A 46,891-nucleotide genomic window follows, 5' to 3' on the forward strand; every position below is an offset into this window, starting at 1 on the left:
CCGCGATCGGATTCCACCGCTCCCGCGGAGAAACCAACATCGCCCGCGCCACCCGCCGGGCAAGCCACCGCCCACACGACCTCATCACCACCATCACCAGCGGAAACCCGAGAACGCAATGACCCTGCCTTCGGATCCCGCAAAAACCAATATTCCTGCGGTTGATCGAACAGTGGCCGGGCCGGGCCGGACTGCGGGAAAATGGTTTATGCGGCAGCTGCAGTTGTTCACCACGGCGCAATTGGCGACGATGCGCGACACGACGAAGCGCCGCAACTATTCCGCCGAGGCCGAGGAATTCCGGCGAGAGCATCAGCGGCATCGCGTTTGGGGCATGACACAACGTCATGCGCGGAAGCTGCGCTCCATTTACGGCCACTTCCCGAGCGACGAGGAATTGAGGGCCGAGTGGCACGGCCGCAGCACGGCAGCGTCCGAGCAGGCACCCAGCAGGCCGGTGGTCCCACCAGAGGCGACGCCAAGCGGGCCGGAGCAGGCCGAGCCCGAGCAGACCCTGCAGGAGCAAGCCGAGACGGAGCAAGCCCTGCCGGAGCAAGCCCTGCCGGAGCAGGCCGAACCGGAGCAGGCCGAGCCCGAGCAAGCCGAGCCCGAGCAAGCCCTGCCGGAGCAGGCCGTGCCGGAGCAGGCCGTGCCGGAGCAGGCCGTGCCGGAGCAGGCCGTGCCGGAGACCGCCGTCGCGGAACTGACCGCGGCGGTGGGCACGAGATCAGGACCGGCCCGGTATCGGGGCCGGTGGCCAGCTCACCGAAGGCGAGCCGGCGACTCTCGGGCACGCTCGACAAGCTGCTTCGCTCGCGGCTCGCCATGTCCTCAATGCTGCCGCCGACATCGATATCGCCGCTCCGGAGATTCGCGCTCGCGCAAGCTTCGCCCGGGTTGCAATGGGCGTGGGGGTCTGCCGGGATACTGGGCGCTGTGACGATCAAGGCGCTGGTCTTTGACTTCGACGGTCTGCTGATGGATACGGAGAGCACGCTGCTGGAAAGTTGGCGCTGGGAGTGGCGGCGGCACGGTCTCGAGCTCGACCCCGCCGACTTCTTCGCCGACCACGGTGGTGATGCGAACGAGCCGCGATACCTGGCGCTGGCGACGGCGGTCGGGCCGGGCTATGACCGTGAGTCCAGCCATGCGCTTCGGATGGCATATCGGGCGGAGCTCAATGCGGCGCTGCAGCCGGCACCAGGCATCGTCGACTGGCTCGACCGGGCAGCGGAGCTGGGACTGCGGCTTGCGGTGTCCAGCAGTTCGCCGCTGTTCCATGTGGGCGCGATGCTGGATCAGGTGGGGCTGCGGGCACGGTTCGAGGTACTGGCTACCGGCGAGGAGGTGGCCGCGCACAAGCCGGACCCGGCGGTGTATCTGCTGGCGCTGGAGCGGCTCGGGCTGCAAGGGCCGGATGCGGTCGCGTTCGAGGACTCCGCGCACGGCATGGCCGCTGCGCATGCCGCCGGGCTGCGCTGTGTGGCCGTGCCGAATCCGCATGCCGACCATGCCCGGTTCGCGGCCGCCGATCTCCTCCTGGCGAGCGCCGCCGAGCTGAGCCTGGACGAGGTCCTGGACGCACTTGGTCGACGCACCGATCGTCCTCGATAAAGGGGCCGGCGGGAGGGGCTGAGGGCCGGCGGGACGGCCGGACCGCAGCCCTCCCGGGGTCAGGCGAGCAGTTGCAGCTCGGCCAACTGGGTCTCTGGCGCGCCGTGGTTGGCGGTGATGACCAGGCGGTAGCGCGAGTACGACGCGCTTCCCGTGATGGCGAACGGGCGGGTCTGGCGGCGGTCGGGGAAGTCGATGTTCGTGCGGGTGTCGACTGTCGTCCAGGTGGTGCCGTCGTTCGAGCCCTGCAAGCTCCAATCACGAGGGTCTCGGGCCGGGAAGTCGTTGGCGGACGTCAGGGTGTACTGCTTGACCGCCGCCGGCGCGGTTGGCTGGCCGGTGATGGTGGCGGTATTCGCGAACGTGAGCCACTTCGTGAGCGACGTGTCGTCGGTGAGGGCGGCGCGGGTCTCGTTCGGCGGGTTCTCGCCGGTGACGGTGACCGTGCCGCCGGTGGCCCGGTCGGTCAGCCGGGCCGGGGCGGCGGTGCCGGTGGTGAGCGACGGCGGGATGGCCGCGTCGCCGGTGCCCCAGGACGACGGGCTCGGGCCCATGGTGAAGGCGAGCGTGCCGCCGGCCAGCAGGTCGGCGTGGGTGAGGTAGTTCTTGGCGTAGGCGACGCCGTTGCGCGTGGCGCTCTGGATGTAGCGGTTGGTGTCGCTCACGCCGGGCGCGCTGACCGTGAGCGTACGGCCGTTCTCCAGGGTGATCGTGGCCTTGGCGAAGAGCGGGGCGCCGATGGTGTAGTCGGTGCTGCCCATCCGGGCCGGGTAGAAGCCGAGCGCGCTGAAGATGTACCACGCCGACATCTGGCCGTTGTCCTCGTCGCCGAGGTAGCCGTTGCCGGTGCCGGCACCCGAGCTGTAGAGCTTGGTCAGCACATTGCGCACCTGGTTCTGCGTTTTCGCCGGGGTGCCGGCGTAGTTGTACATGTAGAGCATGTGGTGGATCGGCTCGTTGGCGTGCGCGTACTGGCCCATGTTGGTGTCGTAGGCCTCGCGCATCTCGTGGATGACGCCGCCGTAACAGCCGGGCAGGTAGTCGCGGGAGGCGGCGAGCACCGAGTCGATTTTCGCGGAAAGCTGGGCGCGTCCGCCGTACAGGTTGGCCATGCCCTGCGGGTCCTGCGGCGCCGGGAGGGCGTAGTGGTAGGCGTTGCCCTCGGTGTACTCGCAGCCCCACGACTGGGGTTTGAAGTCGGCGTCGCTCGTACGCCAATTGCCGTTGCTCTGCCGGCCGCGGAAGAAGCCGACCGATGGCGAATAGAGGTTGGCGTAATCGAGGGTGCGATTGCGGAAGTACGCGGCGTCGTCGGTCTTCCCGAGCGCGATGGCCATCTGGTAGATCCCGAAGTCGCTGGTGGCGTCCTCGATCGTCCAGGACAGAGAGTCTCCGCGTACGTCGGACGGCAGGTACCCCTTGAACGGCGAGACCTGTAGCCCCGAGCGGCCGTTCGCGGTCGGCGAGTAGACGGTCGCGTTCTTCACCGCCGAGGCGTAGGCGGCCTGGTAGTCAAAATTCCGGACCCCTTTCACGTACGCGTCGGCGAACGCCAGATCCTGATCGGTGCCGGGCATGACCGCCTTGTTCCACGGGCCCGACCAGCTCGGCGTCCAGCCGGCCGTCTTGTACACGTTGACGAACCCGTCGAGCATCTCGCCGGTCCTCGTCGGCGACAGCAAGGTATAGAGCGGCCAGACGGCGCGGGCGGTGTCCCAGAAGCCGTTGTTGACGTACATCTGGCCGTCGCGGAGCTGGTTGTCGTACGGGCTGAAGAACTTGCGGACGCCGCCGACCATCTCGGAGCGGTTGTTCGGATACATGTAGACGCGGTACAGGTTCGAGTAGAAGGTGACCAGCTGATCGGTGGTGGCACCCTCGATCGCCACCTTGCCGAGGACGGCGTTCCATTGGGCGGCTGCTTCGTCCCGTACCGAATCAAGGGTTTTCGAACCCACCTCCTGCGCGAGATTCGCCGCGGCCTGGGCCACCCCGATCCAGGATGTCCCCATCCGCAGCGTGACCTGTTCGCCGGCCGTGGTGGCGAAGCGGATCCAGCTGGTGGCGCCGCCGCCGGAGACCTGGCCGGTGGCGACGATGGCGTGGTCGACGGTGGCCGAGAAGTAGAGCCGCTGCCCGTTCTGGTCGGCGTACCCGGAGATGGTGCGCCCGGCGGTGTCGACGCCGAACGAGCCGCCCGCGCTGTCGATGGTGTCGAAGAGGATCACCGCGTCGGAGGCGGCCGGGAACGTGAAGCGCATGACCCCGGCGTGATCGGTCGGCGCGATCTCGGCCGTGATCCCGTACGTGTCAAGACTTGTCTTGTAGTAGTGGGCCTTCGCGACCTCGTTGGCGTGCGCGAAGGTGGACTTGCGCGCGTCCGGCGTGGCCTTGACGCCGCCGGTCATCGGCATCACCTGCAGCTGCCCGTAGTCGGCGACCCACGGGCTCGGCTCGTGACTGATCGCGAAGCCCTGCACCGTGGACGCGCTGTATTGGTAGAGCCAGCCGTCGCTGTTGCCGTTGGTCACTGGCGTCCAGAAGTTGAAGCCGTTGGGCACGGTCGCGCCGGGGAAGGTGTTGCCGCGCGAGTAGCTGAAATCCGAGTTGGAGCCGCGGCGGGTGTCGACGTAATCGGCCAGCGCGGCGGCCGGGGCGTCGGCGGTGATGCTCAGGTCGTCGAAGTACCCGCGGAACGTGCCGGTGCCCTCGGGCTTGTCGTAGCCGATCAGCACGCGGTCGATCGTCTTGCCGGCGACCGTCCGGCCGATCGCCGAGGTGACGTAGTTCCAGGTGTTGAAGCTCAGCACGCTGCCGCTGCCCTGCAAGCGCGGGTGCAGGCGGACGCCGTGCTGGTCGACCGCGCCGGAGTCGCGCAGGAACGTGCCGTCGGTGAACGCGAGGTCGACCGCGACGTCGAGGTTGCCGCCGCTCTGCGGATACACCCAGTAGGACAGCGTGGTGGCGGCGGTGACCGGCAGGTCGACGTCGAAGATCCGGTTGTACGAGTAGCTCGTGGTGGCGCTGGTGTCGGCCCCGGAGTACATCAGCGCGGTGACGCCGGAGTGCGCGGTCTCGGTGCGGGTGCCGCTCTCCATGGCGGTCAGGCCGCAGCAGTAGCCGCCGACGCCGGAGCTGCTCTCGACGCTGTTGGTCCAGGTGGGCTGGGGCTGGCCGGGCTCGAAGCCGGTGACGAGGCCGGCGACGGGCTCGGCGGCGGCGCGGGCGGGGACGGTGACGAGCTCGGCGGCGGCCGCGGCGCGGGCGGGGACGGTGATCGACGCGGCGGTGAGGAGGACGGCGAGCAGTTGTTTGAACATGGGACTCCTTCGGGAGTGGGAAACCCATGACAACGTTGTCGCCCGGCCCGGAAGGCAGTCAAGGGGTTCGATACATCTCTGCACGGTTGCACCACCCGCCGCCTTACGCTCGGGTCATGCTCCGAGCCGTGATCGTGGACGTCGACGACACCCTGTGCCTGACCGAGGCCGCCTCGTACGACCTGGAGAACGAGGTGCTCGCGCTGATGGGCCGCGCCCCGATGACCCGCACGGTGCACCTGGCCACGTGGGGCGAGCCGCTGCTGGACGCCATGCCGCACCGGTCGCCCGGCGTCGACCTGAGCCGCTTCGCCGAGCTGTTCCCCGCCGTGAACCGGCGCTACCTCGCCGAGGGCCGGCTCGATGTGATCCCGCCGGAGAACCTCGCCGCCCTCGACTCGCTGGCCGCGGACGGCCGCACCGTCCTGCTGCTCACCTCGCGGGCCGAGGCCGAGGTGCGGCACCTGCTCGAGCCCGGCCACGCCCTGGCCGCCCGGGTGACCGGCGCCTACCACCAGGGCAACACCCGGTTCCGCAAGCCCGACCCGAGGGTCTTCGACGAACTGCTCGCCGAGACCGGGTTCCGGCCGGGCGAGTGCGTCTACGTCGGCGACTCGCCGGGCGACGCGGTGGCCGCCGGCGGGGCCGGCATCCGCTTCATCGCCTGCCTGCAGAGCGGCGTACGCCGGCTCGACGAGTTCGACGCCCGGCACGTCACGGCCGCGGTCGCCACGTTTCCCGAGATCATCCCGGCGATCCGGGCGCTCGACATGCGTCCTCGCGGGTCTACTGTCGTCCGATGAAGGTTGTGGTCTGAGTCACGAAGGCACGTGGCAGGCCGCCGTGGATGCCGTACGCGATCTCGTCCCGGCCGATCTCACGCTGCTGCACGTGATCGACGTGAACACGGTGCAGGCCGTCGCCGGCGCCCGCGCCATCGCCGCGTGCGCCGACGCCCGCCACCGCCACCGCCGCGTTGACCGAGGCCCGCGCGTGGCGCTCACCAGTTGAGGGACACGCACGTCGCGCAGTAGTTGGGCAGGATGGTGTACGGCTTCCGCAGGAAGATGACCGGGTCGCCGACCAGGCGGTCGTTGACCGCGAGCGGAGCGCTGCTGGCGGTTCGGTCCGCGGCGGTGTCGATGCGGACGCAGGCGACCCGCGTCTCCGTGTCGCGCATCAGGCAGAAGGCGAACGGCGGCACCGGGTTGGCCCGCGGCAACACGTCGGCGATCACGTCGGTCATCCCGTACGACTGGAGCTTGTTGCCGGTGACCATCGGCACCGTGCCGTCATTGAGGAACAGCGCGATCCCGTAGTTGAATCTCGTCTGGAACGGCTCGCAGAGCTCCATGTGCGCGGGCACCAGGTAGTGGCCCTGCGCGTCGACGGTGACCGACCCGAACGAGCCCGTCGCGCAGCTCGCCGGGACCCAGATCGTGGTGGCGCGAGCCACGCCGGGCAGGCCGGCGAGCAGGGCGGCGGTCACGGCCGCGATCAACGCCGGCGTTCTTCTCATCATGTCGGCCGGTTCTCCTCGGTGGGCAGCCAGGCGTCGGGCGGCACCGCGCCGGCGGCGCCGAGCGCCAGCGCGAGCTGGAAACGGTTGCGCACGCCCATGCGGTCCATCAGGGCACGCAACGTGTACGCGACCGTGCGCGGGCTCAGCCCGAGCTCGTCGGCCGCCGTCTGATCGGTGTGGCCGAGGGCGAGCAGACCGACCAGCGCGCTCTCCCGCGGCGACAGGTCGATCGGAATCACCTCCTGGCGGTGGGGGTCGCGGCCCTGTGCCCAGAGCCGCTCGAACAGGGAGCAGAGGGCCGCCACGAACGACTCGTCGGCGACCTCGACGTAGCCCCGCTCCAGGTCGAGCGGGTCGGCCGGGAACAGGGCGACCTTGCGGTCGAAGACCATCAGCTTCATCGGCGGCGCGGTCACGTACCGCACCGGGCCCAGCGGCACCGGCGGCGCGGCGGTGGCGGGCCGTGGCCGCTCGCGGTCGATGACCCGCAGCCGTACGCCCCGCGCGGCCAGCCGCCTGTCCACCGGCTGCGCGGCCGACATCGACTCGGCGCTGATCACCGGCTCGTTGTTGATGGTCAGGTGCTCATGGCGCTCCACGGCGGCCAGCTGCGCGACTCGCCGGCGGGTGGCCGCCCGGCTCGGCCACAGCCGGGCGTGCCGGTCGGGCGGACCCAGCCCGGCGAGCCCCTCGATGGTGGCGAAGTGTTGCCGCCACCGGTCGGCCGCCGGCGGCGGAGGCGGTTGCCGCCGCCGGAGGAGCCGGGCGACCTCGTCCGGTTCGCGTGCCGCCCACACCGCCCCCGCGGCGGCGATGGCGCCGGCCGCCGCGAGCTCGTCCAGCGCCGACTTCGTCCGGGCCTTCGCCAGGCCGAGCTCGCGGGCCAGCCGGTGCCCGTCGGCCGGGCCGAGCAGGACCAGCGCCCGGTAGACCAGGTCGGCGTCGGCCGACAGGCCCCACCGGGTGAGCGCCGGGATCACCCCCGTGTCCGCCGGCATACTTCACCCCCGCCACTGTGGCCGGTCGCCCCCGTGATGACCGGCGGGATCAGAACACCATTCATCGGCGGCCGGCGGAACCCTCGCGCGGCAGATTGCGGAATCCTGCAACCGCCCACCGCACCGGCCGTCCCGTGCACTCGGTGGGCCGGTCACCGACTACCCCCAGGGAACTGTCAGCCCGGCCCAAGAAACCGGCAGTAGAAGGGAGGGGTGACCATTCCCGAACAGTTCACCTATCAGCCCGCCCCGGGCGGGTGGCCACCGCCGGGTCAGTGGCAGCAGTATCCGCAACCGCAGCCTCCGCAGCCTCCGCCGGGGCATCGGAGGGGGCGGCTGGTCGCCGCGATCGGCGGTGGCGTCGCCCTGCTCGCGATGGTCGGCGCGGCCGGCTTCGCCGCGGGCTGGTCGCTGCGTCCGGTCGTCTCGCCGCAGTCCTCCGCCAACTCGGCGCCCGTCCTGCCGTTCAACCCCGGCGACGGGAACGGCTCGCCCTTCGGCGGCAACCAGAACGGCGGCCCGGGCGGCGCGGGCGGCCCGGGCGGCGCGGGCGGCCCGGGCGGCGCGAGCGGCAACCAAGGCGGCCTGGGCGGACCGGGCGGACCGGGCGGCGCGGACGGCGCCTCGGACGGGCCGTCCGACAGCCAGATCTCCGCGGTGGCGGCCAAGGTCGATCCCGCCCTGGTCGACATCGACACGGTCCTCGGCGCCCAGAACGCCGCGGCCGCCGGCACCGGCATCGTGATCAGCCCGGACGGCGTGGTGCTGACCAACAACCACGTCGTCGCCGGCGCCACCAGCATCACCGTCACCGACGTCGGCAACCGGCAGAGCTATCGGGCCGCCGTCATCGGCTACGACCGCTCCGGCGACATCGCCGTGCTGAAGCTCTCGCACGCCGCGGGCCTGGCCACCGCCACGCTCTCCACCGCCGCGGTCCACGCCGGCCAGCAGGTCGTCGCCATCGGCAACGCCGGCGGCGCCGGCGGCACCCCGAGCGCGGTCGGCGGCGTGATCACCGCGCTCCACCAGTCGATCACCGCGCAGGACGAGGCGAGCGGCTCGTCCGAGCGGCTCACCGGCCTCATCCAGGTCGACGCCCCGATCCAGGCCGGCGACTCGGGCGGCCCGCTGCTGAACACCTCGGGCGAGGTGATCGGCGTCGACACCGCGGCGTCGGCAAGCTTCCAGTACCAAGCCGGCGGCGGCCAGGGCTTCGCGATCCCGATCGCCACCGCCATGACCATCGCCGGACAGATCCGCGCCGGCAAGGCCTCCGACGTCGTCCACATCGGCGCCACCGCGTACCTCGGCGTCGAGACGGCCGGCAGCAACAACCGCGGCTTCGCCGGCGCCGGCGGCCCGGTCGTCCTCGGCGTCGTCCAGGGCTCCCCCGCCGAGTCGGCCGGCCTGACCCGCGGCGACGTGATCGTCTCGGTCGCCGGCACCACGGTCGACGACGCCACGGCGCTGACCTCGGTGCTCGACCGCTATCACCCCGGCGACAAGGTCAAGATCGCCTGGACCGACCTGAACGGCCGGTCCCACTCCGCCTCCGCGAAGCTGGCCACCGGCCCGGTCGGCTGAGCTCTCCCGCGGCTGTGGACGACGGCCGGAAGATGTCATACCCGGCTGCTTCAATGGGCCCCACCCAAACGAGGGTGGGGCTCAACGCACGGGCTCGACGCACGGGCTCGACGCACGGGCTCAACGCACGGGCTCGACGCACGGGCTCAACGCACGGGCTCAACGCACGGGCTCAACGCACGGGCTCAACGCACGGGCTCGACGCACGGGCTCAACGCACCGGATCGACGCACCGGATCGACGCCGGCGCTTGTCCCCCGTGCGAGCTACCCCCAACTGTCCACCGCGCGGGGATTATTTCGGGCCGAGAGATCCATAGCGTTTGACCTGTCCGCGGCGCCCGGTCGCGGGATCTCCCGAAGGAGTAGTCATGCGCCTGGTGAAGCAGCTCGTCGTTGTGATCGCGGTCAACCTGGCCGGCGGTCAGGCGTCCGCCGCGGCGGGCTGGAACGTGCCGCTCACCCTGATCCTCGGCCTGGCCACGGCGGCGCTGGCGATTCTCGCGTACCGATGGATCGTCGGCCGGACCGAGAAACGCGCCGTCGGCGAGCTCGCCCGCACGGGCGCCGCCGGCCGCCTGGGCCGCGGCCTCCTGCTCGGGACCGGGATGTTCGCCGCGGTGATCGCCAACATCGCCTTCCTCGGCGGGTACGAGGTGCTCGGCTGGGGCTCGCTGGCCGGCGCGATCGCGCTGTTCGGGTTCTCGGCGGCCGCGGCGGTGACCGAGGAGCTGCTCTTCCGCGGCGTCCTCTTCCGGATCGTGGAAGGGCGCTTCGGCTCCTGGGCCGCGCTCCTGTTCACGTCCGCCTTGTTCGGGTCGGCGCACCTGCTCAACGCGCACGCCAGCCTGTGGGGCGCGATCGCCATCGCCATCGAGGCCGGCGGCATGCTGGGCGCCGCCTACGTCGCCACCCGCAGCCTGTGGCTGCCCATCGGCCTGCACTTCGGCTGGAACTTCGCCGAGGGCGCGATCTTCGGCACCGCGGTCTCCGGCACCGACGCGCCGCAGGGCCTGCTGCACAGCACGATGTCCGGGCCAATGCTGCTCAGCGGCGGCGAGTTCGGGCCCGAGGGGAGCATCTACACCGTGCTGGCCGGCGCGATCGCAACGATCGTCTTCATGTGGCTGGCCCGCCGGCGCGGCCACATCGTGCCCCGCCGCCGTCGTGGCGCCGACGTTGCCCCGGCCGCCGCGGCGACAATGGGCGGCGGAGATCGGGCGGTAACCTCCGCCCAGACGGGAGTTGAGATGGGTTCTGACCAATCCCCGGGCGTCCGGTGATCGACCTCCGGCACATCCCGGATCGCTGGCGTCGCCTCGACGTCACGGTCCGGGATCTCCCGTTGGGGCTGGCGTTGATCGTGGCTGCGGTGACGCCCGGGCTACGCGGCAAGGGCACCCAGCTCGGCGACCTGCCCGACCGGCCGTGGGACGCGCTGACCGCCCTGGTGGTCGCCCTCGAGTGCCTGCCGCTGGCCGTGCGCCGCCGCCGGCCGCTGCTCTGCCTCCCGCTGGTCTCGGCCGGCTTCGCCCTCGACCAGCTCCGCGGATACCACACCACGGCCGGCGCGGCGCTGCCGATCGCGCTGGTGAGCACGGCCGCCCACCTGGAGCGGTACCGGCGCACGACGATGGTGGCCGCGTCGGTCGCCTACCTGCTGCTGGCGGTGGCGCTCGACCGCACCGGATCGTCCGAGGGCCTGGCCGGGTTCGTCACGTTCTACGTGCTCCTGGCCATCTCGTGGGGCATCGGGAGCTGGCTGCGGACGACCCGGATCGCCGAGGCCGAGCGCCGCCGCCACATCGCCGAGGCCACCCGTACGGCCGAGCGCACCCGCATCGCCCGCGAGCTGCACGACGTGGTGACCCACCACGTGACGGCGATGGTCGTGCAGGCCGAGGCGGCGCGCTACCTGACCGCCGCGCCGGAGCGCCTCGACGAGACCCTGACCGCCGTCACCGACACCGGCCGGCGCGCCATCGCGGATCTGCGGCACCTGCTCGACCTGCTCAAGCCCGACCACGACGCCGAGCCGCGCACGCCCTCGGCCGGCGATCTCGGCGAGCTGGTGGAGCAGATCCGGCGGGCCGGCCAGCCGGTGGAGCTCACCGAGGAGGGCAGCGCCCGGTCGTCCGGCGGCGCGGAGGTCGCGGCCTACCGGGTGGTGCAGGAAGCCCTCACGAACGCCCTCAAGTACGCCCACGGAAGTCACACGGAGGTGCGGGTGCGGCACGGCGCCAGGGAGATCACGGTCGAGGTCAGCAACGACGGCTCGGGGTCGGACGCGGCGTCGCCCGGCGGGAGCGGCCGCGGGCTGGCCGGCCTGCGCGAGCGGATCGACCTGCTGGGCGGCGAGTTCACCGCCGCGGAACGGCCCGGCGGCGGTTTCGTGGTCCGGGCGACGATCCCGGCCGGGAGCGCCGCATGACCGGGCCGATCCGGGTGCTGGTCGCCGACGACCAGGCGTTGATCCGCACCGGCTTCGCGACGATCATCGGCGCCCAGCCGGATCTCGAGGTGGTCGGCGAGTGCGGCGACGGCCGGGCGGCGGTCGATCTGGCGGTCCGGCTGCGGCCGGACGTGGTGGTGATGGACGTACGGATGCCGGTGCTCGACGGCATCGAGGCCACCCGCCTGCTGGCCGGCTCGGGGGTGCCCGACCCGGTCAAGGTCCTGGTGGTGACGACGTTCAACCTCGACGAGTACGTCTACGAGGCGCTGCGCGCCGGCGCCAGCGGTTTCCTGCTCAAGGACGCCCCGCCGCCGCAACTGCTGCAGGGCATCCGCACGGTGGCCGCCGGCGCCGCGCTGCTCGCCCCCGAGGTGACCCGCCAGCTCGTGGGGCGGTACGCCGCCCGGATCCGCCCGGCCGGCGGCACGCCCGGCGAGATCCCGCTGACGCCGCGCGAGCTGGAGGTCCTGCGACTGATCGCCGAGGGCCTCTCCAACGGCGAGATCGCGGCGGCCCTGGTGATCAGCCACGAGACCGTGAAGACGTACGTGTCCCGCATCCTGACGAAGCTGGACCTGCGCGACCGCGTCCAGGCCGTGGTGTACGCCTACCGCCACGGCCTGGTCACGTGAGCGCCGCCGTTAGGCGAGCCCGCTGATCTCGGCCACCTCGGCCGGGGTCAGCCGCAGCCCCGCCGCCGCGACGTTCTCCTCCAGGTGGGCGACCGAGCCGGTCCCCGGGATCGGCAGGATCGACGGCGAGCGGGCCAGGAGCCAGGCCAGGACGATCTGGTACGCCGTCACGCCGTACTTCTCCGCGGCGGCCCGCACCGCGGGCTGGTCCTCGTGGCCGGAGATCGGCGCCCACGGCAGGAACACCAGGCTCTCCTGTTCACAGAGGTCGACCAGCGACTCCGACCGGCGGTCGTCGGGGTTGTACCTGTTCTGGATGGAGACGATCGGCGTGACGCGCTGAGCCGCGCGCAGCTGCTCCTCGGTGACGTTGGAGACGCCGAGGTGCCGGATCTTGCCCTGCTCCTTGAGCTCGGCCAGCGCGCCGATCGACTCCTCGATCGGCACCTTCGGGTCGGGCCGGTGGAACTGGTAGAGCGGGATCTGCTCGAGCCGCAGCCGGCGCAGGCTGCCCTCGAGCGCCGCCCGCAGGTGCTCCGGCCGCCCGTCCGGCACCCACTGGCCGGGGCCGGGGCGCACCAGGCCGCCCTTGGTCGCGATGACCAGGTCGTCCGGGTACGGGTGGAGGGCCTCGGCGATCAGCATCTCGCTGACGTCCGGGCCGTACGAGTCGGCGGTGTCGATGAAGTTGACGCCGAGCTCGACCGCCCGGCGCAGGACGGCCTTGGCCTCGTCGCGGCTCTTGGGCTCGCCCCAGATGCCGTCGCCGGTGATGCGCATCGCGCCGAATCCGAGGCGGTTGACGGTGAGGTCACCGCCGAGGTCGATCGTGCTCAATGGTGTGCTCACGCCGACAAACCTAGCGCCCGAACGAGAAGCGGCGCTTCTTCCGCGGGCGGATGCCCTGCAGGGCGTTCGCGCCCTGCCGCAGCAGCCGGGTGGTGCGGCTCGGCCCGCGCCGCCGCTCCACGGTCTCGCTCAGCTTGCGGGCGCCGGCCGCGGCCAGCGGAACGGCGATGGCCATGATGACGAAGCGTCGAATGAGGTTGGGGATCATAAAGTGCTGGTTACCCAAAAGCGCCCGCGCCATGCGTCGGGGATACTCGACCGCATGAGTCTGGAGAAGACCGCATGAGCCTGGAGAAGGTCGTCTTCGGCTTCTTCGTGCTGCTGGCCGCGACCCTGAACTTCGGGTTCTTCATCGGCGACATCGCCGACCCGGCGCTGCACAACGTCTACGAGCTGTTCGCGGCCGTGGTGGTCAGCCTGATCGCCACCGTGCTGAAGTTCGGCGACCGCACCCAGATCGGCGCGGTGCACCTGGCCACCAGCCTGGTCGCCGACCTGCAGCTGATCGCGGCGGCGCTGATGTGGGCGTACGCGTCGCAGATCTCCTCCGCGGGGCTGGACGCCAAGGCGATGGCGGGCGTGGTTTCGCTCTCCGGCGGCGCGCTGCTCGCCAACCTCGTCTCGGTGGTCCTGCTGGTGATCGAGACCACGACCTTCCACCGCCGATGAGCGGGGCGCGGCGCCGCCGCTTCTCCCCGCGCTACGCCGAGGCGTCACCGACGATCTTCCTGCTGCTGCGGCGGATGCGGGCGCCGCTGATCGTGCTGATCGTGATCTTCTCGGTCAGCGTCCTCGGCCTGTCGCTGATCCCCGGGCAGGACGCGGCCGGCCGGCCCACCCGGATGACCGTCTTCGACGCCTTCTACTTCATGAGCTACACCGCCACGACGATCGGCTACGGCGAGCTGCCGGCTCCGTTCACCGGCGCCCAGCGACTGTGGGTGACGGCGAGCATCTACCTGACGGTGATCGGCTGGGCGTACGCGATCGGCTCGCTGCTGGCGCTGCTGCAGGACCGGGCGTTGCGGCAGGCGATCGCGTTGCGGCGGTTCAGCCGTACGGTGCGGCGGCTGCGCGAGCCGTTCCTGCTGCTGGCCGGCTACGGGCAGACCGGGCGGATCCTGGGCCGGGCGCTCGACTCGCTCGGCCACCGGATGGTCGTGCTCGACCTGCAGGCCGAGCGGGTCGACGCGCTGGACATCGACGCCTACCACGCGGACGTGCCGGGCCTGGTCGGCGACGCCGCCGACCCGCGCACCCTGGATCTGGCCGGGCTGGCGCACCCGTGCTGCGAGGGCGTGCTGGCGCTGACCGACAACGACGAGGTCAACCTGGTGGTGACGATGACCGCCGCGCTGCTGCGCCCCGGGCTGCCGGTGGTCGCGCGCACCGTGTCGCCGGCCATCGAGCACCGGATGCGGGCGTTCGGTTCGCCGTCCGTCGTCAACCCGTTCGACCGGTTCGGCGACCACCTCCGGCTGGCGCTGCACGCGCCCGCCTCACACCAGTTGTTGTCCTGGCTGGTCGGTGGCCCCGGGGCGGAGTTGCCGGAACCGAGCCGGGTCCCGGCCACCGGGCGCTGGGTGGTGTGCGGGTACGGCCGGTTCGGTCGCAAGGTGGTCGAGGACCTCCGCGCCGACGGCCTCGACGTCACGATCATCGACCTGGCCGAGCAGCACGACGATGAGCACCGGGACGAGCATGGGGACGAGCGCGGGGACGAGCCGGCGATCATCGTGGGCGACGCCTCCGACCCGGCGGTGCTGCGCCGGGCCCGGCCGGCCGAGGCGGTCGGCTTCGTCGCCGGGACCGACAACGACACCACCAACCTCTCCCTGGTCGCGGCGGCCCGCCGGCTCAACTCCGGCCTGTTCGTCGCCGCGCGGCAGAACCGTCCGGCCAGCGCGCCGCTGTTCGAGGCGGCCGACGTCGACTGGGTGGTGGTGCCGGCCGAGGTGGCGGCCCGCGAGATCTACGCCCAGCTGAGCACGCCGCTGTTGTGGCGCTTCCTGCGGGAGATGCCGGGCCGCGGGGACGCGTGGGCGCAGCGGTTGCTCGGCCGCCTCCAGGCGCACTGCGGCAGCCGCCTGGGCAGCGTGTGGAAGGCCACCCTGACCGGCGCGGAGGCCCCGGCGCTCGGCCACTGGCTGCGCCGTGGCGACGCCCGCCTCGGCGACCTGCTGCGCAGCCCGCGCGACCGGGACCAGCCGGTCGCGGCCGTGCCGCTGATGGTGCTGCGCGGCGACGACGCGGTGCTCGGCCCGGAGGACGACGAGCGGCTGGCCGAGGGCGACCAGATCCTGTTCGTGGGCAGCCCCGCGTCCCGGCGGGCGCTGACCGACACCATGATCAACCACACGGTGAGCGAGTACGTCCTGTACGACCGGACCGTCCCGGCCGGCTGGCTCTGGCAGCGGGCGACCGGCCGCTTCCCGCACGCCGGCTAGCTTCCGGCAATCACAGGTGGCACCACGGGGTGTGACTGGCGTAACTTCCGATTAGCTCTGTGGATGGAAGGACCCGCTTGACCGCCCTCTTCGGCACGTCGGCGGGGTCACTCTCGGATCTCGAGGTGATCTCGCAGCTCGGGCGCGGGGCCGACACGGTCGTCTACCGGGTGCGCCGCCTCGGCGCCGAGTACACGCTGAAGATGCTGACCTCCACCGACGCGCGGGCCCTGACCACCGTGCGCCGCGAGGCCGCGCTGCTCGGCTCGGTCGGCCACCCGCTGCTCCCGCGGATCTTCGAGGTCGGCCAGGCCTCGACCGGGCCCTATCTGATCCTCGAGTACATCGACGGCTTCCCGCTGTCGCAGACACTGCGCGGCGGCCGGCTCGACGAGCACGCCGCCGTGCGCCTGGCGATGGACGTGGTGGAGCCGCTCGCCGCCGCCCACCGGGCCGGCCTGGTCCATCGCGACGTCAAACCGGACAACGTGATCGTCGAGCCGATCGGCACCGGCCGGCTGATCGACTTCGGCCTGGCCGCGCGGGGCGGGGCGCACGAGGGCGTCGCCGGGACGCTGCTCTACAGCGCCCCCGAGCAGACCGGCATGCTCAAACGTCCGGTCGACGGCCGCTCCGACCTGTACGCCCTCGGCGTGCTGCTCTACGAGTCCCTGACCGGCCAGGTCCCGTACTACGCGAAGGACGCCGGCGAGCTGATCCGGCTGCACGCCACCGCGCCCATCCCCGACGCGCGGGAGCTGTGCCCCGAGCTGTCCGCCACGATGGCCGCGATCGTCGCGACGCTGATGGCCAAGGATCCCGACGACCGCTACCAGAGCGGCGAGGCCCTGCTGGCCGACCTGCGCCGGCTGGCCGAGCAGCCGCGGGCGAGCTTCGCGGTCGCCTCCGACCAGCGGGGGGTGCAGCCGAGCGGCCCGGAGCGCCTGGTCGGCCGGGACGACGAGGTGGTCACGCTGGCCCACCGCTGGCTGCGGGCTCGCGACGGCGGCGGGGGCGCCGTGATCGTCGAGGGTCAGGGCGGCGCCGGCAAGACCCGCCTAGTCCGCGAGCTGACCAACGCGGTCGCCTCGGACGGCGACCTCACCCTGTACGGCAAGTGCGTGCCGGACGACCCGGTGCCGCTGGCGCCCCTGCGCGGCGCGGTCGAGCGGCACCTGCGGAGCGTGGAACGGCTCCCTCCGCCAGAGCGGGAACGCGCCGTCGAGCAGCTGCGCCGGGCCGCCGGGCGCGGCGGCCCGCTGCTGCGGACCCTGTCGCCGCTGCTCGCCGCCCTGGTGCAGGCGCCCGAGCTCGGCGAGCAGAACCGCCACGAGCAGTTCGTCAACGCGGTCGCGGCGTTTCTCGTCGGGCTGGCCGAGGAGTTCGGGTCGGCCGTGCTGCACATCGACGACGTGCAGTGGCTCGACGAGCCGACCCGGCGGGTGCTGCAGCGGGTGAGCGGCCGGCTGCCGGTCACCCCGCTGCTGGTCATCGCGACCAGCCGGGACGACGCCGGCAACGCGGCCGCGCTCGACCGGTTCCGCGCCGACATGGACGCCGCCCTCGACACCCGGATCCCGCTCGGCCCGCTCGAGCCGGACGCGGTCGAGCAGCTGGTCACCGAGCACCTGGGCGCCGTACGCCTGCCCGGCGAGCACATCGCCGAGCTGGCCGCGCGGGCCGGCGGCAACCCGTTCACCATCGGCGAGTACGTCCGCGCCGTCCTGGACGCCGGGCTGGTCACCCCATCGTGGAACGGCTGGCGGCTCGACCTGCCGAGCCTGGATCGGCTCGAGCTCTCCGGCGACGCGGTCGACCTGGTGCTCCAGCGCATCGACGGCCTCGGCGGCGACAGCCACCGGCTGCTGGCGGCCGGCGCGGCGGCCGGCCGGTGGTTCCCGGCCGAGCTGGCCGCGGCGGTCTGCGACATCGACCCGCGCCGGGCCCGCTCGCTGCTCGCCGAGGCGGAGTCCCGGCGGCTGGTGGCCGCCGCCGGCACGGACGGGTATCGCTTCCTGCACGACCGGATCCGCGAGGCGCTGCTCGTCGGCCTGGACGAGGCCGCGCTGCGCGGGCTGCACCAGCGCATCGCCGAGGTGCTGGACGCGGCCGCGCCCGGCGACCCCCGCTACATCTACGCCGTCGCCCGGCACTACGCGCTCGGCGAGACCGGGCGCCGCCCGCAGCGCGTGTACTACAGCGGCTTCGCGGCCGGGCGGCTGGCGCTGGCCGAGCACGCCCCGGCCGAGGCCCGCGAGTTCCTCGAGGTCGCCGCGCGGGCGGCGGCCGGCGCGGGCGTCACCCCGCCGCCCGACTTCTTCCTCGCGCTCGGCACCAGCTGCGCGCGCTCCGGCCGGTTCGCCGAGGCGCACCACCATCTCGACCAGGCGCTGCGCGGCGAGCCCGACCGGCTGGGCCGGGCCGAGATCCTGGCCCAGGCGGCGATGGTCCACAACAGCGCGTGGAACCCCGACCAGGCGTTCGAAGCATGCCGTCGCGGCCTGGCCGAGCTGGGCTCGCCGCTGCCGCGCGGCCGGGCCGGCCTCGCCCTGACCACACTCTGGTCGGTGCTGGTCGGCCTGTTCATCGGCCGCACCAAGCTGGGCTTCGGCAACGCGAGCGGGCGCACCCGGGAGCGCTACCGGCTGGAGGCGGTGCTCTGCGACATCGCGACGCTCGCGCTGTCGATGCGGATGCGCCGGATCATGCGCGCGGTGCTGAGCCTGCGCGCCCTGCACCCGATCAACCGGCTCGGCCCGGGCCGGGAGTACGCCCAGCACATGGCCGGCCTCGGGGTGATCGCCGACGTGGCCGGCCGGCGCAAGCTCGCGACCGGCCTCTACGACCGGGCCGCCGAGGTCGCGGCCCAGGTCGGCGACCCCGAGCTGGTCGGATTCGTGGAGTGGAAGCGCGGCGCGGGCGGCTATCTGAGCGGCCATGACGAAGAGACCCAGCTCTGGAGCCGGGCCCTGCTCGAGCACGAGCGGTGGCTCGAGCTGGGCGACTACCTCACCGGCGTCTCCACGATGAGCATGCAGTTCTTCAAGCGCGGCTGCACCGCCGAGGCCGAGGCCTGGTATAGGCGGGGACGCGCGCGGCTGGGCCCGGGCGCCGAGGCCGAGGGCGCGGCGATCGGGGCCGTGGCCGCCGTGCTCGCCGCGCTGCGGGGACGCTCCGAGGAGACCGCCGCCCGGCTCGAGGAGCTGCGCCGGTTCCTGCGGGCCAACCCCGACAACCCCATGCAACTGATCAATCTGTACGGCGCCCAGATGGTCGCCCTGGTCGAGCAGGGGCAGCTGGGCGAGCCGTTCGAGCGGCTCGCCGCCGAGTTCGCGACGCTCGGGCTGAGGCCGAAGGCCATGGTCCCCGAGCAGCGGGTCTACTACGTGTGGGAGGCGCTGGGCCGGCTCGCCAAGTGCCGCGCCGACCCGGGCGCCGACCGGGCCGCGACGAAGGCCGCCGTGGCGGCGCTCGCCACCATGGCCAACACCAAGCCGCTGCGCGCCTTCGAGCTGGTCACCCGCGCCGACCTGGAGGTGCTCGAAGGCCGGCCGGAGGACGCGCTGCGCACCCTGAGCGGCGTCGAGGTGGCGCTGGTGCCGCTGGACGCGCCGCTGATCGCGTACGAGGCGGCCCGGGTGCGCGCCCGCGCGCTGATCGCCCTCGACCAGCGGTCCTCGGCCGTGCAGCAGGCCAAGCTGGCCCAGATGATCGCCGTCGAGCAGCAGTGGCCGCAGCGCTCCCAATGGGTCTCGGACGAGTTCCGGGTGAGCGGGCACGCGTCGACCGAGCCCGGCTCGATCACGGTCACCGGCGCCGGCCCGGCCGAGCCCCGGACGCCGGACAGCGACCCCGGCCGATACCAGCGGCGGCTGGAGGCGCTCCAGCAGGTCAGCCTGGCCTCGGCGACGGTGCTGGACCCGTCCGCGCTGTCCCGGGTCGCGCTCGACGAGACCCTGCGCATCCTCGGCGCGGAACGGGCGTACCTGTTCCTGCTCGACCGCGAGCGCGACGAGCTGGTTCCGCACGTCGGCCGGGACGCGCGGGGCAACGAGATCCACGAGCTGACCGGGTACAGCACCACGCTCGTCGACCGGGTGCGGCACACCGGCGAGCCGCTGGTGGTGACCGGCAGCGAGGAGGGCGTGGCGCTCGGCTCGCACAGCGTGCAGGTGCACGGCCTGCGCAGCATCATGATCGCGCCGCTGAAGTTCAACGGCCTGCTGCGCGGGGTGGTCTATCTGGACAGCCGCATCGCCAAGGGCGTGTTCACCGGCGCCGACGTGGACATCCTCAAGGCCATCACCAACCACGTCGCGGTGTCGCTGGAAACCGCCCGCGCCGCCCAGCTCGAGGTCGAGGTGCAGGCCGCGCGCCGGCAACGCAACGTGGCCGAGACGCTGAACGAGGCGATGGCCGACCACAGCTCGTCGCTGGACCCCGACGAGGTGATGCGCCGCCTGCTGACCAGGCTCACCCGGACGCTGGGCGGCGACACCGCCGTGCTGCTGACCGGGCCGGACGCCAACGGGCTGGTGGTGGCCGCCTCGCACGGCCCGGCCGCGGCGGTCGGCACCCGGCTGCCCGTCCCTCCCCCCGACCTGCTCGAGCTGAGCGGGCCGCGGGTGCGCTCGGTGTTCCCGGGCGACCGGCCACCGTTCGGCGGGCTGCTCGGCGTCCCGCGCATCTGGTGGGCGATCCAGGTCGCGCAGGGCGGCGAGCCGTACGGGATCCTGCTGGTCGGCGCGACCGGCGAGGGCGTCATGACCGAGGCGCAGATCCAGATCGCCGCGGCCATCGCGGGCCAGGGCATGACGGCGTACGAGAACGCCCGGCTGTTCAGCCAGGTGCGCCGGATGGCCACCCGGGACGGCCTGACCGGCCTGTACAACCGCAACCATTTCTTCGGCGAGGCGGGCCGGCTGCTCGACACCGTCCCCCGCAAGATCGCGGCGATCATGGTGGACATCGACCACTTCAAGCGGATCAACGACACGTACGGCCACCCGGTCGGCGACGAGGTGATCCGGGTCGTAGCCCGCCGCCTGCGCGACACGATCGGCGCCGGCGACGTCCTGGGCCGCTACGGCGGCGAGGAGTTCGCCATGGTCACCCCGCAGACCGCGATGCCCGCGGCCGACCTGGCGGGCCGGCTGCACCTGGCGGTCTCGGGCCACCCGGTGCCGACCGACGCCGGCCGGCTGCCGGTCACCATCAGCGTCGGCCTGGCCTGCCCCAACGGCGCCGACGAGGACCTGCGGCAGCTGATGGCCCGCGCCGACCGCGCCCTCTACGAGGCCAAGCAGACCGGCCGCGACCGCGTCTGCCTGGCGCCCTGACCGCGCGCGCCGCGCCTCTCGGTGGCGGCCGTGCCGGGTCATCGCCGGGCGACGCGGCTCTCGGTGGAGCGGTGCGGGCCGCGCAGGCCCCACGCCATGGCGGTGATCAAGGTGATCAGCTCGATCAACGGCAGCCGGTCGGCCGGGAAGAACGACAGGCACACCAGGCCCGCCATGCTCGCCCAGGCCCACAGGCTCACCGCGTAGGGCAGCCGCCGCGCCACCACGAACAGGATCGCCACCTGCGCCGCCAGGATCGCCGGGTGCCAGGAGAACGGGGTCCGGTGGTGGGCCTGCACCGCGACCCCCGTGATCACCGAGGCCGGCCAGATCAGCCGCCACGCGAGCAGCGGCCGGGTCGCGATCAGCGCCATCGGGGCGCCCAGGGCCAGGCCGCCGAGCGCGCACAGCGGCCACGGCAGGCCCGACTTCAGGTCCAGGTACGTGGTTCCCGCGTACGCCAAATAGGCCGCCGCCACGACGGCCAGGACCATCGCCACCCGCTCGCGCCGGCCGCCGATCCGGGGCGGATCGGCGCCGATCAGAAATCGCACCAGAGATGTCATGGCGCGCAGCGTAAGTACCGGATCCGGTGCCGGTCGTCACACCGGGGAGCCAACCGGCACCCCCTACCGCGGAGCTAGGGTCGGGATCATGCCTCTTGCTCTCTCCCTGCTCGATCTGGCGCCGGTGCGGCGCGGCCGGTCGGTGCGGGAAAGTTTCGCGGCCTCGGTGGAGCTGGCTCGAGCGGCCGAGCGCAGCGGCTTCCGCCGGGTCTGGTACGCCGAGCACCACAACATGCCGACCATCGCCTCGTCGGCCACCAGCGTGCTCATCGGCCACATCGCCGACCGCACCGAGTCGATCCGGCTCGGGGCCGGCGGGATCATGCTGCCCAACCACTCGCCGCTGGTGATCGCCGAGCAGTTCGGCACGCTCGCCGCGCTGCACCCCGGGCGCATCGACCTCGGTCTGGGCCGGGCGCCGGGCAGCGACCAGAACACCCAGTTCGCGCTGCGCCGCGACCCCACCGCGGCCGACACGTTCCCCGACGACGTGCTGGAGCTGCAGGGCTACCTGACCGGCAAGAGCCGGGTTCCGGGCGTGCAGGCGGTGCCGCGGGCCGACGAGGTGGTGCCGCTGTACATCCTCGGGTCGTCGCTGTTCGGCGCGCGGCTCGCGGCCCAGCTCGGCCTGCCGTACGCGTTCGCCTCGCACTTCGCCCCCGACGCGCTGCACCAGGCGGTGGCGCTCTACCGCGACACCTTCAAGCCGTCCGAGCAGCTCGCCGAGCCGTACGTGATGGCCGGCGTGAACGTCTTCGCCGCCGCGGACCGGGACGTGGCCGCCGAGCAGATGAAGGTGGCCTACCGGGCGCGCACCCGGGCGTTCATCTCCCGCGGCGGGGTCGGCCGCAACTTCACCGACGCCGAGATCGACGAGTTCCTGGCCTCGCCGAACGGCGCCCAGCTGGCGTCGATGACCCGCTACAGCGTGGCCGGCACCCCGCAGGAGGTCCGCGACTACCTGACCTCCTTCGCCGCCGGGGTCCACGCCGACGAGGTCATCACGACGCATCAGGCGCTGGAGACCGAGGACCGGGTGCGCTCGGTCGAGCTGACCGGCGCGGCGATGGCGGCCGTTGACCGGGTGTGATGCCATGGGCCGGTGCTGCTGAGGGCTTTCGAGTGCCGCCCGCTGATCGAACCGGTCGCGCTGGCGGCGGCCAAAAGGCTTCAGGCTGACGCGTACGTCCGGGGCGGGCACCTCCGCGAGGGGGCGCTGACCCGCGAGGGCTGGCTGCCGTGGCACGACCGGTCCGCGGCGCACCGGGTCCGGTGGTTCGGGTCGTACGACGAGGACGGCCGGCTCGTCGCGGTGGCCACGAAAATCAGCGGCGGGCCGCTCCCGGCCCTGCACCTGATGGGCGACGACCGCCCGGCGGCGCTCGACGGGTGCCCGCCCGAGCGGATCGCCGAGCCGGCCGGGGTGGCCAAGGCGCCGGACGCGCCGCGGATCGCCACCCTGCACGTCTACCGGGCGATGTATCACGACAGCCTCCGCGGCGGCGACCGGTTCTGGGTGATGAGCGTGATCCCGGCGATGCGGGCCACCCTCGAGCGGGCCCTGCCCGGCGCGATCACCGTCGGCACGCGGGCGATCCGGCTCGACGGCGCCTATCCCGGCACGCACCCCGAGACGCTCGCCTATCCGGCGTGGGGCGTGGTCGGCGACTTCACGGCCCAGCTCCGGGCCGCCGGCCGGGACGCGGTCGCGGACTTCATGGACGACGGGATCCGGGCATGAACACCGCGCTCTGGGACGTCTACGCCCGCTGCTACGACGCGGTCGCGCGGCTGCGCCCGTACGAGAAAATGGTCCGTGAAATCGTCGGGGAGGTGCCGGAGCGGCCCGGGCGCGTGCTCGACGCCGGTTGCGGCACCGGAAACTTGACGCGCGCGCTGGCCGCGAAACAACCGGCCGAGATCGTGGCGGCCGACCTGTCGGCGGTGATGCTCCGCCGCTCCCGCCGCAAGAACCCGGGCGTCCGCCACGTGCGCGCCGACCTCGACGGCGACCTGGCCGAGGTGAGCGGCGTCTTCGACGTCATCGTGTGCGGACACGTGCTCTACGCCCTCCCCGACCCGGCGCGCGCACTCGCCACGCTGAAGAGCCGCCTCGCCCCGGGCGGCCGGCTGGTGCTCACCACCCCGCGCGCCGGCGCCGCGATGGGCCCGATCGTGCGCGAGCACGGTGTTCTCGCGCTGTGGCGCTTCCTCCTGCCGCTGCTGGTCGTCGGCGCGATCAACGCGCGCATCCTGCGCGCGTCGTCCTACCATTTCCTGACCCGGGCGGAGCTGAGCACGCTGCTCGGCACCGACGAGATCCGCCCGACGTACAGCGGCCAGTCGTGGCTGGCGGTCTACGCGGCGTCGTAGGCCGGCCGCCGATCAGTCCCGCAAGCCGTCGTCCTGGGCGGCAGCGTCGCCGGGCTGATGGCCGCGCGCGTGCTCAGCGACGACGCCGACCGGGTGCTCATCATCGAGCGGGACGACCTGACCGAGGAAGCACGCGCCCGGCGTGCCGTAGGGCAGCCGGGTGCCTGCAGGGTCTTGCGTTTGAAGGTCGCGTTGAATGATTCCACCGGGGCGTTGTCAGCCGAGCTGCCAATCTTGCTCATCGATTGACGGAGGCGGCCCGACGCGCGCTTTCTTGATCGCAATTGGCGTGCGGAATGCAAGGAGAATGCCCGCTATACGAACATTCGGCGCATAGGGGGCCGACGATACCATCGCAACGGAAGGGCGACGAAGGTTATCGAGGGAGTCGGTCTGTGAGCGACGTCAGGGATCTCGTCATCAACCTCGTTGCGGCCGTCATCGTCTTCGTCGCCGGCGTGTTGACCCGCGGGTTCTTCCAGTTGGCGCGCGCCCGGCGTGGCCGTACGTTTTGGGGTAAGCGCACGCTCCGCTCCCGCTCCCTGCTGTTCGTCGGCGAGTTTCCGCGGTTCAACCATCTGGAACCTTCCGGCCTGGTCGGTCTTGGCGACGTGCACGCCGTCCATGAGATGACCAATGGTCTTGCCGCGCTCGGATCATCGTTCGAGATCGCTTATGCGTCCGAGGTTTCCGACGGCCAGTACCGGCAGAATATGATCCTGCTCGGCGGCACCGAGGTGAACAGCCTCACCGCTACGTTGCCGGAGAAGACCGGATCGGGCTTCCGGATGGACAATGATTCGATGACACTCGAGGACCGCAAGACCCGGACAGTTTACGCCAGCGAATGGGACCATTTGCCCCGGACAAGAGTCTCGTGCAAATCTGCGGCCTCTACGGCTACGGTACCTGGGCCGGCGCCCGGCTGACCTTCGAGGACCATTTCTACCGAGAAATACGTGGACTGCGCAACTTTGAATGCCTTTTTCGGGTTCAGGTGCATCAGCGACACCTCTTGAAGACCGACATCATCGTTCTTCGCGAACTTCCGCGTTTCGAGCCGCCGCGGTCGAGAATCAATTCGCTTCGAGGACGGTGGAGCCGGTCCGGACCGCCGCCGCCGTATGGACCGACCGATATTCAGCTGCCGTCCACGGGCGGCGACCCACCCGCCGATTGAATTCCTGCGTTCCGCGATAGTTGGCCTGCTCCTCCTCGCGTGACCGGAACTCCTCGCCGGGCAGCCTGATCGCCTCCAACCAGCCCGTCTGACCCGGCCCGAGGTTCCGCTCCAGCAGCTCCCAGAGATCGGTGCCGAAGACGTGCCAGAAGTTTTCCTGCGACAACTCGGTCTGGTAGATGACGTCGCCCTCGATCTCAATCGGAAATCGCCGATGTCGCCGGCCAGGCGTCGTTCGTTCCAATACTGCTGCAGGTCCACGAGATCACCCGACACGGACGGTGCCACGACAATCTCGCCACGAGAGTCGGTCACCTCCGACAGCATGTCGAAGAATGCGGCACGCCGAGCGACCGTTGGGATGTGCGAAAGTGCGCTGTACCACGACGTGGTCAACGAGAACGGCTCGTCGCCGTTCGCCTCCAACACCAGGTCTCGTACGGTCGTGCTGTCGTCGTGCTCATTGCCATGAACGAAGGTCACGGTCGTCGTCGTGGCGTCGGTCATTCGCCTCGCCGAACCGGCGACATAGCCAGTGTCGGCGAACAGATTGAAGGTCACGTCGTCGTCGATGTCGAACCCGTGACCCTTCGTCAGCTTTCGCATCGCCTTGGTCAGCCCGACGCCGGATACATCGTAGGCGATCACATGCAGATCGAGACCGGAACTCCCGAAATCGCCAGGGAATTCCAGCGCGAAGTCATTGGTGACACGGCCGGTGCCATATCCGAAATCGAGAAGCGAGAGAGCGCAGGAGTCACCGAATGTCGCGGCCGCCCGCCGCGCTGCGGATCGAAGCACGACCGACTCGGCCGTCAATACCGGGATGGTGGATCGCATGTCATATCCATCACCGCTGTAACGGAGGTCGTATATCGACCGTTGACTCAACGTCTTCTCCCACTCGGCCGGCGTGTTCCGGAAGGGCCGGCGTGATGGAACACGCCAACGCGCTGTCATCCTAGTTCCCGCACAACCGCCTGGTGACAAGAGGTCAGTTGCCTCGCGCGTGGGGGCGTGCCGGCCACCGGAAAGCGAACATCGCTCGAATTCGATCACGAACCGCCGGTGAGAACATCATCTTTGCGGAATTTTCCGCATCGGGAAGTCATACCGCACCTCGCAGGAACACCGGCATGGTGTCCAAGGTCGTGGTGACGGTGGCCGTCGTGCCGCCGGGATAGGTGCGGCCGGTGAAATAGTCCCTCCAGGTCGAGCCGGGCGGGAACCACACCGTGGTGGTGGCGGTGGCCCCGGGCGTCGTCACCGGGGCCACCAGCATGTCCGGGCCGTAGAGGTACTCGGCGCCGGCCGTCGCGTACGCCTCCTGCTCGCCGGGGTAGGCCAGGTAGAGCGGCCGCACGATCGGGGTGCCGGTGCGGGTCGCCTCGGTGGCGGCGCGATACGTGTACGGCTGGAGGGTCTTGCGCAGGTTCAGGAACTTCTTCGCCGACGCGTTCGCGGCCGGCCCGTACTGCCAGGGCAGGCGGTCGCTGTGGTTGGAGTGCAGGCGGTCGATCGGCTGGAACGTTCCGAACTGGACCCAGCGTGCGTACAGGTCGTCGGGGAGTTTGGTGCTGCCCGGCTCGGTGCCCGGCTGCTGCAGGCCGTTGGTGTGCCCGCCGATGTCGTGGCTGACCGCGGCCAGCCCGGTCGCCACCGACTCGCCGCCGGTGTAGCCGACCTCGAACTGCAGCGTCTCCCAGTTCGACGTGGTGTCGCCGGTGAAATGCAGGGTGGTCCGCTTGTCGGCCCAGGGCCCGGTCGGCACCGCCGTCGGGCTGCCGTATCCGCCGGACTGCAGCGACCCGTACGCCCGGGAGAACGCGAACCCGGTCTCGTCGGCGTACTTCTGGTTGATCCACGCGTCCGGCGTGACGTCGGCCTTCGACGACCGGGATCCGTCGCAGCACCAGTCCAGCCACCAGAAGTCGGGCTTGTTATACATGGATCGGTGCAACTGGAGGTAGGCGGCGAGCTGGTCGGGATCGCCCCAGTCGAAGACGTAGCAGTCGGCGCCGCCGTTGCAGCCGACCCGCTGCAGCTTGCCCTTGGCGGTGGCCTGGGCGGCGGCGAAGCGCGGGTCCGAGCCCAGGATGCTCGGGTGGATGTTGAAGCCGGTGCGCACTCCCCGGGCGTGCAGCCAGTCGACGAAGCCGTGCGGGTCGGGGAACTTCGCCGGGTCGATGGTCCAGCCGTTCCACCTGTCCGGCGACTTGAAGTCGGTGTCCACCACGAGCACGTCGAGCGGCACGCCCTCGGTGCGGGCCCGTTCGACGATCTGCTGGAAACCGGCGGCGGTGCGGTCGTAGTACTCGGAGTACCAGACGCCGTACGCCCACTGCGGCAGCAGCTTCGTCGGCCCGGTCAGCGTGGCGAGGTCCTGCAGACCCTGGGCGTAGCTCTGGCCGTACCCGAAAAGATAGCCGTCCTGATGCGTGAGCGAATCGTCCAGGAGCGACCACCCGTCCTGAAAAAGCAGGCCGGGCGCGGTCAGCGCCCCGCCGTCGACGCCGTCGAGCCCGCGCCGGTAGCCACCGAGCGGCGCGTGCGGGGCGAGCAGCGGCGCGTCCGCGGTGGTGACGGCCACCGTGTCGAGGTTGACGTTGCAACTGGCGTCGGTGGGACACCCGAGGGTCACCGTATTGGTTCCGGCCGTGAGGGAGACCGGGACCGACACCGTACGCCAATAGTCCCAGCCACTCGTCGGCGCTAGCGTGGCCGAAGTCCCGTTGACCGTGATGGTGCGCGACTGCACCGGCTGCGCGCCCGCCTTTCCGTTGGCGTAGCGGAGCTGCACCCGGTAGGTCCCCGCGCTGGGCACCCCGGTGACGGTGATGGCGTCGCCCGCTCCGGCGCGTTCCAGGCCGGCGAGGAACCCGCTCCCGGCGTACCCGTTATGGTCGTGAGCCGGCGCCGCGCCGCCCGCGAGTGACCCGGTCTCGGCCTCGCACAGCGTGCCGAAGGCGCACGGCTTCGGCGCCGGCACGGCCGGCGCCGGGAAGGCGTCGCCGGGCCGGACCACCGCGAGGCTGTCGATGTTGACATTGCCCGAGTCGGCCGCGGTGCGCGTCAGGGCGATCTCGTGCCGGCCGGCCGCGAGATCGAGCGAGGCGGTGGCGACGGCCCAGGTGTCCCAGCTTCCGGTGGGAGGCAGCGTTATCGTACGGGCTGAGCCGCCGTCCACCGTCACGGTGAGGGTGCGTGTGGTGTTCTGCCCGTCGCCGCCGGTGGCGTTGGCGTAGCGGAGGCTGAGCTGGTACGCGCCCGCGGCCGTGACGGCGAAGCGCAGCGAGTCACCGGTGGCCTGGAACCCCGCCGCGAACCCGGACCCGGTGTATCCACTGTGGTCGTTCGCCACCCCCGGGCCGCGCAGCGCGAGCGACTCGGCCTCGCAGAGCGTCGCGAGCGGACAGTCCGGCGTGGCGCGCCCGGCCCAGGGCGCGGCCTGCACGACCTGCCGGCCCGAGTTGAGACGCAGCGTCAGATTGTCGCCGGTGAACGCGCCCGAGCCCACCCGGTACCGCAGCGTCACGGCCCCGGTGTCGATCGTGAGCCAGCCGCCGGCGGTGGTGCTGGTGAACTTGGCCGGCGCAAACTTGTCCCGCCCGACCACGTTGAACGTGGCCGCGTCGGTGAACTTCCCGTCCGGCGCATACTCGGTGCGGATCAGCGTGGGCGAGAGGACTTGAAAGCGCGCGTTCCCCGACACCACCGCGGCGGCGCGATGCCCCCGGACCGGCGCCATCAGCTGCCCCGCAACCAGAACCACCGCGACAACCCCACGACCGAGCACGATGCGCCTCCCACGACGAGTCGACATCCGTCGATGACAACGCTGTCGCCAGGCGGTCATGGATGTCAATGGCCCAACAGCTCACCGGCGAAGATCGGCGCGTTGTCTTGTCGCGCCTGCCCCATCGCGCCCCGTCTTGGCCCGTCGTGGCCGCATCGTGGGCCCCTCGTGGCCGCGTCGTGGTGTCGTCGTGGCCGCGTCGTGGTGTCGTCGTGGTGTCGTCGTGGCCTCGTCGTGGCCGCGTCGACCCCGAGCCCGAGCTCACGGTGCCTTGCACGCCCGCCCCCTCGCGCCCACCGACCCCGGAGCCGCAGCCCCTTGCTGCGCCTGCCCCAACGCACCCATGGACCCGAACCCGAGTTCGGTACCCGGGTCAACCACTCCCACGGCGGCTGAAACACCGGCTCGCCTTCCCTGTCTATGCACGCAATGGGCATACGCCTCTCCTCCGGCCACGCGCCGGCTTGAAATTGGCATGATCGACCCGAGTTCCGGCCTTACCGGCGCATTCCCAGAGCTGAAATAATGGTGGCATGACGCAGCTGGCGCTATTCACCAGAGCACAATTGACGCAAATGCGTGACCGCACCCGCTCGCGCCACTATTCCCCAGCAGCCGAGGCGTTCCGCCAGGAGCACGCCCGGCATCGAGCGTGGGGCTTAACTCAACGGCACGCCCAAAAGCTCCGCCGCCAGCAAGCCGACGCCGTCCACCCAGAGGCGACCACCGCACCCCGGCCCGACCGGGCAGTCGCCGCCCCTTCGCCGGTGGCTCAGCGCTCCCACGCCGCACAGGTCCACCACTCCCGGCCGGCCGGCCAGGCCACACCCGGCGTGCCGCCCGCCAACTCCGTCCAGGTCGCGCAGCCCCTCCGGGTCGCGCAGCCCGTCCAGCCCACGGAGCCCGACCAGCCCGCGCAGCCCGACCAGCCCGCTGAGCCCGCCGAGCGCGCGCAGCCCGACCAGTCCGCGCAGCCCGCCGAGCGCGCGCAGCCCGACCAGTCCGCGCAGCCCGCCGAGCCCGCGCACCGCGACCAGCCCGCCGAGCCCGCCGAGCCCGCCGAGCCCGCGCAGCCCGACCAGCCCGCCGAGCCCGCGCAGCCCGCCGAGCCCGCGCACCCCGACCAGCCCCGACCAGCCCGCGCAGCCCGCCGAGCCCGCGCGCCGCGACCAGCCCGCGCAGCCCGACCAGCCCGCCGAGCCCGCGCACCGCGACCAGCCCGGCCAGCCCACGTGGGTCACCCGGCAGCACACGCCCTCCAACCCACGTCGGCCAGGTCCGCCAGACCCGCCGCTTCGAGCAGGCAGCGGAGCCTCGATCGGCAGTCGCGCGGCAGTCAGCAGTCAGTCCGTATTTGGCCGCGCCATGCATTCGGCAGCCAAATCAAGGCGATTCGGCGGTGTCTGTCGAATCCGCGGTTACCCGCACCCGAACGCGCCCGCCGACGCGGCACAAATCGTTTCGGTCCCCCAGCGCGAAAAACCGTTCTCCCCCCTGACGCGGTGCACCTCATTCCGGTCCGTCAGCGCGGCTCAATTCATTCCGCCCGCCGACGCGACACAACTCATTACCGTCGGTTCAGCGCAAGATCATTTCGTCGGGCGCGCCAAACTGACTCTTCCGTTCCGCCGACCTGATCGTCGCGAACCGCGAGATCAGCCACACCTACAAGGAGTTCGGCGGCGACGTCACCACGGCCACCGCCACCCTGCCCGAGGGCACGATCGACGCCGGGCTGGTCGCGAAATCCGCCAGGTGCCGGGGGTCACGGCCGTCGCCGGCGACGACCGGATCATCATCGACTCACCCCCGGCGATCGGTCATTCCTTCGACGTGTACGCCTTCACGGGCGGCCCGCCGCCGACCGCACCGCACCCCGACGACGAGATCGGCGGGCCGCCGGTCGCCGCGCCGCAGGCCGACGACGAGGTGGTGGCCGACATCCGGCTCGGCGCCTCGACGGGCGACCGTCTCAAGCTGGTGGTCACCGGGACGCTCAAGTCCTATCGGGTACGCGCGACCGTCGACACCGGGTCGCCGCAGGTGTTCTTCACCGGCGCGCAGGCGTCCCGGCTCTCCGCGCATCCCGGGCGGTACGACGCGATCGGCGTCCGCGCATCCGATGTGGACTCCATCGCACGGGCTGTCGGCGTCAAGACCTACGCGGGCGATCGGCGCGGCGACGCCGAGCAGTCGGCGGGCCTCGCCGCCCGCACCCTGCTCGTCGAGGCCGGCTCCGCGTTCGGCGGCTACGTGGTCATGCTGATCGTCTTCGTCGTCGCCGGCACGGTCGGGCTGTCGGTGCGGCATCGCCGCCGCGATGGCCGGCGCCATCGGGATGCTGTTTCTGTTCGTCGTCGCGGTGGCGCTGCTCGCCCCCTGGATCAACGCGTTCGCGGCCCGGCTGTTGACCCCGGTGCTCAACCGGGTGTGGCGGGCCAGCGGCTATCTGGCCGCGAAGAACCTGCGGGCCAACGCCCAGGGCATGGCGACCGTGCTGACGGCGCTGGTGCTGGCGGTCGGCCTCGGCGGGTCGATGTGGTTCCTGCAGAACAACCTCGCCCGGCAGACCACCACGCAGAACCGCGTGGGCACGCTCGCCGACCGCGTCGTGGTCGGCGGTCCGGCGTCCGAGATCCGCGCGCTCGGCGGCGTCGTGGCGGCGACCGGCATCCGGCGTACGTCTGTGGTGGTGAAGTCCTTCGACGGCATCGGAGCGGTCGGCGCGCAGGCGGTCGACCCCGCCGGGCTGGCCGCCACCATGGACCTCGGCGTGCTGGAGGGCAGCCTCGCCGCTCTGGGCCCGGGAACCGTGACGCTCTCGGCGATGCAGGCGTCCTCGTCCGGCTGGCACGTGGGCGACACGGCGACGCTGTGGCTCGGCGACGGCACCCCCGCCTCCCTGAAGGTCGTCGCCATCTACCGGCGCGGACTCGGATTCGGCGAGGTGACGCTGGCCAAGGAGACCGTCGCCGGGCATCTCCCGCGCGACGCCGACGACGAGGTGCTGGTGCGCACCGGCCCGGGCGGCGCGGCATCGCTGGCCGCCTGGAGCGCCGGGCACCCCGGCAGCGCCGTGCTCGACGCCGCCACCCGCACCCGGGTGATCGGCACCGACCTCGCGGTCAGCGCCTGGCTCAACCGGATGCTGATCGGCATCATGGTCGGCTACGCCGCATTGGCCGCCGCCACCACGATGGTGATGGCCGCGCTCGCCCGCCGGCGCGAGCTGGCCCTGCTGCGGCTGGTGGGGGTGGCCCGGCGGCAGATCCGCCGGATGGTCGGCGCCGAGCAGGCCGGGCTGCTCGGGACGGCGGTCCTGATCGGCGGGGCCGTCGCGGCGCTCACGCTCGGCTCGATCGTGCGGGCGCTGACCGGCAGCCCGATCCCCTACGTCCCGGCGCTGGGGTGGGTCACCGTGGTGGGCGGGACCCCCGCGCTCGCCCTGGTCGCCACGATCTGGCCGGTACGGCAGCTGCTCCGCACGCCGCCCCTCGAGCACATCGGCGTCAAGGAGTAAGCACCCCGCCCCTCGAGCACATCGGCGTCAAAGAGTAAGACCGATCCGCTCAGCTATGTGGCACGGCTGCCGATGTGCAACCGCATGGCCGAAGACCGGTTGATGGATCCCGTGGGCCGGGATGCCGTCCTTGCCGCCACCATTGCTCAGCACCCCGGCGCGTTCATCGCGGCGGTCTCGTCGACCGGGCTGTTCGTCCCGCTGCCGGACGAGCTGGCCGCCAGCGGTCTGCGCCCGATCGAGGGGCCGGCCTCGATGCTGGGGCTCGTGGTCGCCGACGACCAGCGCGCCGTCATCGAGACCTGGTCGCGGGCGCTGCACGAGGGCGTGGGCAACTGCCTGGTACGCCTGCTCGCCGCGCCCGAGCAGCAGGTACGGGTGCACTTCATCGACGTCACGCACCGGCTCGGCGTCTACGCCGCGCTGCTCACCGGCATGGAGGACCACTCCGCCGAGCTGACGCTGACCCACGATGACGTGCGACCGCGGCTGGTGACCGTGCGCAAGGACCAGACCGCGGTGATCGCCGAGGCCGGGCCCGAGGCGCAGGCGCTGCTCGGCTGGTCGCCGGCCGAGCTGGTCGGGGTGCGCAGCCTGGAGCTGGTGCATCCGGACGACCACGAGCGGGCCATCGCCAGCTGGATGGACATGCTGAGCACCCCGCCCGGCGCGGCCCGGCGGGTACGCCTGCGGCACCTGCACCGCGACGGGCACGCGGTCTGGTTCGAGATCACCAACCACAACCACCTCGCCGACCCCGACCACCCCGGCGTGGTCGCCGAGATGCTGGACATCTCCGACGAGATGGCCGCCCAGGAGGCCGTCCGCGCCGCCGAGCAGCTGATGCGCCGGCTCACCGAGACGCTGCCGCTGGGCATCCTCCAGATCGACGCGGAGCGCCGGATCACCTACCTCAACGACCGGGCGGCCCGCGGCCTGCGCGCCCGCACCGGCGACGTGCTCGGCGACCAGCTCGACGGGATCCTGCCGGCCGACCGGCCGGTCGCCGACGACGCGATCGCCGAGGTGCTCGGCTCGGGCGGCGACGTCGACGTCGAGTACGGCAGCCGCGAGCCCGGCCGGGGCGTGCGCCGGATCCGGGCCAGCCTGCGCGCGCTCACCGGCGACGACGGCACGGTGACCGGCGCCATCATCTGTCTCGCCGACGTGACCGAGGACGTACGCCTGCGCGAGGAGCTGCGGCACCGGGCCACCTTCGACCCGCTGACCGGCTGCCACAACCGCGCCGCGACGATGGCCGCCCTGCAAGAGGCGGTGGCGGAGTCCGAGGCCGGCATCGCGGTCGTGTTCCTCGACCTCAACGGCTTCAAGCAGATCAACGACCGGTACGGCCACGCCGCCGGTGACCAGCTGCTCACCCAGGTGTCGTCCCGCCTGCGCCTGGCCGTGCCGCCGCCGGGCGTGGTCGGCCGCATCGGCGGCGACGAGTTCCTGGTGATCCTGCACGACGTGCCCGGGCCGGCCGAGGCCGCGCGGATCGGCGCCGGCCTGCTGCCCGTGCTCGGCGAGGACGACGGCGGGGCGCCCCGCGCCAGCGTCGGGGTTGCCTGGTCAGCGCCGGGCACGGACACCCCCGACGAGCTCATCGCGCGCGCCGACGCCGCTATGTACGAGGCGAAGGCCATACATAGGGCAGGTCATCCGGCACATCGGTGAACACGTCGCGGTAGTAGGCGGCATCCTTGCGCAGCAGCGCCGACCGGTGGCTGCGGTGCAGGCCGGGATCGCCGAGCCACGGCGGCGCTCTCCCGGAAGCCCGGGTACGGCAGGAACGTCTGCACGCCACCACCGTGCCCGCTCGGAAAGCGGCAAAACGCCACCCTTAAGATGCACTTGCGTATCTTACGTACGCGACCTATCGTTGCCTCGTAAGATACATTCGCGCATCTTAAGGGCGGCGCTCGATGTCCACTTCCAAGATCGACCCCGGTGCGCTGCGCACCGCCATCGCGGTGATCGCCGGCGGCATCGCGGTCATCCTCGACTCCACGATCGTCAGCGTCGCGCTGCACGAGCTGTCCATCGACCTGGGCGCCGGCGTCGGCACGATCCAGTGGGTCAGCACGGCCTACCTGCTGGCGCTGGGCGTCGTCATCCCCACCGTCGGCTGGCTGCAGGGCCGCCTCGGCGCCAAGCGCCTGTGGACGGCGGCCCTCGTGCTGTTCCTGCTCGGCTCGGTGCTCTGCTCGCTCGCCTGGAGCGCACCCAGCCTCATCGCGTTCCGCGTGGTCCAGGGCCTCGGCGGCGGCGCGATGATCCCGCTGATGACCACGATGATCATGCAGGCCACCGCCGAGCGCGACCGCGGCCGGATGATGTCGGTGGTCGCGCTGCCGATCGCGGCCGGCCCCATCCTCGGTCCGGTGATCGGCGGCCTGATCCTCGGCGCCGGCGACTGGCGCTGGCTCTTCCTGGTGAACGTCCCGCTCTGCCTGATCGGCCTGGTCCTCGCCGCCCGGCTGATCCCGGCCGACGTCCCGGGCCGGCGCGGCCGCCTCGACCTGGTGGGCCTGGCCCTGCTCTCGCCGGCCCTGGTCGCGCTGCTCTGGGGCCTGTCCAACGTCAGCGGCGACGGCGGCTTCGCCCACCCCGACGTCCTGGTCCCGCTGGCGGGCGGCGCCGCGCTGCTGGTCGCGTTCGTGCTCTGGGCGCTGCGCCGGCGCGGCGCGGCGCTGGTCGACCTGGAGGTGCTGCGCTCGCGCTCGACCTGGGCCGCCACCGCGCTCATGTTCCTCTCGGGCGCCTCGCTCTACGGCGCGATGCTGCTGCTCCCGCTCTACTGGCAGCAACTGCGCGGCATGACCGCCCTCGGGGCCGGCCTGCTGCTGATCCCGCAGGGCGTCGGCTCGCTGCTGAGCCGCCCGGCCGCCGTGCACCTGCTCGAGCGCCTCAGCGCCCGCTGGGTGTCGGTCCTCGGCTTCGTGCTGGTCGGCGTCGCCACCGTGCCGTTCGCGCTGGCCGGCGCGCACACCGGCATCGGGGCGCTGATGGCGGCGCTGTTCGTGCGCGGCCTCGGCCTCGGCATGGTGATGATCCCGCTGATGACGGCGGCGTTCGTCGGCCTCGAGCGCGAGCAGGTCCCGCACGCCAGCATCGTGACCCGCATCGCCCAGCAGGTCGGCGGGTCGGCCGGGGTGGCTCTGCTCGCCGTCATCCTGGCCACCTCGGCGGCCGGGACGGGGTCGCTCACCGAGGCGTTCGACCGGGCGTTCTGGTGGACGGTCGGCTTCACCGGGGTGGCGGTGCTGCTGTCGTTCGTGCTGCCGGGGCGCGCCCGGGCGGCGGAGCCCCAGCCCGAGCTGGCCGGTGCCAGGTCCTGACCGATCGGCCGTGAAGGGAAACGCACTCCGAGCGCAGGCGACCACCGCGACTCAGCGGATCACGTGCCCATAGGCGGCCGCCATCGGCGCCAGGTCCGGCTCCCCGTACTCGGCGACCATCGCGGCGAAGGCCGCCGCCTTGTCCGGCCCGAAGCGGCCGATCTCCCGCAGATAGGTGGCCGCGGTGACGAACGCCGGCGGGCTGGTCTTGCTGTGGAACTTGTCGGCGTACATCACCAGCCGCTCCTCCGCGGTCTCCGCGACATAATCCCCCGGCGGCAGCGGCAGCCCGGCCCGCGCGATGTCGTCCCGAGTGATCCCCACCCCGGTGTGCCGCGCGCAGAACCGGCTCAGCGCCTCGGAGAACCCGAGCTCCCGCATGATCCCGTACCCGATGACGCCATGCCTGATATAGGGGCCGTCGAGGCGATAAACACCAATATCGTGTACGAGGCATCCGGCGCGCACCAGTCCGGCGTCGAGTGCTGGGCCGGCCAGCCCGGCCGCGATGCCGGCCACGATCTCGCAATGCGTGTACACCAGCTCGAAGGCGTCGGCGTCCGGCGCGAGGCGCTCGTGCAGGGCTCTGATCTCGGCGTCGCTGGGAAGGTGCACCCGAGTCATCCCAGCAGCTCGGGCCGCCGCCAGTCCTCCCCTCGCACGTGGTGGTCGAGGAACGCGAACACCGTCTCGTACCAGACCTTGGCGTTGCCGGGCTTGAGGATCCAGTGGTTCTCGTCCGGGTAGTAGAGGAACTTGTGCGGGCTGGAGCCATCCTCGTTCTTGGCCCGCGACAGCAGGTCCCACCACAGCCGCAACGCCTCGCCGATCGGGACGCGGTAGTCCTTGTCGCCGTGGATGACCAGCATCGGCGTGGTGATCGCGTCGGCCGAGCGGTGCGGCGAGCTCGCCTCCAGCCGCGGCGCGGTGAGCTCGCGCGCCCAGTAGAACGCCGCGTCGGTGGTGGTCATCATCTGGTCGAGCGCCCACAGCGAGGCGTGCGTGACGATCGCGTCGAACCGGTCGGTGTGCCCGGCCACCCAGTTCGCCATGTAGCCGCCGAACGAGCCGCCCATCGCGGCGGTGCGGCCGGCGTCGATGCCGGGGTGCCGCACGGCGGCGTCGGTCAGCGCCATCAGGTCGGTGAACGGCTTGTCACCCCACGCGCCCCAGCCGCGCTTGATGAACTCCCGGCCGTAGCCGGTGGACAGCGCCGGGTCGGGCAGCAGCACCGCGTACCCGTGCGCCACCGCCAGCCACGGGTTCCACCGCCAGGACCAGCCGTTCCACGAGCCCAGCGGCCCGCCGTGGATCCACAGCAGCAGAGGGCTCTCGCCGTCGCCTTCGGGCCGCGCGAGCCAGGCGCGCAGCGGCGTCCCATCGGCGGCCTCGGCCGCGATTTCCTCTAATTTCCCGGGTACGGCCACCGCGGGCGCCGGGCCGGGCAGCGGCTCGGCGTCGCCGGCCCGATCCAGCGGGATGCGGACCGGGGACGGCGGGCTGTCGACGGCGTTGCGCAACGCGTAGACCCAGCGGCCGTCCGGCGAGACCCGGATGTCGCCGTACGCGCCGCGGTCCTGGGTGAGCCGGGTGACCTCGCCGGTCGCGGCGTCGACCCGCCACAGCGGCGCGCGCCCACGGTCGTCGGCCGTCACGATCAGCGCCGCGCCGTCCGGCGTCCAGCGGGCGCCGTACGGATATCTGTCCCAGCCCGCGGTCAGGTCCTCCGCCTCGCCGCCGGCGATCGGGACGAGCGCGAGCCACTCGTCGCCGGGATCGTCCAGCGTGGACCGCCGGTAGACGACGACCGCCACCTTCGTGCCGTCCGGCGAGACGCGCGGCTGGGCGTACTCGTGGCCGGGGTCGTCGGCGAACACCCGCCGCTCGCCGGTCGCCACGTCGATCGCCACCAGCGTGGGCCGCTCCGAGCCGCCGCGCTCGGCCACGGTCCACACCGCGACCACCGTGCGGCCGTCGGGCGTGATGTCCCACCCGTACTCGTCGCTCAGCGCCCGTCCGGCGTGCCCGGTGAGGTCGCGCAGCTCGATCGGCTCGTCGCCGCCGGGCAGCTCGCCGCCGGGCAGCTCGCCGGCGATCAGGCGCGGCCGGTCGGGACCGAGATCCTGATCCCAGAACCGGATCGGATATCCCTCGTGCAGAATCGCCGAGACCCCGGCGTCCGTGCGCTTCTTGCGCAGCTCGGCGTCGGCCTCGAGGCCCCCGGCCGACGGCAGCAGCGCCGAGCCGGCCACGATCGTGCCCGACTCGCTGATGACCAGCCCCTGCACGCCGCCGCGCGGCTTGGCCACCACCCGGGCGTCGCCGCCACCGGCCGGCAGCAGCCACAGCGCCGGCCGGGTTTCGTCGTCGTCCGCCGGGTCGGGCTCGGGCCGGGCCGAGGTGAACAGCAGGTCGCCCGCGGGCGTGAAAGCCGCTGCCGTCTCGCCCTTGGCGCTGCGGGTGAGCCGCCGCGCCGGACGCTCCCCGGCCGGGTCGACCTCCCACAGCGCGGTGGCGTAGCGGGTGTTCTTCCGGTCGGGCGTGCCCACGCCGACGACGAGCCGGCGCCCGTCCGGCGACAGCCACAACCCGCCGAGGCGGGGCAGCCGGACGTACGCGTCGAGGTCGCGAAATGCATCGGTGGCGCTCACCGAGCCTTTCTACACCCGGACGCGGACGCCCGCCGCCCGGCCGCGGTCGGTCAGCCCTTGATCCAGTCGAGGATGTCCTGGTCGAGCCGGTCCTGGTAGTCGCCCTGGATGCCGTGCGGCGCACCCTCGTAGACCTTCAGCGTGCCGCGCTTCACCAGCTTGATCGCCTTGTACGCGGCGTCGGCGATCGGCACGATCTGGTCGTCGTCGCCCTGCGCGATCAGGATCGGCACCTCGAGCGCCTTGAGGTCCTCGGTGAAGTCGGTCTCCGAGTACGCCTTGACGCAGTCGTACGCGGCGGCCAGGTTGACCAGCATGCCCTGCCGCCAGAAGTCGTCCTTGTCGCCCGACGAGACCGCGCGGCCGCGGTTGGCGCCGAAGAAGCTCTCGGTCAGGTCCTTCCAGAACTGCGACCGGTCCTTGAGCACCGCGGCCCGGATGCCGTCGAACACCTCGATCGGCAGGCCGTCCGGGTTGGCGTCGGTCCTGAGCATGAGCGGCGGCACGGCGCCCGCCGTGACCACCCGGGCGACGCGGCCCTGCGGCTGGCCGTACCGCGCGGCGTAGCGGACCACCTCGCCACCACCGGTCGAGTGGCCGACCAGGACCACGTCGTGCAGATCCAGCGCTTCGACGACCGCGCTCAGGTCTTTCGCGTACGTATCCATGTCGTTGCCGGAATAGGTCTTCTCCGACCGGCCGTGCCCGCGCCGGTCGTGCGCGACGGCCCGGTACCCGGCGTCGGCGAACCTCTTCAGTTCGACCTGCCAGGCGTCCGAGCTGAGCGGCCACCCGTGGCTGAACACGATGGGCTGCCCGGTGCCCTGCTCGGTGTAGTAGATCTGGACTCCGTCGGCTGTGGTGATGTACGGCATCGCGACGTTCCTTTCCGATGCGAGAAAGCTGCGGACGCGACCCTGCTGCCCGGCCGGCCCGCACCACGAACGGAAACATCTCCCTGCTCACATCGCGGTTTCGGGCCCGGGCCGGTAGGGCTGTCCCCCACTGGCCCCTGGTCGGCGCGGGTGCGTTCCACCGCGCGCCGCGGGTCTTTGTGGGCCGGCTCACGCCGCGCCGCGCACCGCCGGAGGCAAGCACCAACCCGATTGCCACCCGTGGGTGGTACGCGGATCCGGCGCCGGCGCCCACTCTCGACGCATGACCACGATCACGCTGACCAACCTCGGCATCGGCCTGGGCCTCATCGCGTACATCTGCTCCCGCCAGCTGTCCTGGCGCGCGGTCGACCCGGCCCGGATGTGGAAGCTGCCGCTCGTGCTCGGCGCCGTCGGCATCGTCGCGCTGGCCCGGCAGACCACCACGATCCACCCCGCCGACGTGCTGATCCTGACGTTGTCCGCCGCGTTCGCGCTGGCCTCCGGGGTGGTCATGGGGCGGATCGCCCAGTTCCGTCCGGCCCCGGCCGACCCCGGGATGATCGAGAGCCGCACCGGCTGGCTCGGCGTGGGCATCTGGGTCGGTCTGGTCGCGGTCCGGGTCACGCTCGATGTGGTGGGCCACCGGATGGGTTCCGCGGTGGCCGTCTCGACCGGCTCGATCCTGCTGTTCCTGGCGCTCAACCGGGCCGCGAGCGCGTTCGTGATCTCGGCGCGCCAGCCGCGCGGCGCCACGCGGGTGGCCGGAAGATAGACCCGTGCCCTCCTATCCGGCGCGCCGCCCGTGGGCGGTGATGCTCAACCTGCTGGGCGTCGTCATCGTGGGTTTCGACCTCGCCCAGCGGTCGCTGCACGACGCGCCGGCGGCACTGGCGGTGGCGGCCTGGGCGGCCTGGTCACTCTGGCCGCCGGCCGTTCTGCTGCCGGAGCGATGGGTACGCGTCCGCACCGCCCTCTACCTCGGCATGATCGCCGGTGGCTCGCTGGCCGGGGCCACCACCGACGTGGTCGCCTTCGTTCCGGCGGCCATCGCCCTGCTCGCCCTGGCCGGCGCCCCCGTGGTCCCGCTGCGCCTGGTCGGGGCGGCCGCCGCCGGGTCGGCCCTGCTCGCCGGGCTGAGCCTGCTGGTCGAGCCGGCCAAGCCGGGCGCGCTGGTCGGCGTGGTGTCGCTGCTGTCCATCGCCGGCTTCGGCGGCATGAGCCGGCGACAGCACCGGACAACCGAGCAGCAGGCGCGGGCCCTGCTCGAGGAACGGCTCGCGGTCGAGCAGGAACGCGCCCAGGTCGCCGCGCTGACCGAGCGCTCCCGGATCGCCCGCGACCTGCACGACGTGCTGGCCCATTCGCTCGGCGGGCTGGTGATCCAGCTGGAGGCGGTCGACGCGCTGCTCGAGTCGGGCCGGAGCGACCAGGCCCGCGACCGGGTCCGGGCCGCCCGCAAGCTGGCCGTCTCGGGCCTGAACGAGGCGAAGGAGGCGGTCACCGCGCTCCGCGAGCCCGACGAGCCGCTCTCCGCCGTGGTCGCCGCCCTCGCCGACGCGCACCGCGCCCTGGGCGGCCAGATCGCCGTCCGCGGCGACGCCGACCGCGGCGCCCTGGAGGCCGCGTCCCGCACCGCCGTCCGGCGCGCTGTGCAAGAGTTGCTGACGAACGCCCGGCGGCACGCCCCCGGCGCGGCTACCACCCTGGATCTGGACTGGGACGACACCATGCTGACCATCACCGCGACCACCCCGGCGGTCCACGGTGCGGGCGACGCCTCGCCGGGCGGTGGGCACGGCCTGGCGGGCATGCGCGAGCGCGTGACCGAGGCGGGCGGCACCATGGCCGTACGCGATGGGCCGTCCTTCGAAGTTGTGCTGCGCCTGCCCGGAAGGTCGGCGAAGTGATCCGCGTGCTGGTGGCCGACGACCAGGCGACGGTACGCGACGGGTTGGTCACCCTGCTCGGCCTGACCGAGGGCGTCGAGGTGGCCGGCGACGCCGCGGACGGCGCGGAGGCGGTGCGCCTGGCCCTGGAGCTGCGGCCCGACGTGGTCCTGATGGACCTGCGCATGCCGGTCCTGGACGGCGCCGGCGCCACCGCCCGCATCGTGGCCGAGGCGCCCGGCACCGCGGTGCTGGTCCTGACCACCTACGCCGACGACGACTCCCTCGCCGGCGCCCTGCGCGCCGGAGCCCGCGGCTACCTGACCAAGGACGCCGGCCGCGCCGAGCTCGCGGCGGCCGTCCGGTCGGTCGCGTCCGGGCAGGCCACGTTCGCCAAGGAGATCGCCGACCGGCTCGTGCGCGGCTTCACCGAGGCGGCCCCGCAGCCCGGCCTGCGCGAGCGCTTCCCCACCCTGACGGCGCGCGAGGCGGACGTGCTGGAGGCCATCACGCTGGGGCACAACAACGCCCGGATAGCGTCCGAGCTGTTCCTGAGCGTGGCCACGGTGAAGAGCTACATCAACTCGATCTTCGCCAAGCTCGGCGCGCGGGACCGCGCCCACGCGGCCGCCATCGCCCTGGGCCGCTCGGACGCGTAATTCCCACCCGGGCTCCCACCCGTGGGTGGTGCTCGGCCTCGACGTCCGTGACGAGCATCGACGGCGACTTCCAAGAGAAAGGGAGATCGCCGTGGCTGCGATTCTTTCCCGGGTCGGCGCGTTCTGCGCCCGGCGCCGGTGGCTGGTGGTGGGCGCCTGGGCGGTGGTGCTGGTGCTCGCGGTGGGGCTGGCCGCGCGCTTCGCCGAGCCGCTCGACACCAAGCTCACCGTCTCGGGGCTTCAGTCGACCGAGACGCTCGATCAGGTGGACCGGGAGTTCGGCGGCGGGGGCGGCGGCGGGCGGGTGGTCGTGGCGGCGCCGGCCGGGCACACGCTTGCCGAGTACCGGACCGCGCTGGCCCCGCTGGGCACGCGGCCCACGGTCGCGCCGGACGGCCGGATCGGCTATTTCACCGTCGCGACCGCGCCGGCCCCGAGCGTGCTCGATCAGGTGCGGTCGGCCGGGCTCGAGGTGGCGGAGTCGTCGGAGCTGGCGCCGCCGCCGGGCGGGAGCAGCTCGCCGGGGATCGGGCTGTTGATCGCGCTGGTGGTGCTGCTGGTCACGTTCGGCTCGCTGAGCGCGGCGGGGCTGCCGCTGCTGACCGCGGTGCTGGGGCTCGGCATCTCGCTGGCCGGGCTCTACGCCGTCACCGCGGTGGTGTCGGTCAACTCGGTGGCGCCCACCCTGGCGATCCTGCTCGGGCTCGCGGTCGGGATCGACTACGCGCTGTTCCTCATCGATCGGCACCGGCGGCAACTGCTGGGCGGGAACGAGGACGTGCGTGCGTCGATCGCGCTGGCCACGGGTACGGCGGGGTCGGCGGTGCTGTTCGCGGCGGTCACTGTGATCATCGCGCTGGCCGGGCTGGCCGTGGCCCGGGTCGGGTTCCTCACCGAGATGGGGCTGGCCGCGGCGGGGGCTGTGCTGGTGGCGATGCTGATGGCGCTGACCCTGACCCCGGCGCTGCTGAGCCTGGCCGGGCGGCGGGTGGTCGGACGGCGGTGGCTGCCGGCGCCCAAGGTCGCGCCGCGCTGGGTGGGCGTCGTCGTGCGGCATCGAGGCGTCGCGGTGACGCTGTCGGTGCTCCTGCTCGCCGTGCTCACGGCGCCGGTGCTCGGGATGCGGCTCGGGCTGCCCGACGACGGCAGCGACCCGCCGGGCGCGACCGACCGCCGGGCCTACGATCTGATCGCCGAAGGGTTCGGCCCGGGGGCGAACGGGCCGTTGCTGGTGCTGGCCGAGTTCGGCGGCACGCCCGACCCGGGACCGCTGACCGAGCGGCTCGCGGCGGTGCCGGGGGTGGCGCGGGTGCTGCCCTCCGGGGTACGCGGCCGCGATGCCCTGCTCACCGTCGTACCGGAAAGTGGTCCCTCGGATGCGGCGACCGCGACCCTCGTCGCCAAGCTGCGGGAGCAGCGGCTGGTGCCCGGAGTGACGCTGCTGGTGACCGGACAGACGGCGGTGGCGATCGACATCTCCGACCATCTGCGCGACGCGCTGCCCTGGTATCTCGCGCTCGTGGCCGGGTTCGCGTTCGTGCTGCTGATGGTGGTGTTCCGGTCGATCCTGATCCCGCTCAAGGCGGTGCTGAGCTTCCTGCTGAGCCTGGGCGCGGCGCTCGGGTGCACGGTGGTGGCGTTCCAGTGGGGATCCGGGCCGCTGCTCGGCTTCCTGCCGACCATCGTGATCGGCGTCCTGTTCGGACTGTCGATGGACTACGAGATGTTCCTGGTCTCGGGCATGCACGAGGAGCACCGGCGGGGCGCGACGCCGCCGGAGGCGGTGGCGACCGGCTTCGGGCGCGGCGCGAAGGTGGTCACCGCGGCGGCGCTGATCATGATCGGCGTGTTCGGCGGCGGCGTGGCCGGCGGCGACCCGGTGACCCGGCCGATCGCGTTCGCGCTGGCAGCCGGGGTGCTGGTGGACGCGTTCGTGGTGCGGCTGGTGCTGGTGCCGGCGGCGATCTCGCTGTTCGGGCGGGCGGCGTGGTGGCTGCCGCGGCGGCTGGACCGGGTGGCGCCAACCGTCGACGTGGAAGGGGCGGCGCTCGCACGCTGATGCCGGCCTGCCGCTTCGGCGGGCTTGGCCGGCCTGCCGCTTCGGCGGTTTCGCGGCGGGGCATGCCGCGTGGCGGCAATGATCGTTAGTTGCGATGGAAGCGCAGGCCAAGGTCAGGAGTCGGACATGTTCCCCCAGCTCGCCGCCGCCGCGGCCCTCGCGGCCGGCCTCGCACCGGCGCCGGTGACCTTCGATCCCGGCACGAACTCGGGTTACGTCGGCGCGGGCGCGATCCGCGAGGCGTTCGGCTGGTCCCCGGCGACGCTGACCGCGCGGGCGGCCGGCGTCGCCTTCCAGCACGGCTTCCGGGGCGAGGACACCTACGCGGTCTCCTGCGGCGGGCGCCCGTTCCGGGTGGTGCACCCGCACGATTACGGGCATTACGAGCTCAACGTCACCGTGAAGCGGGCCAGTTCCGGCTATCGCGACGTGACCGGCTTCCGGATCCGCGGCGCGTACGCCGGGATCTCGGGCACCAGCCCGGCGCCGTCGCCCGGCGACCCGTGCCCGCAAAAGCACGCCGGCGGCTCGAAGGTCACCAGGTCCGCACGGGTGGCGTCGGTCACCACCTGGACGCTGACCGCGATCTGGCAGGACGTCCACCGCCAACTGCTGGTGCGCAAGTCGCGGGCATAACTTCGCGGTCCTCCGCGTTCGACGTGCCGAATCGCATGATTGACATGTCAATTACAGGAGGACGGCATCATGAGTGATCTCGAGCTGGGTCTCGACACCTTCGGCGACGTGCCGGTGGACGACTCCGGCGTACCCGTCTCGCAGGCCGCCGCGATCCGGCAGGTCGTCGACGAGGCGGTGCTGGCCGACGATCTCGGCGTCGACGTGATCGCCCTCGGCGAGCACCACCGCCCGGAATACTCCATCGCCACCCCCGAGACGGTCCTGGCCGGCATCGCCACCCGCACCCGGCGCATCAAGCTCGCCTCCGGCGTCACCGTGCTGAGCTCGGACGACCCGGTCCGGGTGCACCAGCGGTTCGCCACCGTCGACGCGCTGTCCCACGGCCGCGCCCAGGCGATTCTGGGCCGGGGCTCGTTCATCGAGTCGTTCCCGCTGTTCGGGTACGACCTGACCGATTACGACGTCCTCTTCGAGGAGAAGCTCGACCTGTTCGTGAGGCTGCTCGACGAGCAGCCGGTGACGTGGAGCGGCACCACGCGGGCGGCGCTGGACAACGCGGACGTGTTCCCCAAGACCGAGTCGGGCCGGCTCGACACGTGGGTCGGCGTCGGCGGCTCGCCGCAGTCGGTGGTGCGCACCGCCCGGCACGGCCTCCCCCTGATGCTGGCGATCATCGGCGGGCAGCCCGACCGGTTCGCGCCGTACATCGACCTCTACCAGCGGGCCGCCGAGCAGCTGGGCACGGTCGCGCATCCGGTCGGCATGCACTCGCCCGGCTTCGTGGCCGACACCGACGAGGAGGCCAAGGAGCTGTTCTACCCGGCGTACAAGGTGATCCGGGACCGGATCGGCAAGCTGCGCGGATGGCAGCCGCTGCGGCGTGCTGAGTTCGACGCCGAGGTCGCGTACGGGTCGCTGTACATCGGCTCGCCCGACACCGTGGCGCGCAAGATCGCCAAGGCGGTCCGGACGCTGGGCGTGGGTCGCTTCGACCTCATCTACACGGCCGGGGCGCAGAGCGTCAGCGCGCGCAGCCGGGCCGTGGAGCTCTTCGGCACGAAGGTCGCGCCGATGGTGCGCGAGCTGGTCGCCGAGTGAGGTTTCCGCTGGCCCTGTCCGCTGACGCGTTTTTCTGCTGACAGCAGGGCCCTGTCTGCTGATGGCAGATCGGCTTGGTCCGGAGCTTCCGCCCGCCCCAAGGTGGATCCAGAAGTTCCGGCCCAGCACGAGGGAGACATCATGCAGACACCCACCGGGGTGCCGGTCGACGATCAGGTGGTCGCGCGGCTGTTGCATCAGCGCATCATCGTTCTCGGCGCCGAGGTCGACGACCCGGTCGCCAACCGGCTGTGCGGCCAGTTGCTGCTGCTCTCGGCCGAAGACCCGAGGGCCCCGATCAGCCTGTACATCAACTCGCCCGGCGGCTCGGTCAGCGCCGGCCTGGCCATCTTCGACACCATGCGCCTGATCCCCAACGACGTCAGCACGCTCGCCCTCGGCCTGGCCGGCAGCATGGGCCAGTTCCTGCTCACCGCCGGCACGCCGGGCAAGCGCTTCGCGTTGCCGCACGCGCAGATCCTCATGCACCAGGGTTCGGCCGGCTTCGGCGGCACCGCGGCCGACGTCGAGATCTACGCCGAGCAGCTCGAGCGGATCGGCACGCTGCTGCTGCGGCTCACGGCCGAGCACACCGGCCAGCCGTACGACACGGTCGAGCGCGACAGCCGGCGAGACCGGTGGTTCACCGCCACCGAGGCGCGCGAGTACGGCCTCATCGACCACATCCTGGACAGCGTCGACGACGTGCGTCCGGCCATGACCCGCGAGCCGATGGGACTGGGCGTATGAGCCAGTACACGATCCCCACTGTCATCGAGAAGACCGCGACCGGCGAGCGCGCCTTCGACATCTACTCGCGGCTGCTGTCCGACCGCATCATCTTCCTCGGCACCGAGATCGATGACGGCGTGGCCAACGTCGTGATCGCCCAGCTCATCCACCTGGAGTCGAGCGGCGAGCAAGAGATCGGCCTGTACATCAACTCGCCCGGCGGCTCGTTCAGCGCGCTCACCGCCATCTACGACACCATGAATTTCGTACGCTGCGACATCGCCACCATCTGCGTCGGCCAGGCGTCGTCCGCCGCCGCGGCCCTGCTCGCCGCGGGAACCCCCGGCAAGCGGTCGGTGCTGCGGCACGCCAAGGTGACCCTGCACCAGCCGTCCAGCCAGGCCCGCGGCACACTGCCCGACCTGGCCGTGGAGGCCAAGGAGGTGGCAAAGGTCCGCGCCGAGATGGACCAGATCCTGGCCGACCACACCGGCCACCCGGTGTCGAAGATCCGCGCCGACACCGATCGCAGCATGACCTTGACAGCAGCCGAGGCGGTCGCCTACGGCCTGGCCGACAAGGTCATCACCCGACGGGAGGCCCGAGCATATCGCCTGGACAGCGCCGCCTGACCCGGCCCCGCCGGCCGGCAGCGCGGTCGCGCGTCAGCCGGGCCGCCCGCCAGCGCGATCGTGCGCCAGCCCGGCCGTGCGCCAGCCCGGCCGTGCGCCAGCCCGGCCGTGCGCCAGCC

The 46,891-nt window shown here is 72.3% G+C and carries 41 protein-coding genes and 1 pseudogene; 28 read left to right on the forward strand and 14 right to left on the reverse strand.

All coding sequences use genetic code 11. The features are described 5' to 3' along the window. Positions 1–118 precede the first annotated feature (118 nt). Together ACFQS1_RS36815 and ACFQS1_RS36820 are read left to right on the forward strand one after the other, a co-directional pair. Positions 119–940, forward strand: coding sequence for a hypothetical protein (locus ACFQS1_RS36815; protein ID WP_378976993.1), 822 nt, complete (start codon positions 119–121; stop codon positions 938–940). Beyond that, a complete protein-coding gene (locus ACFQS1_RS36820; protein WP_378976995.1) occupies positions 937–1,614 on the forward strand; it encodes an HAD family hydrolase in 678 nt (225 codons plus the stop codon). The genes ACFQS1_RS36815 and ACFQS1_RS36820 overlap by 4 nt, the downstream gene beginning before the upstream one ends. A gap of 59 nt (positions 1,615–1,673) precedes the next feature. Here the strand turns inward: ACFQS1_RS36820 and ACFQS1_RS36825 are convergent, their stop codons facing one another. Continuing rightward, the gene (locus tag ACFQS1_RS36825; protein WP_378976997.1) at positions 1,674–4,934 is read right to left on the reverse strand and encodes a GH92 family glycosyl hydrolase; all 3,261 of its coding nucleotides are present in this window, start codon (positions 4,932–4,934) and stop codon (positions 1,674–1,676) included. A gap of 116 nt (positions 4,935–5,050) precedes the next feature. Here ACFQS1_RS36825 and ACFQS1_RS36830 point away from each other — a divergent pair, with 116 nt between their 5' ends. Both ACFQS1_RS36830 and ACFQS1_RS36835 read left to right on the forward strand, forming a co-directional pair. After that, positions 5,051–5,737, forward strand: a complete 687-nt coding sequence (locus ACFQS1_RS36830) for an HAD family hydrolase (protein WP_378976999.1) — start codon at positions 5,051–5,053, stop codon at positions 5,735–5,737. A gap of 40 nt (positions 5,738–5,777) precedes the next feature. Beyond that, positions 5,778–5,945: a hypothetical protein gene (locus ACFQS1_RS36835; RefSeq protein WP_378977001.1), complete on the forward strand. Its 168-nt coding sequence runs from the start codon at positions 5,778–5,780 to the stop codon at positions 5,943–5,945. On the opposite strand, the gene ACFQS1_RS36840 is transcribed toward ACFQS1_RS36835, so the two are convergent. Both ACFQS1_RS36840 and ACFQS1_RS36845 read right to left on the reverse strand, forming a co-directional pair. Beyond that, entirely contained in the window at positions 5,935–6,456 is a 522-nt protein-coding gene (locus ACFQS1_RS36840) for a hypothetical protein (protein ID WP_378977002.1), read from the reverse strand. The genes ACFQS1_RS36835 and ACFQS1_RS36840 overlap by 11 nt on opposite strands. Next, positions 6,453–7,454 carry a helix-turn-helix transcriptional regulator gene (locus tag ACFQS1_RS36845; RefSeq protein ID WP_378977004.1) on the reverse strand — a complete coding sequence of 334 codons (1,002 nt, stop codon included), beginning with the start codon at positions 7,452–7,454 and terminating at the stop codon, positions 6,453–6,455. Before ACFQS1_RS36845 ends, ACFQS1_RS36840 begins: the two co-directional genes overlap by 4 nt. Before the next feature lie 213 nt (positions 7,455–7,667). Between ACFQS1_RS36845 and ACFQS1_RS36850 the strand changes: the two genes are divergently transcribed. The 4 genes from ACFQS1_RS36850 to ACFQS1_RS36865 all read left to right on the forward strand — a co-directional run bounded on the left by ACFQS1_RS36850 (position 7,668) and on the right by ACFQS1_RS36865 (position 12,127). Then, on the forward strand, positions 7,668–9,041 hold the full coding sequence (locus ACFQS1_RS36850) for a S1C family serine protease (protein ID WP_378977006.1): 1,374 nt from the start codon (positions 7,668–7,670) through the stop codon (positions 9,039–9,041). Between the two features lie 370 nt (positions 9,042–9,411). Next, positions 9,412–10,323, forward strand: a complete 912-nt coding sequence (locus tag ACFQS1_RS36855) for a CPBP family intramembrane glutamic endopeptidase (RefSeq protein ID WP_378977007.1) — start codon at positions 9,412–9,414, stop codon at positions 10,321–10,323. Beyond that, entirely contained in the window at positions 10,320–11,471 is a 1,152-nt protein-coding gene (locus ACFQS1_RS36860; protein WP_378977009.1) for a sensor histidine kinase, read from the forward strand. The genes ACFQS1_RS36855 and ACFQS1_RS36860 overlap by 4 nt, the downstream gene beginning before the upstream one ends. Next, positions 11,468–12,127, forward strand: coding sequence for a response regulator (locus ACFQS1_RS36865; RefSeq protein ID WP_378977011.1), 660 nt, complete (start codon positions 11,468–11,470; stop codon positions 12,125–12,127). Before ACFQS1_RS36860 ends, ACFQS1_RS36865 begins: the two co-directional genes overlap by 4 nt. Positions 12,128–12,136: 9 nt before the next feature. Here ACFQS1_RS36865 and ACFQS1_RS36870 read toward each other — a convergent pair whose 3' ends face one another. Together ACFQS1_RS36870 and ACFQS1_RS36875 are read right to left on the reverse strand one after the other, a co-directional pair. Continuing rightward, the gene (locus ACFQS1_RS36870; RefSeq protein ID WP_378977013.1) at positions 12,137–12,976 is read right to left on the reverse strand and encodes an aldo/keto reductase; all 840 of its coding nucleotides are present in this window, start codon (positions 12,974–12,976) and stop codon (positions 12,137–12,139) included. Positions 12,977–12,986: 10 nt separating this feature from the next. Beyond that, entirely contained in the window at positions 12,987–13,184 is a 198-nt protein-coding gene (locus tag ACFQS1_RS36875; protein WP_378977015.1) for a hypothetical protein, read from the reverse strand. A 74-nt stretch (positions 13,185–13,258) separates the two neighbouring features. On the opposite strand from ACFQS1_RS36875, the gene ACFQS1_RS36880 reads away from it, so the two are divergent. The 3 genes from ACFQS1_RS36880 (at position 13,259) to ACFQS1_RS36890 (ending at position 20,762) form a co-directional block, all read left to right on the forward strand. After that, positions 13,259–13,645, forward strand: a complete 387-nt coding sequence (locus ACFQS1_RS36880; protein WP_378977016.1) for a DUF6394 family protein — start codon at positions 13,259–13,261, stop codon at positions 13,643–13,645. Beyond that, entirely contained in the window at positions 13,642–15,423 is a 1,782-nt protein-coding gene (locus ACFQS1_RS36885; RefSeq protein WP_378977018.1) for a potassium channel family protein, read from the forward strand. Before ACFQS1_RS36880 ends, ACFQS1_RS36885 begins: the two co-directional genes overlap by 4 nt. A 77-nt stretch (positions 15,424–15,500) precedes the next feature. After that, complete coding sequence (locus ACFQS1_RS36890; protein ID WP_378977020.1) at positions 15,501–20,762, forward strand: diguanylate cyclase; 5,262 nt, start codon at positions 15,501–15,503, stop codon at positions 20,760–20,762. Positions 20,763–20,800: 38 nt separating this feature from the next. Here the strand turns inward: ACFQS1_RS36890 and ACFQS1_RS36895 are convergent, their stop codons facing one another. Beyond that, complete coding sequence (locus tag ACFQS1_RS36895; RefSeq protein WP_378977022.1) at positions 20,801–21,328, reverse strand: hypothetical protein; 528 nt, start codon at positions 21,326–21,328, stop codon at positions 20,801–20,803. 88 nt (positions 21,329–21,416) lie between these two features. Between ACFQS1_RS36895 and ACFQS1_RS36900 the strand changes: the two genes are divergently transcribed. From ACFQS1_RS36900 to ACFQS1_RS36920, 5 genes are all read left to right on the forward strand, one after another. Then, positions 21,417–22,418: an LLM class flavin-dependent oxidoreductase gene (locus ACFQS1_RS36900; protein ID WP_378977023.1), complete on the forward strand. Its 1,002-nt coding sequence runs from the start codon at positions 21,417–21,419 to the stop codon at positions 22,416–22,418. A 12-nt stretch (positions 22,419–22,430) separates the two neighbouring features. Beyond that, the gene (locus tag ACFQS1_RS36905; RefSeq protein ID WP_378977025.1) at positions 22,431–23,069 is read left to right on the forward strand and encodes a hypothetical protein; all 639 of its coding nucleotides are present in this window, start codon (positions 22,431–22,433) and stop codon (positions 23,067–23,069) included. After that, positions 23,066–23,701, forward strand: coding sequence for a class I SAM-dependent methyltransferase (locus tag ACFQS1_RS36910; protein ID WP_378977027.1), 636 nt, complete (start codon positions 23,066–23,068; stop codon positions 23,699–23,701). Before ACFQS1_RS36905 ends, ACFQS1_RS36910 begins: the two co-directional genes overlap by 4 nt. Positions 23,702–23,758: 57 nt before the next feature. Further along, a complete protein-coding gene (locus ACFQS1_RS36915; RefSeq protein WP_378977069.1) occupies positions 23,759–23,950 on the forward strand; it encodes a hypothetical protein in 192 nt (63 codons plus the stop codon). A 146-nt stretch (positions 23,951–24,096) separates the two neighbouring features. After that, a complete protein-coding gene (locus tag ACFQS1_RS36920; RefSeq protein WP_378977029.1) occupies positions 24,097–24,630 on the forward strand; it encodes a hypothetical protein in 534 nt (177 codons plus the stop codon). Positions 24,631–24,777: 147 nt separating this feature from the next. On the opposite strand, the gene ACFQS1_RS36925 is transcribed toward ACFQS1_RS36920, so the two are convergent. Beyond that, positions 24,778–25,125 (reverse strand): hypothetical protein, encoded by a 348-nt coding sequence (locus tag ACFQS1_RS36925; protein ID WP_378977031.1) that lies wholly within the window; start codon positions 25,123–25,125, stop codon positions 24,778–24,780. Positions 25,126–25,337: 212 nt separating this feature from the next. Here ACFQS1_RS36925 and ACFQS1_RS36930 point away from each other — a divergent pair, with 212 nt between their 5' ends. After that, positions 25,338–25,817, forward strand: coding sequence for a hypothetical protein (locus tag ACFQS1_RS36930; protein ID WP_378977033.1), 480 nt, complete (start codon positions 25,338–25,340; stop codon positions 25,815–25,817). A 172-nt stretch (positions 25,818–25,989) separates the two neighbouring features. Here the strand turns inward: ACFQS1_RS36930 and ACFQS1_RS36935 are convergent, their stop codons facing one another. From ACFQS1_RS36935 to ACFQS1_RS36945, 3 genes are all read right to left on the reverse strand, one after another. Beyond that, a complete protein-coding gene (locus tag ACFQS1_RS36935) occupies positions 25,990–28,653 on the reverse strand; it encodes a TIM-barrel domain-containing protein (RefSeq protein WP_378977035.1) in 2,664 nt (887 codons plus the stop codon). Between the two features lie 683 nt (positions 28,654–29,336). Further along, the gene (locus tag ACFQS1_RS36940; protein ID WP_378977037.1) at positions 29,337–29,918 is read right to left on the reverse strand and encodes a hypothetical protein; all 582 of its coding nucleotides are present in this window, start codon (positions 29,916–29,918) and stop codon (positions 29,337–29,339) included. Between the two features lie 562 nt (positions 29,919–30,480). Beyond that, a complete protein-coding gene (locus ACFQS1_RS36945; protein WP_378977039.1) occupies positions 30,481–31,011 on the reverse strand; it encodes a hypothetical protein in 531 nt (176 codons plus the stop codon). Between ACFQS1_RS36945 and ACFQS1_RS36950 the strand changes: the two genes are divergently transcribed. Together ACFQS1_RS36950 and ACFQS1_RS36955 are read left to right on the forward strand one after the other, a co-directional pair. Then, entirely contained in the window at positions 30,998–32,197 is a 1,200-nt protein-coding gene (locus ACFQS1_RS36950; protein WP_378977041.1) for an FtsX-like permease family protein, read from the forward strand. The two genes, ACFQS1_RS36945 and ACFQS1_RS36950, sit on opposite strands and share 14 nt — an antisense overlap. A gap of 84 nt (positions 32,198–32,281) precedes the next feature. Next, complete coding sequence (locus ACFQS1_RS36955) at positions 32,282–33,874, forward strand: diguanylate cyclase domain-containing protein (RefSeq protein ID WP_378977043.1); 1,593 nt, start codon at positions 32,282–32,284, stop codon at positions 33,872–33,874. Here the strand turns inward: ACFQS1_RS36955 and ACFQS1_RS36960 are convergent. Beyond that, positions 33,822–33,992, reverse strand: a pseudogene (locus ACFQS1_RS36960) (MSMEG_6728 family protein); the annotation flags it as partial. The gene ACFQS1_RS36955 and the pseudogene ACFQS1_RS36960 overlap by 53 nt on opposite strands. A gap of 130 nt (positions 33,993–34,122) precedes the next feature. Here ACFQS1_RS36960 and ACFQS1_RS36965 point away from each other — a divergent pair. Then, positions 34,123–35,538, forward strand: a complete 1,416-nt coding sequence (locus tag ACFQS1_RS36965; RefSeq protein ID WP_378977045.1) for an MDR family MFS transporter — start codon at positions 34,123–34,125, stop codon at positions 35,536–35,538. Positions 35,539–35,589: 51 nt separating this feature from the next. Here the strand turns inward: ACFQS1_RS36965 and ACFQS1_RS36970 are convergent, their stop codons facing one another. From ACFQS1_RS36970 to ACFQS1_RS36980, 3 genes are read right to left on the reverse strand one after another with little or no spacing between them, the layout of a single operon-like run. After that, entirely contained in the window at positions 35,590–36,162 is a 573-nt protein-coding gene (locus ACFQS1_RS36970) for an HD domain-containing protein (protein ID WP_378977047.1), read from the reverse strand. Next, positions 36,159–38,189, reverse strand: a complete 2,031-nt coding sequence (locus ACFQS1_RS36975; protein ID WP_378977049.1) for a S9 family peptidase — start codon at positions 38,187–38,189, stop codon at positions 36,159–36,161. Before ACFQS1_RS36975 ends, ACFQS1_RS36970 begins: the two co-directional genes overlap by 4 nt. Before the next feature lie 50 nt (positions 38,190–38,239). Then, positions 38,240–39,064 (reverse strand): alpha/beta fold hydrolase, encoded by an 825-nt coding sequence (locus ACFQS1_RS36980; RefSeq protein WP_378977051.1) that lies wholly within the window; start codon positions 39,062–39,064, stop codon positions 38,240–38,242. A gap of 283 nt (positions 39,065–39,347) precedes the next feature. Between ACFQS1_RS36980 and ACFQS1_RS36985 the strand changes: the two genes are divergently transcribed. The 8 genes from ACFQS1_RS36985 to ACFQS1_RS37020 all read left to right on the forward strand — a co-directional run bounded on the left by ACFQS1_RS36985 (position 39,348) and on the right by ACFQS1_RS37020 (position 46,772). Beyond that, positions 39,348–39,839, forward strand: coding sequence for a hypothetical protein (locus tag ACFQS1_RS36985; protein WP_378977053.1), 492 nt, complete (start codon positions 39,348–39,350; stop codon positions 39,837–39,839). Positions 39,840–39,843: 4 nt separating this feature from the next. Continuing rightward, the gene (locus ACFQS1_RS36990) at positions 39,844–40,974 is read left to right on the forward strand and encodes a sensor histidine kinase (RefSeq protein WP_378977055.1); all 1,131 of its coding nucleotides are present in this window, start codon (positions 39,844–39,846) and stop codon (positions 40,972–40,974) included. Continuing rightward, positions 40,971–41,612: a response regulator transcription factor gene (locus ACFQS1_RS36995; protein ID WP_378977057.1), complete on the forward strand. Its 642-nt coding sequence runs from the start codon at positions 40,971–40,973 to the stop codon at positions 41,610–41,612. Before ACFQS1_RS36990 ends, ACFQS1_RS36995 begins: the two co-directional genes overlap by 4 nt. A gap of 91 nt (positions 41,613–41,703) precedes the next feature. Beyond that, positions 41,704–43,671 carry an MMPL family transporter gene (locus ACFQS1_RS37000; RefSeq protein ID WP_378977059.1) on the forward strand — a complete coding sequence of 656 codons (1,968 nt, stop codon included), beginning with the start codon at positions 41,704–41,706 and terminating at the stop codon, positions 43,669–43,671. A gap of 126 nt (positions 43,672–43,797) precedes the next feature. Next, the gene (locus ACFQS1_RS37005; RefSeq protein ID WP_378977061.1) at positions 43,798–44,307 is read left to right on the forward strand and encodes a hypothetical protein; all 510 of its coding nucleotides are present in this window, start codon (positions 43,798–43,800) and stop codon (positions 44,305–44,307) included. A 69-nt stretch (positions 44,308–44,376) separates the two neighbouring features. Further along, positions 44,377–45,408: an LLM class flavin-dependent oxidoreductase gene (locus ACFQS1_RS37010; protein WP_378977063.1), complete on the forward strand. Its 1,032-nt coding sequence runs from the start codon at positions 44,377–44,379 to the stop codon at positions 45,406–45,408. 141 nt (positions 45,409–45,549) lie between these two features. Further along, positions 45,550–46,158, forward strand: coding sequence for a ClpP family protease (locus ACFQS1_RS37015; RefSeq protein WP_378977065.1), 609 nt, complete (start codon positions 45,550–45,552; stop codon positions 46,156–46,158). Next, positions 46,155–46,772: a ClpP family protease gene (locus ACFQS1_RS37020; RefSeq protein ID WP_378977067.1), complete on the forward strand. Its 618-nt coding sequence runs from the start codon at positions 46,155–46,157 to the stop codon at positions 46,770–46,772. Before ACFQS1_RS37015 ends, ACFQS1_RS37020 begins: the two co-directional genes overlap by 4 nt. Positions 46,773–46,891 lie beyond the last annotated feature (119 nt).

The organism is Paractinoplanes rhizophilus (assembly GCF_042664765.1).
Taxonomy (GTDB): Bacteria; Actinomycetota; Actinomycetes; order Mycobacteriales; family Micromonosporaceae; genus Actinoplanes; species Actinoplanes rhizophilus.

What these genes read in the sequence shown, in the direction of transcription:
- ACFQS1_RS36895 (WP_378977022.1), bottom strand. Translation starts at nt 21,328, where the DNA reads ATGACATCTCTGGTGCGATTTCTGATCGGCGCCGATCCGCCCCGGATC.
- ACFQS1_RS36880 (WP_378977016.1), top strand. Translation starts at nt 13,259, where the DNA reads ATGAGCCTGGAGAAGGTCGTCTTCGGCTTCTTCGTGCTGCTGGCCGCG.
- ACFQS1_RS36955 (WP_378977043.1), top strand. Translation starts at nt 32,282, where the DNA reads ATGGCCGAAGACCGGTTGATGGATCCCGTGGGCCGGGATGCCGTCCTT.
- ACFQS1_RS36830 (WP_378976999.1), top strand. Translation starts at nt 5,051, where the DNA reads ATGCTCCGAGCCGTGATCGTGGACGTCGACGACACCCTGTGCCTGACC.
- ACFQS1_RS36980 (WP_378977051.1), bottom strand. Translation starts at nt 39,064, where the DNA reads ATGCCGTACATCACCACAGCCGACGGAGTCCAGATCTACTACACCGAG.
- ACFQS1_RS36865 (WP_378977011.1), top strand. Translation starts at nt 11,468, where the DNA reads ATGACCGGGCCGATCCGGGTGCTGGTCGCCGACGACCAGGCGTTGATC.
- ACFQS1_RS37010 (WP_378977063.1), top strand. Translation starts at nt 44,377, where the DNA reads ATGAGTGATCTCGAGCTGGGTCTCGACACCTTCGGCGACGTGCCGGTG.
- ACFQS1_RS36815 (WP_378976993.1), top strand. Translation starts at nt 119, where the DNA reads ATGACCCTGCCTTCGGATCCCGCAAAAACCAATATTCCTGCGGTTGAT.
- ACFQS1_RS37015 (WP_378977065.1), top strand. Translation starts at nt 45,550, where the DNA reads ATGCAGACACCCACCGGGGTGCCGGTCGACGATCAGGTGGTCGCGCGG.
- ACFQS1_RS36875 (WP_378977015.1), bottom strand. Translation starts at nt 13,184, where the DNA reads ATGATCCCCAACCTCATTCGACGCTTCGTCATCATGGCCATCGCCGTT.
- ACFQS1_RS36970 (WP_378977047.1), bottom strand. Translation starts at nt 36,162, where the DNA reads ATGACTCGGGTGCACCTTCCCAGCGACGCCGAGATCAGAGCCCTGCAC.
- ACFQS1_RS36825 (WP_378976997.1), bottom strand. Translation starts at nt 4,934, where the DNA reads ATGTTCAAACAACTGCTCGCCGTCCTCCTCACCGCCGCGTCGATCACC.
- ACFQS1_RS36885 (WP_378977018.1), top strand. Translation starts at nt 13,642, where the DNA reads ATGAGCGGGGCGCGGCGCCGCCGCTTCTCCCCGCGCTACGCCGAGGCG.
- ACFQS1_RS36840 (WP_378977002.1), bottom strand. Translation starts at nt 6,456, where the DNA reads ATGATGAGAAGAACGCCGGCGTTGATCGCGGCCGTGACCGCCGCCCTG.
- ACFQS1_RS36950 (WP_378977041.1), top strand. Translation starts at nt 30,998, where the DNA reads ATGGCCGGCGCCATCGGGATGCTGTTTCTGTTCGTCGTCGCGGTGGCG.
- ACFQS1_RS36845 (WP_378977004.1), bottom strand. Translation starts at nt 7,454, where the DNA reads ATGCCGGCGGACACGGGGGTGATCCCGGCGCTCACCCGGTGGGGCCTG.
- ACFQS1_RS36855 (WP_378977007.1), top strand. Translation starts at nt 9,412, where the DNA reads ATGCGCCTGGTGAAGCAGCTCGTCGTTGTGATCGCGGTCAACCTGGCC.
- ACFQS1_RS37020 (WP_378977067.1), top strand. Translation starts at nt 46,155, where the DNA reads ATGAGCCAGTACACGATCCCCACTGTCATCGAGAAGACCGCGACCGGC.
- ACFQS1_RS36910 (WP_378977027.1), top strand. Translation starts at nt 23,066, where the DNA reads ATGAACACCGCGCTCTGGGACGTCTACGCCCGCTGCTACGACGCGGTC.
- ACFQS1_RS37005 (WP_378977061.1), top strand. Translation starts at nt 43,798, where the DNA reads ATGTTCCCCCAGCTCGCCGCCGCCGCGGCCCTCGCGGCCGGCCTCGCA.
- ACFQS1_RS36900 (WP_378977023.1), top strand. Translation starts at nt 21,417, where the DNA reads ATGCCTCTTGCTCTCTCCCTGCTCGATCTGGCGCCGGTGCGGCGCGGC.
- ACFQS1_RS36985 (WP_378977053.1), top strand. Translation starts at nt 39,348, where the DNA reads ATGACCACGATCACGCTGACCAACCTCGGCATCGGCCTGGGCCTCATC.
- ACFQS1_RS36965 (WP_378977045.1), top strand. Translation starts at nt 34,123, where the DNA reads ATGTCCACTTCCAAGATCGACCCCGGTGCGCTGCGCACCGCCATCGCG.
- ACFQS1_RS36915 (WP_378977069.1), top strand. Translation starts at nt 23,759, where the DNA reads ATGGCCGCGCGCGTGCTCAGCGACGACGCCGACCGGGTGCTCATCATC.
- ACFQS1_RS36945 (WP_378977039.1), bottom strand. Translation starts at nt 31,011, where the DNA reads ATGGCGCCGGCCATCGCGGCGGCGATGCCGCACCGACAGCCCGACCGT.